The following is a 54,866-nucleotide window of genomic DNA, read 5'->3' as shown; positions in this document are numbered from 1 at the left end:
GTGATCGCAATCGAGTATGATCCGAACCGCTCGGCGAATATCGCTTTGCTGAACTATAAAGATGGTGAAAAAAGATACATTCTGTCACCTGATGGTGTCACCGTTGGCGATACGATTGTGGCCGGCGATTCAGTAGATATTCAACCGGGCAATTGTCTGCCTCTCGTCAATATTCCCCTTGGTACTATTATTCACAATATAGAGATGAAAATAGGCAAGGGTGCTCAGATGGTCCGGAGTGCAGGAACTGCTGCGCAGTTGATGGCCAAGGAAGGGGCATATGTCCTGGTTCGTCTGCCATCCGGTGAGGTAAGAAAGTTCAACAATAATTGTCGCGCCTGCATCGGTCAGGTCGGTAATCGTGAGCACGAAAGCAACAAACTCGGGAAGGCCGGTCGTACCAGATGGATGGGAATACGTCCTTCCGTTCGCGGCGTGGCTATGAACCCGGTAGATCACCCGATGGGTGGTGGTGAAGGAAAGAGTTCGGGTGGAAGGCATCCATGCAGTCCTTGGGGCATTCCGTCTAAAGGGTTCAAGACCAGGAAAAAGAAGGCTTCTGACAGAATGATTGTCAAGAAGAGATCTTAAGTTACGAGGAGTTTAAGTATGTCACGCTCAATCAAAAAGGGTCCTTTCATTGATGATCATCTGCAAAAGAAAGTGACCGATGCATTTGAAAGCGGGTCCAGGAAGGTCATTAAGACATGGTCGAGGAGATCCGATATCAGTCCTGAAATGGTTGGACTCACCTTCGCTGTGCACAATGGAAAGAAGTTCATTCCAGTGTTTGTTACAGAGAACATGGTCGGTCACAAACTCGGAGAATTTTCTCCGACCAGGACCTACTATGGACATGCGTCGGACAAAAAAGGTAAACGATAGTTAGAAAAATAGAGTTTCCGGCAGGAATCATCAGGAGCATTAACTATGGAAGCAAAAGCCGTAGGAAAATATATTAGGATCTCTCCGCAGAAGGCACGCTTAGTTGCCGATGTGGTACGGGGTATGGGAGTTGATCAGGCGATCACCACCCTTCGTTTCATGCCCAAAAAAGGTGCCGGTATAATCCAGAAAGTCATTGAGTCGGCTGTTGCTAATGCGACTCAGGACGATCAGGCAGATGTAGACAATCTGTATGTAAAATCAATAGTGATTGATGGTGGGCCGTCCCTTAAGAGGATTCGTCCCCGGGCTCAAGGTAGAGCGACGGGCATCATCAAGAGATCGAGTCACATCACTGTTGTACTGGATGAGAATTAGTCTGTTAATCACAGTATAGGATACTGTGATAACTATATACCCGATATACGGGATAAGTACTGAAAAGGATGTGTACGAGGTGAACTCGGCGCATTGTTAGAGTACTAAACTTTTAATTGAACAATGGATTTGTTGGAGGACTGTTTTGGGGCAGAAGGTTAATCCACTCGGACTTAGACTGAATATTACCCGGACATGGGATTCGATCTGGTATGCTGATAAGGAATATTCCACTTATCTGATTGAAGACCAAAAAATTAAAAAGTTTCTCAAAAAGCGTCTCCAGCATGCTGGACTGTCTAGCGTCAAGATTGAAAGGACAGGAGAGCAGGTTCGGATCAAGCTTTTCACTGCCAGGCCTGGGATAGTTATAGGTAAAAAAGGTGCTGAAATTGAGATACTTAAAAAAGAGCTTGAAAAACTCATAACCCGCAAAGTAACACTCGATATTCAGGAAGTTCGACGACCTGAAGCGGATGCTCAACTTGTGGCAGAAAATATTGCCCAGCAGCTTATTCGACGAATTGCTTTTCGTCGGGCAATGAAAAAAGCGGTCAGCTCTGCACTTCGTTTTGGCGTCAAAGGCATTAAAATCTCCTGTTCCGGCAGATTGGGCGGAGCGGAAATGTCACGATGCGAATGGGTTCGAGAGGGAAGGGTACCCCTTCACACCCTGCGTGCCGATGTTGACTATGCCTTAGCAGAAGCCAATACCACCTATGGAATCATTGGGGTAAAGGTGTGGATATTCAATGGCGAGGTCCTCAGCGACACTGATACAGGGACTGTGCAGTAAGCATGCTGTTCAAGGGATTCCATAAATTATTTGGAGTAAAAGATGTTAAGTCCTAAAAAGGTTAAACATAGAAAAGTTTTCAAAGGAAGGTCAAGAGGGGTTGCTCTTCGTGGTTCCTCAATCTCCTTTGGTGATTATGCCCTCAAGGCAACCATATGCGGTTTCATGTCGGCACAGCAGATAGAAGCTGCTCGTATCACTATCAATAGAACGATGAAACGTGGGGGAAAGGTGTGGATACGTGTTTTCCCTGATAAACCATTAACTTCAAAGCCTGCTGAAACCCGTATGGGAAAAGGTAAGGGCGCACCTGATTCATGGGTTGCAAAAGTAAAGCCGGGGACGATTCTTTATGAAATCACCGGTGTGAGCGAGGAAGTGGCTATCAAGGCTTTGACGCTCGCCGGCAATAAATTGCCCTTTTCGACCAAGGTTGTGACTAAGAGAGGTACCCTATGAAATTGGAAGAAATCCGTAAGATGACCGCAGAGGAACTTGAAAAAAATTTAAAAGATCTGCGCGAGGAATTGGGAAATCTCTCTTTTCAGCATCGTATTAGACCTCTGGAAGATACATCTCGACTAAAGAAAATTAGAAAAGACATTGCTAGAATCGAAACCATCAAAATGCAAGCGGTTAATTGACGTATTGATAGGAAATTTAGTGCGTATGGTCGAGTTCTAAAAAACATCACTAATTGACTAAATTATGAGTGAAATAAATAAATCTAGAAAGACAAGAACTGGCTCTGTTGTAAGTAACAGAATGGAAAAGAGTGTTGTCGTTCGAGTAGAGCGCAAGGTTCGCCATAAACTTTATGGTAAATTCATGAAAACAAGCGTCAAGTATTTGGCCGATGATCCTGAGAACCGCTGCAACATCGGAGATACCGTTCTTATAGAAGAATGTCGACCGCTGAGCAAACGAAAAAGATGGCGGGTAATGACGATACTGGAACAGGCGGTTTGATACTGGCCTTATGTGCCAAGTCGATAATAACGACTTGTTTCGGATGAGAAATCAGGTGAAATTATGATACAGACAGAAACAGTACTGAATGTTGCTGATAATTCCGGTGCTAAAAAAGTACTCTGCATCAGAGTCCTTGGCGGTTCCGGCAAGCGCTACGCCACGATTGGCGATGTAATCGTCGTAGCTGTAAAAGAAGCTATCCCAAACGCCAAAGTAAAAAAAGGCGATGTCATGAAAGCTGTTATTGTTCGTACAGCGAAAGAAATGAAGCGCATGGACGATACTTGGGTCAAGTTTGACGATAACGCAGCAGTTATGCTGGCGACTTCGGGCGAACCAGTTGGTACTCGTATTTTTGGACCAGTCGCTCGGGAATTACGTAACCAAGGGTTCATGAAAATTATATCTTTAGCCCCAGAAGCACTGTAAGAATCAGTTCGGTGCGCGGTGCAAAGATACATTGATTGGATAAAGGTAGAGCAATGAGACAGGGTATGACATACCTGAAGAAAAACGATCAGGTTGAAGTAATTGCCGGTAAAGATAAGGGCAGGGTAGGAAAAGTTCTTCGGGTCCTTCGTGAAGACGACAAGGCCGTGGTTGAGCGTATTAATTTAATTAAACGACATACCAAGCCGCAAGAGATGAATCAGCAGGGCCAGATTGTGGAAAAGGAAGCACCTATCCACGTTTCCAATCTTCAGCTTATTTGTCCTGAGTGCACCAAGACTGGTCGCATAGGAAAGAAGGTCCTCGATGATGGGAGCAAGGTACGCTATTGCAAGAGTTGTGGCGAATCCATCGAGAGTAAATCATAGATTATCAAATACTGGTACGCTAGGAGTTATACATGGGTACGCTAAAAGATATGTATTTTAATGAGTGTGTTCCTGCACTCAAAGAGGAATTTGGTTATAAAAATGCCATGCAGATTCCTCAGATTAAAAAAATAGTTATTAACATGGGTCTTGGTGAAGCTGTACAAAATCCCAAGATTGTTGAAGGTGCTGCGGAAGAACTGGGTTTGATTGCCGGTCAGAAAGCGATCATTACCAAGGCCAAAAAATCCATCGCCACGTTTAAATTGCGCGAAGGAATGCCGATTGGTTGCTGTGTCACACTCCGGGGTGACAAAATGTATGATTTTCTCAGCAAACTGGTAAATATTGCTCTGCCTCGAGTACGTGACTTCAGAGGTTTATCTCCCAAAGGGTTCGACCGGCGAGGCAATTATTCCATGGGTGTTCAGGAGCAAATTATTTTCCCGGAAATTGATTACGATAAAATAGATAAGATTAAGGGGCTGAATATTACCATTGTGACCTCTGCAAAAACTGATAAAGAGGGATACTCTCTTCTGAAGATGCTGGGCATGCCTTTTAAAAAATAACCATTTTCGTTTTAACAAAATCATTTTAATAGAGATAATCTGGAGGTCGGTTTGGCTAAGAAATCCATAATCGCAAAATCGCAACGCAAAGCTAAGTTTAGTGTGCGAAAGTATAATAGATGTCCACTTTGTGGTCGTCCTAGAGCGTTCATTAGAAAATTTGGTGTGTGTCGAATTTGCTTCCGTAAACTGGCTCTCGGCGGTGAAATAACTGGTGTCACCAAGTCCAGTTGGTAGATTTTTTCTCTATCACTGTATGACCCGTTTACAATTTTGAAAAAAGGAGTGTTCGCTATGTCAATGAGCGATCCCCTGGCAGATATGCTGACCAGGATACGAAATGCAGTAATGGCGAAGTTTGAATCTGTTGAGATGCCAACCTCCACTGTCAAAGTTGATGTTGCGAAGGTTCTCAAGGCCGAAGGCTTCATCGGAAATTATAAGATCATTCCTGGAGAAATTCAGAATACCCTGAAAATTGATCTGAAATACGGTCCGGACAGGGAATCTGTTATCACAGGAATAAAAAGAGTGAGTAAACCTGGGCTGCGGAAATATGCCAAGGTGGATGCTGTTCCGAAGGTGTTGAACGGTCTCGGGATCGCCATTATATCCACTTCCAAAGGTGTTGTGACTGATAAAACAGCCAGAGCACTGAATGCGGGTGGGGAGATAATTTGTGAGGTCTGGTAGACCCGCGGTTAACGGAGGAAATTATGTCTCGTATTGGTAAACAACCAATTCCGGTACCCGCAGGGGTTAAGATTGATCTACAGGGTCAACAACTGACGGTTACTGGAGCAAAAGGTACACTGAAACGTGAAATTAACCAGGATATTGAGATAGATATCCAGGATGATGTCATTCAAGTCAACAATCGTGTTGAAAGCACTAAGGTAAATGCCTTTCGAGGCCTGACCCGTAGTCTGATCAACAATATGGTGATCGGTGTTGTCGACGGATTCAAAAAAGTTTTAATCATTGAAGGTGTTGGCTATAAAGCCAATGTCAGTGGCGCAACGCTTACACTGAATGTCGGATATTCGAATCCGGTCAATTTTCAGTTGCCCAAAGAAGTCACGGCTTCAGTCGAGGGAAATACCAAGATCATTGTGGAATGCATTGATAAAGAACTGCTTGGACTTGTTGCTTCAAGAATACGCCAGATAAGGAAACCTGAGCCCTATAAGGGCAAGGGCATTCGTTATGAAGGCGAACATATCGTAAGAAAAGTTGGCAAAGCTGGCGCCAAGTAAAATGTACGGTCGAACAGGTCAATATTAAACTGAATGGTAAATTGCAATGGCTAAGACAAACCCCAAGACCACAGCTAGGGCCAAACGTATCCGCCGGATCAGGAAAAAAATTTCCGGTACCAGCGAACGCCCAAGGCTGAGAGTTTTTAAGAGTAATAAACATATGTATGCTCAAATTATTGATGACGTGGCAGGACATACGCTGGTTTCCATGTCCACCATCGATAAGGAATTTGAGGCGGGCGACGAAAAAGGAAAGGTCGGAGCAGCAAAAAGAATCGGCGTAATGCTCGCAACTCGCGCCAAGGCTGCCGGAATTAACAAGGTGATCTTCGATCGCGGAGGATCAGTTTATCACGGCCGGGTAAAATCTCTTTCCGAGGGTGCTCGGGAAGGTGGTCTTGAATTTTAATGATTTTTATTATAACGGGGGTGTCCCTTGTCTGATTTCAAACGTTCCAAAAGTGCTCCTACTGAGGAACTGATCGAAAAAATAGTATTCATCAACCGCGTTGCAAAAGTTGTTAAAGGTGGCCGGAGATTCAGCTTCAGTGCTATCATTGTGGTTGGCGATGGAAAAGGCAAAGTTGGTTACGGCCTTGGTAAAGCGAATCAGGTTCCAGATGCGATCCGGAAAGGTATCGAGAAAGCACGCAAGAATATGTTTGCTGTCTCGCTTACGGAAAATTCAATTCCCCATCAGGTTGTTGGAAAATTCGGTGCCGGGAAAGTGTTGTTGAAACCTGCATCAGCGGGTACCGGTCTGATCGCCGGCGGCCCTGTGCGCGCGGTACTCGAAGCTGCTGGTGTTTCTAATATACTCACTAAATGTCTGGGATCGCATAATCCACATAACATGGTTAAGGCTACCCTGGATGGATTGGGCGCACTGCGAACAGCACAGAGTATTGCTTCGCTGCGTGGTAAAACCATAGAAGAAATAACTGCATAATTACAACAGAAATGGTGTCGGACAGGTTCCCGAAGGTTTCTGTTGTCTAATATTTGAATAAAGAAGGTAGTTAAATGGCCGAGACAATTACTTTTACTCTTGTGAAGAGTGGTATTGGCAGTACCAAAAAAATTAATGCGACATTAATCGGGCTTGGGCTCACCAAAATGAATAAAACTGTAACAAGAAAAGATACCCCCGAAATGCGGGGAATGCTGAGAAAGGTATCGCATCTTGTACGTATGGAGGAGGTATAGCATGTTATCCTTAGCGAATCTTTCTCCCAAAGCCGGCTCAACGAAACAAAAAAAACGTTTAGGCAGGGGACCCGGCAGTGGGCATGGTAAAACCGCAGGGCGAGGCCACAAAGGTTTCAAGTCGCGTTCAGGTTCTGGTGTAAAACCAGGTTTTGAGGGTGGACAGATGCCGTTGCAGCGCCGTTTGCCGAAACGTGGTTTTACCAACACTTTTAAGAAACAGTTTGCACTTGTGTCTCTCAGTCAGCTCAATGGCCTGGGAAGTGATGAAGTAATTACCGTTGACACTCTCGTTGCGGCAGGGGTAGTTAAGAAAGGCATGTTTGTCAAAGTACTCGCCAATGGTGAAGTGACAAACCCGCTGAAAGTCCAGGTCGATAAAGTTAGCGGAGCTGCGCAAAAACTCATTGAAGCTGCAGGCGGTACAGTGATTTCAGGGGAGCCAAAAGAAGCCTGAGAAGCTGTCAGCTCTTTTTCTCCCCGATTAACTTTTTTAGAGATGCATTGCAAATAGGTACGGATAATGAGTGGATTGCAGAGTGCTGCAAATATACCTGAGTTACGTAGGCGTGTATTATTTACGCTTATCATGCTTGCTGTTTACCGGATGGGGGTCCAAATCCCCACTCCTGGAATAAACGGAGAAGCGTTAGCGGCATTTTTTAACCAGAATGCGAGTACTCTTTTCGGCATGTTTAATATGTTCTCTGGGGGGGCATTATCTAATTTCTCCATTTTCGCCCTGGGGATCATGCCCTATATCAGCGCCTCCATTATCATTCAGCTTTTAACTGTGGTTATCCCGCAGCTTGAGGCGCTGAAAAAGGAAGGTCAGTCGGGCACGAGGAAGATAACGCAGTACACCCGGTACGGGACGGTATTTCTGAGTGTAATTCAGGGGACGTTTATTGCTGTAGGGCTTGAAGGAATGACCGGACCTGGGGGCCAGGCAATTGTTCTTTTGCCGGGTATTCAGTTTAAGCTGATGACAATGCTGACTCTTACTTCGGGAACGGCCTTCATAATGTGGCTTGGCGAGCAGATGACCGAAAGAGGGATCGGCAACGGCATTTCGCTGATAATTTTCGCCGGAATAGTTGCCCGTGGACCTGCGGCTATTGTGAACTCTATTCAACTGGTAAAAGCAGGCGAAATCTCTCTGTTTTTTGTGCCATTTCTCATCCTGTTCATGCTGGCTGTAGTCGCTACCATCGTCTTCTTTGAGACTTCACAGAGGAGGATACCGATACAATATGCCAAAAGGGTTGTTGGCAGGAAAGTATATGGTGGACAAAGTTCGCATCTGCCCTTGAAAATAAATATTTCAGGTGTTATTCCGCCTATCTTTGCTTCTTCAATTATGATGTTTCCTGCTACTATAGGCAGTTTTATTCATATTGACTGGGTGCAGCGAGTATCGGCTGCGATGCATCCCGGAACTATATATTACTATATTTGTTACATTGGAATGATAGTGTTTTTCTGCTTTTTCTATACTGCAGTAACCTTCAAGCCTGATGATGTAGCAGAAAATCTTAAGAAAAATGGTGGTTTCATACCGGGCATACGTCCTGGTAAAAAGACCGCTGAATTTATTGACAAAGTATTGACTCGCCTTACCGTGGTAGGAGCGATTTATCTCAGCACAGTCTGTGTTTTGCCAACCGTGCTGATATCTCAATTTAATATCCCCTTCTTTTTCGGCGGCACTGCATTGTTAATTGTAGTGGGTGTAGGGATCGATACGATCTCTCAAATCGAATCGCACCTGCATATGCGCAACTACGAAGGATTTATGAAACAGGGTCGGATTAAGGGACGCAGGTAGCAGGTGTCGGCAGCTGATAGTATAAAAAGTGGCAGAAATATCGTTTTAAAGAATAATGACGAGATTCTGCTCATGCAGGAGGCTAACCAAATAGTCGCTGAAACCCTGCAGATGCTGCAAAAGATAGTTTCGGCCGGGATAACAACCTGGGAGCTTGATAAACTTGCCGAGGAGTTGTGTGTAGCAAGAAATGCTCAACCCGCTTTCAAAGGATATCATGGTTTCCCTGGCTCTTTGTGTGTTTCTGTAAATGAAGAAGTTGTGCACGGAATCCCGTCGAAAAAGAAAAGACTCAAAAAGGGCGATATTGTATCAATAGATTTTGGCGTTCGTTACAAAGGCTTTTATGGTGATTCGGCGATCACGCTTCCAGTTGGAAGTGTTACTGAGCAGGTGGATCGTTTATTAACAATTACCAGGGAAAGTTTGGAAAAAGGAATTGAACAGGTAGTAGTTGGCAACAGGGTGGGCGATATATCGAAGGCGGTACAAACCCACGTTGAAACCAATGGATTTTCTGTAGTGCGTCAATTTGTCGGTCATGGAATCGGAACCGAGTTGCATGAAGCCCCTGAAATACCCAATTTTTACCAGGGAGGCCATACGGCAAGGTTACTGCCGGGTATGGTGCTGGCAATTGAACCAATGGTTAACATGGGGACGCATAAGGTGAAAGTACTGCGGGACGGGTGGACAGTCATAACCGGTGATAAGAAACCTTCTGCCCACTTTGAACACTCGATAGCCGTTACTGAAAATGGACCGCTCGTTCTGAGTTCCATGAAATAGTTGAGGCTCGGGGAAATATTTCTTCTCTTTTACGGGAAGTTGTATTATACTGTTCCGTTTTTAACTGAACATCGAATTTTCAGGATACTACATGTCTAAAGAAGAAGCAATTGAGGTAGAAGGCACTATTATTGAACCGTTACCAAACGCGATGTTTCGAGTCGAACTGGATAACGGTCACAAGGTTCTTGCTCATATCTCGGGAAAAATGCGTATGCATTTTATCAAAATTTTGCCCGGCGATCGGGTAACTATTGAACTCTCTCCTTACGATTTGAGTCGGGGCAGGGTTACGTTTCGGGCAAAAAATGCCAAAAAGAATAAATAGAGAGTTTGTTTATCATGAAAGTACGCGCGTCTGTAAAAAAAATGTGCAGTGATTGTAAGATCTTCAAGCGACACGGTATTGTTCGCGTTTCCTGTAAGATAAAAAAACATAAACAGAGGCAGGGATAAACAAGTGTTGCCGCTTTTAATTACCTACTTCTTTTAAGGAGATGTACCTTGGCACGTATAGCAGGAATTGACCTTCCCAAAAATAAGCATATGGATCGAGCGTTAACTTACATACATGGTATTGGGTTAACTTCCGCTCGTAAGATTCTTGAAAAAGTCGATCTGCCGTTCACCATGAATAGCGATGATCTGGACGGTGACGATGTGAACCGGATTCGGAAGGTACTCGAAGATGAGTACGTCGTTGAAGGTGATCGCCGGCGAGAAGTGTCCATGGACATTAAAAGGTTGACTGATCTTGGATGTTATAGAGGCCGTCGTCATCGCATGGGTTTACCAGTGCGCGGCCAAAAAACCAAGACCAACGCTCGGACCCGAAAAGGACCTCGCCGCAATGCGGGTCGCCGCAAATAATAGAACTTAATACAGGTGTAAGTTATGGCTGTAGCAAAAAAAAGAAAGGTAAAAAAGAACATACCTGAGGGTATTGTTTTTATTTATTCTACTTTCAACAATACGATCGTTACCATATCTGATAAACAGGGTAACGTAGTTTCCTGGTGCAGTGCCGGCGTCCTTGGGTTTAAAGGTTCGCGTAAAAGCACTCCTTTTGCGGCTCAGAATGCACTGACGGATGCTGCTAAAAAGGCAGCTGATGTGGGAATGCGGAAGGTTGAAGTCAAGGTGAAAGGTCCAGGTCCTGGGAGGGAAGCAGCTTTACGTGCTCTCATCACTACCGGATTTGAAGTAAGTCGTATTTACGATGTTACTCCGATCCCCCATAATGGATGTAAACCTCCAAAACGCCGTCGAGTTTAACGGCTCACACTACTGTTATAGAATCTAACCCTGCTGAGTAGAGCAGGAAAAGAACCTTCATGAATTTTCTTTTAAATGAAAAGGGATTCTGAGGTACTAAAGATAATGGAGGCCTAAGTTGGCTAGAAATATAGGTGCTGCATGCCGTCGATGCAGAAGAGAAAATTTAAAATTGTACCTCAAGGGCGATCGCTGTTACTCCGACAAATGTTCCTTTGAAAGAAGAGCATTTGGACCGGGTCAGCATGGACAGGCAAGATTTAAGAAATTGTCGGATTACGCCATCCAGCTTCGGGAAAAACAGAAAGTAAAGAGCATGTACGGTATGCTCGAAGGTCAGTTTCGTCTGTCCTTCCATAAAGCTGATGCGCAGAAAGGTGTCACGGGTGAAAACCTGCTTATTATGATCGAACGCCGCTTGGATAATACCATATTTCGTGCAGGCTTTGCGTCATCAAGGAAGCAGGCTCGACAGTTTGTTCGACATAATCATATTCAGATCAACGGAAAAAAGGTTAACATCCCCTCTTTTCTCGTGTCGCCTGGTGATGTGATTACTGTAAAAGAAAAGAGCCGTGCCAATGGGACGATTAACGAAAATTTAGAAGCTGTTGTGCGACGTGGAATACCCAGCTGGCTTGAGTTGGAGAAAGACAATTACAAAGCTACGGTTAAAGCATTACCTAATAGAGAAGAACTCACCTTACCAATTCAGGAAAGGCTGATTGTCGAGCTTTATTCCAAATAATTGATTTGAATGACTGGATTGCGCATTTCCTTTGTGCAGAGCTTGTACGCAATAAACATATATTGATACCGAAAAAGAGAGTCAACGTGTTTAACATTGACTCTCTTTGGCACCCCTTAGAGGGGCATAAGTATTTTGCAGATTTTTTATAAGAAAAGAATCAGAAAGATACTCATAAGGCATACACTACTAAGTTAGTAGAAACGCAGAGAAGGAAACTATGACTCAAGTTGCCGACGAAAAAATACCGTTTCACAGAAACTGGCACGAGCTGATAAAACCTGAGAAACTCGAGGTTGATAGAGAAAAATATACTGACATATATGGCAAATTCATATGTCAGCCCCTGGAAAGAGGATTCGCAACCACCATTGGTAATTCCCTACGGCGAATCCTCTTATCATCTATTCAGGGTGCTGCAATTACCTCGGTGAAAATCGAAGGTGCGTTGCATGAATTTACCTCCATGAAAGATATCATGGAGGATGTCAGCGAAATTATTCTGAATCTCAAACAGGTGAGAATTAAGCTGCATTCAGCCGATTCTCAAAAGATTACGGTTGAGAAAAATGGACCTGGTGTTGTAACGGCCGGTGATATTATCGAATCAGGTTCTGTCGAAGTAATGAACAAAGATCAGGTTATCTGTACTCTCACCGGACCGACCACGTTTCATGCCGAAATGACGGTTGAATGGGGCAAAGGTTATCAACCTGCCGAGAAAATGGATAAAGAAAATCTCTCAATTGGCCAAATTCCAATCGATGCTATTTTCACGCCAGTCAAAAAAATTCAATTCAGTACTTCTCAGGCTCGTGTTGGACAGCAGACAGATTATGATAAGTTGATTATTGAGATTGAGACTGATGGAAGTCTGCGGCCGGAAAATGCATTGGCTTATGCCGCCAAGATCCTCAAGGAACAATTGACTATTTTCATCAATTTTGATGAGGAAGATGCCGAACCCGAGGTAGTTGAAGATAGCAACAGGGACAGTGAGCCATTGAATCCTTTCCTCGATAAACCAGTGGAAGATCTCGAGTTGTCTGTTCGCTCAGCTAATTGTTTGAAAAACGCCGATATCAATTATATTGGGGATCTTGCACAGAAAACCGATCAAGAGATGTTGAAAACCAAAAACTTTGGGCGTAAGTCACTCAATGAAATTAAAGCTCTTCTCGCTGAAATGGATCTGACGCTTGGAATGAAGTTTGAGAATTGGATTCCGCCGCATAACCGCGCAGATAGAGAAGAAGGGTAGTGAAAAACTAGCCGCAATTATTTATAATTTACTGATAGGATTCCTGTCAGGTTTTAGGCTGTAGCTGAGGATATAGAGATGAGACATAAATTAGCAGGTAGAAGATTAGGACGGACCACATCACACAGGATGGCAATGTTCAGAAATATGGTCACCTCTCTGTTTGAGCATGAACGTATTGTCACCACTGCTGAGAAGGCAAAAGAACTCCGCCCGATAGCTGAGAAGATGATTACTCTTGCCAAGAAGAATGACCTGCATGCTCGAAGGCAGGCACTTTCTTTTATCCGGAGTAAAGATGTTGTCGAGAAACTCTTTACCGATATTAAGGACAAATTCTCTGATCGGAAAGGTGGATACACCCGCATTCTTAAAACCGGCATCCGAAAAGGTGATGCTGCAGGGATGGCGATCATTGAACTGGTAGGGTATGAAGAAGTCATTGAGGCACCGAAGGCCGAAAGCTAAAATGGCTCTTATTGCAGGTTAAAGCTGGCTGGGGCGTTTGTTCCTGCCAGCTTTTTTTTTGTTGGTTGATAATCGGATTAGGGGAGGTATTTGTTGGATATTTCCGAAAAAAAATTCCCTGAAGGGATGGTTCCGCTCGGGGAGTCAGAATTCCAGTTTGCGTGTCATCCCGGGGTTGCATGTTTTACCTTTTGTTGTCGGAATGTAGACATGATTCTCTACCCTTACGATATCATTCGCTTGAAAAGTGCCCTCGGCATTGATTCAGAGACATGTCTGCGCATGTATACAGGTCTTGAAAAAGGCGATAACCCCTACTTTCCGACAGTTAAACTCAAATTAACTGCCGATGAACAGAAGGCGTGCCCTTTTTTAACGAGTTCCGGTTGCACGGTTTATAATGATCGGCCTTCTGCCTGTAGGACATACCCCCTGGAAAGAGCGGTCGACCGTTCGAATATTGCTGGCGTCGCTGATGAATATTATTTTCTGACCCACCATCCATACTGCCTCGGGCATAATGAAAATAAAAAGTGGAAAGTTAACACCTGGGTTAGAAATCAGAAGCTCGTCGATTATAACGTAATGAATGAATTATGGGCTGAAATCGATACTGTATTTCGCCAGAACCCATGGCGTGGCGAAGGGGCGGGCGGTGAAAAGCAGCAACTCGCTTTCATGGTTTGTTACAATATAGATGGTTTTCGCCGCTTTGCTGCGGAAAATATGCTTCTTAAGCAGTTTCAGATGGACAAAGATTTTAAAAAACGAATCAGCCGGGAAGACAGTGAATTGCTTAAATTCGGTTGGCAGTGGCTCAAACTCATTCTGACCGGTAAATCGTCTCTCATACGAAAATAGAACTTCCGGGAAAAATTCCGCGAAGGCATAAGCTGCCCTGTGTGTTGCGGACAGGCAGGTAAAATTCCGGAGGACCATACGGAACAAAATCTGCATCAGTTTGCGCCGTGAGAACAGATTTTCCTTTGGCGAAGCTATCGTGCTTAAAGTCGAGGGTTTTGTTGGACTGCTCAGCAGATAACAATATTTCGTCGCCAGCATCATGCAGAATTACATTGCAATATTTGCAACCAGGAGTTGCAAAAGAGCTCAACTAGTGGTAGACAGTAACGTTGTCTTTTTTATTGGGCGGATGAAAATGTCTTTCAATAAAATCCCGACAAAACGTTATTTTTTAATCCCCGCAGTATGGGGGCAATAGGGCCTGTAAAAGTTTATTATTGCATTGTGAAAGTGCTGAAACCTTTTACCGGTCTACAACACACATCTTCGCTCACAGCTGGTGTCGTGCAACATGCAGATGCTGTTCACGATTACAGAAGGTGGAGGAAAAACCAGAAACGGAGAAAATTATGGCAAGTGCAACAGTAAAAGACATGCTGAAAGCCGGTGTCCATTTCGGACATCAAACACGGCGTTGGAATCCCAAAATGAAGCCCTATATTTATGGGCCCCGTAACGGGATATATATTATCAATCTCGATGTAACTAAACGACTTTTTGATAAAGCATGTGATTTTATTATCGAAGAAGTGAAAAAGGGCGGATCGGTTCTTTTTGTCGGAACCAAACGCCAGGCTCAGGCGATTATCAGTGACGAAGCAAAACGTGCAGGTATGTTCTACGTTGATCATCGCTGGCTCGGTGGGATGCTGACCAATTTTCAGACCATCAAAAACAGTATTGATCGTTTGAAATCTATTGAATCCATGCAGGCCGACGGTTCCATCAATCGATTTCCGAAGAAAGAAATACTTCTCATGGAAAAAGAGCGAATCAAGCTTGAACGAAACGTTGGCGGTATCAAAAATATGCGCTCTTTGCCTTCAGTTATGTTTGTTGTCGATCCGCGTAAAGAAACAATTGCGGTAAGCGAGGCAAATAAGCTTGGTATTCCAGTCGTGGCCATGGCTGACACCAACTGTGACCCCGATAACATCGATTTCGTGATTCCTGGCAATGACGATGCTATCAGATCAATTCGTCTCATCAGTCTGCATGTGGCCGAAGCGATACTGACCGGCCAGGCTCTCCGCGATGGTGAAAATGCCTCAGAGGAAGCTATTGCCGCTTCAATGGGGGAAATGGACAGGGAAGAAGCTGGCGCTGCCGATGGTGACATCGCAGGTGATGCAGTTGAAAGCGAAGCATAATCTTTACCCGAGCCTGTCAGGTTGGGTTTCAGAGACTGAGGATTAATATTCTTGTGTTTTTTACAGGAGCATTATTTCGTACAGGAACGTATCCCCGCTAAAGCACGGGGACTGAAAAGAGCGCCCCGCTGGGGCGAACTGAACCGGGTCCCGAAATGCTTTGTAATGGGACTCGGTGAAAGCAAGAGTCGTTGATGAAAAGGGGCTGTCTTGTGACTGCCCCTTTTTCGTATGTAATGTCTAGAATCATTTTTCAATACAAGCCCTCCGGGATGCACTGAAAAAAATATTACTCTCATATAAGTCAAAGGAGATTTACCATGGCGATTACAAGTAAGATGGTAAAGGACCTGCGTGATAAAACACAAGCGGGCATGATGGATTGTAAGAAAGCCCTTGAAAAGACTGATGGCGATATGGAAAAAGCAGTTGATTTGCTTCGTCAGAAAGGATTGGCCGTAGCAGCAAAAAGGGCAGGGCGGGCGACAAGTGAAGGGGTTATTGAAACGTATATTCATGCCGGGGGCAAGCTCGGGGTGATGGTGGAATTGGGCTGCGAAACAGATTTCGTCGCCAAAAACGACGATTTCCGTGAATTTGCCCGGGATTTGGCAATGCATATCGCTGCAACCAATCCAGTTGCAGTCAGCAGGGACGAGGTTCCGGCTGAAGTGATCGCCCGGGAAAAAGAAATCTATGTTCAGCAGGCCCTTGATTCTGGCAAACCTGAAGCAATTGTCGAGAAGATGGTTGCCGGCAAGGTAGAAAAATTTCTCGCCGACATTGTGTTGCTGGAGCAGAAGTTTGTCAAAAACCAGGATTTATCCATCCAGGATATATTGAACGAGCTTGTTGGCCGGATCGGTGAAAATATCTCGATCAAAAGATTTGCCCGTTTCCAGGTAGGCGTAGAATAACATCCTGATAGTATTTCTCCGGCAGGTAGTCTGCAGTTGACTACCTGCTCGTAAAACCAGTCTTCGTCTCGATAAATATCTTTCAAGGAAAATACTATGACCAACAAGTTACAGTACCAGCGAATACTGCTGAAACTCAGTGGTGAGGCGCTCATGGGAAATGATGCCTATGGTATCAACACTAAAGTACTTGAGTTTGTTGCGGATGAAGTCAAAGAAGTAGTAAAGACCGGCGTGGAGCTGGGTCTGGTGATTGGCGCGGGGAATATTTTCAGGGGAGTTGCCGGGGCAAGCAAGGGGATGGACCGGACTACCGCTGATAATATGGGCATGCTGGCCACGGTCATGAACAGCTTGGCCATGCAGGACGCCCTGGAAAGAGCTGGCGTCATCACCCGGGTCATGTCGGCTATTCCCATGCAGTCAGTTTCCGAACCGTATATCCGGCGCAGGGCCACCAGACATCTTGAAAAAGGCAGAGTCGTCATTTTTGCGGCGGGAACGGGAAATCCCTATTTTACAACTGATTCGGCAGGTGTCTTGCGGGCTCTGGAAATCGATGCCGATCTCGTTATAAAAGCAACCAAAGTTGATGGCGTGTACGACAAGGACCCTGTACTATATCCTGAAGCCATAAAATTCGATCGGCTTACCTACGATGATGTCCTGCAGAAAGGTTTGAGAGTTATGGATGCCGCAGGCATCTCCCTGGCCAAAGAAGACAAACTGCCTATCATGGTTCTGGATATGTCGGTCGCCGGCAATATAAAACGTGCCGCCATGGGTGAAAATGTCGGTACGCTGATAACATCATAAATCCTGATCGAACAACTGATCTACAGCAGAGGTGAAATCATGAATGAAGTGATCCTGGAAGCGTCCGACAAGATGGAAAAAAGTGTCGAAGCTTTTAAAAGCGAGTTGGCAAAGATCCGTACCGGAAGGGCGTCTTTATCAATTCTGGATGGTATAATGGTTGATGCCTATGGCAGTTCCATGCCTCTTAATCAAGTGGGGACGATCACCATCCCGGAAAGCAGACTGATTGTCGTTCAACCTTGGGACCCGCAAATGCTGCCGGCCATCGAGAGAGCCATTCAGAAATCCGGCATAGGACTGAATCCTATGGGCGATGGGAAAGTTATTCGTCTGAATATCCCTCAACTCACCGAAGAACGCCGTAAAGAATTGGTGAAATCGGTCAGAAAGATTGCTGAAGAATTCCGCGTGGCCATTCGCAACATTCGTCGAGATGCCATTGAGACGCTGAAGAATCAGAAAAAAGATAAGGAAATTTCCGAGGACGAACTCTTCAAATTCCAGGATGAAGCTCAAAGCGAAACGGACATGTATGTTAAAGAAATTGATGAAGTGACCGCTCGCAAAGAAAAAGAAGTCATGGAGGTATGATATCCTCCTGCTGTTATCATTAATTTTTCTCAACATTTCATCATAGGCCTGGTATGTCCACCACTCTCCCACTTGATTTGCACCGACTTCCGCGCCACGTTGCCATTATTATGGACGGCAATGGGCGATGGGCGCAGAGGAAAAGACAACCCAGGCTGTTTGGCCATAAAGCCGGCGCAGAATCGGTTCGGGAGATTGTTGAAGCGTGTCGCGAAATCGGCATCGAGTATCTTACCCTGTATGCATTCTCATCGGAGAATTGGCGCCGACCTGCTCAGGAAGTTACCGGTTTAATGAGTATCCTGAAAAAATACCTTGAGGCTGAGCTCCCCCGGATGTTGAAAAATGATATCCGCCTCCTGTCAATCGGTGACAGGCAGCGCCTGCCTGAAGCGGTTCGAGCGGCACTGGAACAGAGCATTAAAGAGACGGCCGGCAATAGTAAACTCACCCTGAATCTTGCTCTCAGCTACGGCAGTCGCGACGAGATCGTTCGGGCGGTAAGAACGATAAGTTCCCGATGTGTACAGGGTGACATGAGCCTGGAGCAGATTACCGATCAGTCTATTAGTGAAAATCTTGATACCCGTCTGCTTCCGGACCCGGACCTGATGATCCGTACCGGCGGCGAGGCAAGGTTGTCTAATTTTCTGCTGTGGCAATTATCCTACGCTGAAATATATTTTACTGAAATCATGTGGCCGGATTTCCGAAAAGAGGCGTTCCTGCAGGCACTTTCAGAATACCAGTCTCGGGAGAGGCGGTTCGGGCGCACAGGGGAGCAGCTGAATTCTGTATAGACTATGAAACGTATTGTCCCCGGGTTGTTCATTGCTGGTTTCTGGCTTCTCCTGCTGCTGAAAGGGTCGATACTCCTTTTTTGTCTGGCGATTATTCTTATCGTACTGGTAGCGGCCGCTGAGTATGTCAAAATGGTTGATGTGCGGCCGACATCTCTGCTGGAGCGTTGGCTACTGCACGTCGCTGTAGCCGCACCGGTGATTGTCACCTGCCTTTATCCGTATGCCGACGCCCTCTTGGGCGCCACTCTTGGTTCTTTTTTGCTCCTGACCGGTTATTTCCTGTATCGCTACAAAAACATCGACCAGAGTTATGACCTTTTCTGCCGTCTGGTTTTCGGTATACTCTACGTTGGCGTACTTGGCGCACACCTCGTCCTGCTTCGTTTTATGCCGGAAGGCGGGAGTTGGTTGGTCATAGCTTCTGCGATAACTGCGTGTTCCGACACCGGTGCTTATTTTGTCGGCAGGTCTCTCGGCAAGAGGAAACTTTGCCCAAGTATAAGCCCTAATAAAACGGTGGAGGGGGCAATAGGGGGTGTCTTGTGCGGCCTTGTAGGGGCACTCTTTTTTGCCGCTCTGCTGCTGCCGGCATGTAACTGGTTCTTTCTTACAGGCGCCGCTGTTTTCCTGGCCGGCGCCGGAATAGTCGGAGATCTCACCGAATCGATCATAAAAAGGGGTACGGACACCAAGGATTCCGGCAGTTGTCTGGCCGGGCATGGCGGGGTGCTGGATCGTGTTGATTCTCTGCTGTTCGTTTGTCCGATACTCTATTACCTTCTGGCTTTCCCGGTGTTATAATGCGGTGTATTTCTTTATTGGGTGCGACGGGGTCTATCGGCGTAAATGTGCTCGATGTTATCCGTCAGTTTCCTGATCTGTATAAGGTGGTTGCCATGGCCGCCGGGACGAATGTTGCACGACTTGCCGAACAGGTGAAGGAATTCAAACCTGAATTAATTTCCGTAGGCGATGCACAGCTGGCACGTGGTCTGCGGTTGCTGTTGCCTTCTGCGTATCACGATAGAATCGTCCATGGTACTGAGGGAAATATTCAGGTGGCGGCTTTTCCATCGGCTGATCTTACCGTTTCGGCTATTGTCGGGGCAGCCGGGCTGCTGCCAACCCTTGCCGCTATTGAGGCCGGCAAGGACATTGGACTTGCCAATAAAGAGACACTCGTCATGGCGGGCAGGATAGTCATGACTGCAGTTGCCCAAAAAGGAATCAGGCTGTTGCCCGTCGATTCTGAACATTCCGCTATTTTTCAGGCCCTGGAAGCGGGGCGCAGAAAAGATCTGCGGAAAATTATTCTCACCGCCTCCGGCGGACCTTTTCGCGGCATGCGCCTCGATCAGTTACAACATGTTTCCAGGGAGCAGGCGCTGAATCATCCCAACTGGAGTATGGGACGCAAAATTTCTATTGATTCCGCGACGCTTATGAACAAGGGGTTGGAGGTTATTGAGGCAAGATGGCTTTTTGAAGTGGCCGGCGATGCAATTGAGGTCGTCGTTCATCCCCAGTCCATTGTCCATTCACTGGTCGAATACAATGATGGTTCTGTTCTGGCGCAGCTTGGTATTCCCGATATGCGCATTCCAATATCCTACGCCCTTTCCTATCCCGCCAGGCTGCCTTTGGCGCTGCAGCCGCTGAATCTCGCCCGGTGCGGCAACCTGGAGTTTCTCGAACCCGACTACGACAGTTTTCCCGCATTGAAACTGGCTTTCTCAGCACTCGAGAGTGGTGGCGTGCTCCCGGCTGTCCTGAATAGTGCCAACGAGGTGGCGGTTTCCGCATTTCTCGATGGGAAGATAACTTTTCCACAAATTGCGGAGACAGTTGCCCGAACAATGGATATTGTACATCAGGGAAGTGAGAATATTCTTGAAGATATCCTTGGAGCGGATGGTGCAGCCAGACGGGAAGCCCATTGTCTTATTGAGAATATTCATTGAGCTTCATTCAACGACGTTGCTGAGTACCTGCGACGTTTAATCTATATCTGTTTTACATTATGACTACATTATTTTCGTTTATTCTGGTTCTCGGCCTGCTGATCTTTGTTCATGAGCTGGGCCATTTTCTTTTTGCCAAATTATTTGGCGTTCGGGTGTTGAAATTTTCTCTGGGCTTTGGACCGAAAATCGCCGGAAAAGTAATCGGCGAAACCGAATACGTCATTTCTGCCTTTCCGTTGGGCGGCTTTGTCAAGATGTTCGGTGAAAATCCGGACGAACAGCAGATTGCCGATGCAGACAAAAAAGGTTCCTTTGCGCATAAGGCCGTCTGGCAGCGATTCATGGTTGTTTTGGCCGGTCCGCTTTTTAATCTTCTTTTTGCGCTGCTGCTCTTTTTTCTGGTGTTTACTTTCGTCGGTATTCCGACATCTGTCGATACCACGCGAATCGGCAAAGTGAACGATGACTCACCTGCGGCCATGGCCGGAGTGCAGAAAGACGATGTGATAGTCTCCATTGATCAGAAAGAGACGCATGGCTGGATGGATGTGCTGGAAGCAGTGAAAAATAGTCAGGGTAAGCCCATCCATATGGTTGTGGATCGGGCCGGTGCCAGAGTGAATTTGGAGATGGCCCCGGCGATCGATGCGGTTAAAAATATTTTCGGCGAAGAAGTCGAACAGCGCTATATGATCGGCATCATGAAAGCCGATGAACTCACCTACGAAAAAAGCAATATTATAGGGGCAATACAGAGTGCGTGTCGTCAGACCTGGATGTATATGTCTCTGACAGTTATGGGCTTTGTGAAAATTATCCAGCGCGTTGTCCCTGCCTCGGAGATAGGCGGTCCTATTCTCATCGCCCAGATTGCCGGGGAACAGATGAAGGCCGGATGGATGAATCTCATTTATTTTATGAGTCTGCTCAGTGTCAACCTTGGCATTCTCAACCTCCTGCCAATTCCGGTTCTGGATGGCGGTCATCTGGTCTTCCTGACGATCGAAGGGCTGCGGCGAAAACCGATGAACGAGCGGGCGCAGATTGTGGCGCAGCAGATAGGTATCGGTCTTCTCGGGTCGCTGATGATCTTTGTGTTCTACAACGATATCGTCAGGCTCTTTCATTGATGGATTTCGACCATCCGCTGATACTGTCGATGGACACGGCAACTGCCTGCAGTGCAGTCGCCCTGACTTCCGGGACGAGAAAAGACGGGAAAGTGCTGGCCTCGCTCAGCCTCACCGGCAATGTGACGCATTCCCGGCGACTGCTGAAGGCAATCGACTACCTGCTGCAGGAAGCCAGGATCGGCTGGTCGGAGATTGCCGGAATTGGGGTGAGTCTCGGTCCAGGCAGCTTTACCGGCATCAGAATCGGCATGGCCACCGCCAAGGGGCTGGCGGCAGCTGCCGGAAAATCTTTATACGGCATCTCCAGTCTTGATTCGCTTGCTGCAAAATGTTCTACTTCGCAACTCATTTGTGCGGTTGTCGATGCGCGAAAAAAAGAGGTATATTCAGCATTCTATCGTTGCAATAATGATGGGCTGGCCGTACGAATCAGCGATATGTGCGTTGTGGCACCGGAAAAACTCGCTGCCGGGATAACCGAACCGGTTGTCATGATCGGTGACGGAGTTATGGAATATGGTGCGCTGTTTGAAAAACTGCTCGGGGAAAGGGTTGTTTTTGCGCCAGCCATGCTGCATGAACTTTCCGCTGCATCACTTGGTATGCTCGCCGGGGAAAAACTTCTTGCCGGAGACGCCCTCGATGTGGCTGAAGCGGTGCCCCTCTATATCCGCAGCTCTGATGCCGAGCTTAACCTGATGCAGAAAAAAATTACTGTGCCGGAATAACATCTCGATAGCAAATGATTATCAGAAACAAAACACGGCAGATAAAAGTCGGCGGTGTCGCCGTAGGCGGTGACAGTGTCATCAGTGTGCAGTCGATGACCAACACCGATACCAAAAATGTCCCCCTGACCGTTGACCAGATTCACCGGCTGCAGGCCGCCGGCTGTGATATTGTCCGGGTGGCAGTTCTAGACCCTCAGGCGGCAGCGGCAATTCGGCCTATCCAGGATGAAATTACTATTCCCTTGATTGCCGATATTCATTTTGACTATCGACTGGCCATCGCCGCCATGGAAAATGGGGCTGATGGAATCAGGATTAATCCCGGCAATCTGGGTGGTGAAGAGAAAATTGCCCTGGTTGTCGACGCGGCAAAACAGCATGGGGTACCGATCCGCGTCGGGGTAAACAGTGGATCCATAGAAAAAGATCTGCTGCAAAAACATGGCTATCCGACTCCGGATAATACTGCAGCCCTGATCGAAAGTGCCATGCGCAATGTCCGGCTGGTGGAAAAACATGGCTATAATGCGATAAAAATATCCATCAAATCAGCGGACGTATTGACGACAATCAACGGTTACCAGCAGCTGGCGAAGATAACCGACTACCCGCTGCACCTAGGGGTTACCGAAGCTGGTGGACTGATTGCCGGTACCGTCAAATCGAGTGTTGCCCTGGGCATTCTTCTGAGCCAGGGCATTGGGGATACGTTTCGCATCTCTCTCACCCGTGATCCGGTGGAAGAGGTGCGGGTCGGCTTTGAGCTCCTGCGAGCGCTGAAAATCCGTGAGCGCGGACCGGAACTGATCTCCTGTCCCACCTGTGGGCGCACCCAGATCGACCTGTTCGGGCTGGCGGAAGAAGTTGAACGATATGTCCAGACCATGGAGAGTCCACTGAAAATAGCAGTGATGGGGTGTGTCGTCAATGGTCCCGGGGAAGCGAAGCAGGCAGATATTGGTGTTGCCGGCGGTAATGGTGTCGGTATAATTTTCAAGAAAGGCGAAATCTGGCAAAAGGTTCATGAGGATAAACTGTTGGAAGTCTTTATGGCCGAGTTGAAAAAGATGGAAGAAGAGGGGCAAAAAAAATAATATGCGCTATTCACAGACACTGTTACCAACTTTAAAAGAAACACCTGCCGAAGCGGAAGTCATCAGTCACAGACTGATGCTGCGGGCAGGTTTTATTCGTAAGCTCACCGCCGGTGTTTACACCTACATGCCCATCGGTCTTGCGGCTATCCGCAAGGTTGAAAATATTGTCCGCGAGGAGATGAACCGTGCCGGTGCCCAGGAACTGCTCATGCCGATGGTCCAGCCAGCCGATCTATGGGTTGAGACCGGACGGTATGAAAAATACGGGCCGGAATTGCTGCGTTTTCGGGATCGTCATGACCGGGAATCATGCCTTGGACCGACCCATGAAGAGGTGATCACTGATATCGCCCGTAAGGAATTACACTCCTACCGGAATCTGCCGATTAATCTGTACCAGATTCAGACCAAGTTCCGCGACGAGATTCGGCCGCGCTTTGGCCTTATGCGGGGCCGCGAATTTATTATGAAAGATGCCTATTCCTTTGATGTAAGCGATGAGGCTGCCGGACTCTCCTATCAGAAGATGTTTGACGCCTACAAACGAATCTTTACCCGCTGCGGTCTTTCCTTTCGGGCAGTGCAGGCCGATTCGGGCGCAATCGGCGGCAGTTTCTCCCATGAGTTTATGGTGTTGGCCGATACCGGAGAAGATACTATTGTTGTCTGTAAGAATTGCGAATACGCCGCCAATATGGAAAAAGCGGTTGTCAAACTGGTGCCGGTCAACCATGAGGCAGCTCCCGGCCAGATGGAAAAAATCGAGACTCCCGGCAAGCGAAAGGTCGATGCCGTTTGTGACTTTTTAGGTATCGAACCTCGCCAGCTGGTAAAAACAATGGTGTTCAAGGCAGACGGCAAGCCGGTTGGCGTGCTGGTTCGCGGGGATCGTGAAGTCGAGGAGGTGAAGCTGAAAAACCTGCTTGGCGCAGCCGATATTGAGCTGGCCGACGATAAAGAGGTTTTCGATGCCACCGGAGTACCGACAGGTTATCTGGGACCGGTCGGTGTTGATTTACGTATCGTCGCCGATCAGGAAGTTGCCGCCATGCAGAATTTTTATGTCGGAGGCAACGAGAAAAATTATCATCTCAAAAACGTTAATCTGGGGCGGGATTTTCAGGTGGAGGCGGTGGCCGACCTGCGTCAGATCACCACCGATGATCCCTGTCCGGAATGCGGCGGTAAACTTGAAACAACGGAAGGGATCGAAGTCGGCCATGTATTTAAACTGGGCACCGGCTATTCCGAGTCGATGAATGCTACCTTCCAGGATAAAGATGGCCAGTCCAAACACTTTGTTATGGGCTGCTATGGCATCGGTGTCAGTCGAATTGTCGCCGCCGCAATCGAACAGAACCATGACGACAAGGGTATCATCTTTCCCGTTCCCCTGGCACCATATACCGTCATTATCGTCAATCTGGGCGGCAGTGATGAGACGATCAACTCTGCGGCTGAAAAACTTTACCAGGATCTTATGGCGGCGGGTCTGGAAGTGCTGTTGGATGACCGGGATGAGCGACCGGGCTTCAAATTTAAAGACGCCGACTTGCTGGGCATTCCGTATCGGGTGACAGTCGGAAAAAGTTTTAAGGAAAACGGTATGATGGAAATAAAGCATCGCAGAGACGGTGTTGTCGAAGAGCTGACACCGGAGGATACCATCGGGCGTTTAAAGACAGCAATTTTTGCCCAACTGACTAACTAACCGACCAGTTGTCCATGACCAATCCATCCACAGTAAACCCGAACGGGCTGAAAATTCTTGCGGGAAACTATCTGCACGGCGTCGATCTGTCACCGATAGATGAGGCGTGGGAAATCGTGTGCCGGGTCCACCAGGGACAACGGCATTTTTCCGGGGAACTGTATACTATTCATTTGCTGGAAGTCGCCTCCATGCTGGCGTCCATGCACCTTGATTTCGATACTGTTCTGGCCGGTCTGTTGCACGGGGTTTTGAAAGAAGGGGTGACCGTCAAGGAGCTTACCGATAAATTCGGCAAGGATGTGGCGGGCATTGTTGAAGGGTCGACGAAGATAACCAAAGTCACCTACAACAGTAAGCTGGCCAGTCAGGCGGACAACCTCCGGAAAATGCTGCTGGCTATTGCCACCGATATCCGGGTGTTGCTGGTGAAGCTGGTCGACAGATTACTCGATATGTTCCTGCTCGATATGGTCGACCGGGAGCAGCAGCTGGACATGGCCAGGGAGACCATGGATGTCTATGCCCCTTTGGCCAGCCGACTCGGTATCGACTGGCTCAAGCGTGAACTCGAGGACCATGCCTTTAAATTTTTATATCCGGAAGAACACTACAATCTCTCGCATACAATGGAGAGTTCTCTTGATGAGCGGCAGCGATATGTCGATGAAGTCATCGCCATCCTCCATGAAAAGCTGGCAGAAAGCAATATCACGCCCATCCGGATCATTGGTCGTCCCAAGCACCTTTATTCCATCTACAAGAAACTCATCGCCCAGAACATTTCCCTTGACCGGGTCTATGATAAGGTTGCCTTCCGGATCATCGTCGAAACGGTGAACGAATGCTATGAGGCGCTTGGCACTATCCACGCCAACTGGTCGCCGGTACCCGGACGAATCAAGGACTTTATATCTGTTCCCAAGGCCAATAATTACCAGTCGATGCATACCACGGTTGTTGGCCCCCGTGATCACTTTATCGAGATCCAGATTCGTACCGACCAGATGGACCGGGTTGCCCAGGAAGGGGTTGCCGCCCACTGGGCCTATAAAGAGGGACAGAAGGTCAATAAGAACGACGCCAAGCTTTTTCGGGAGCTGAAAAAACTTGTCACCTCTCTGCAGGACGTTGAAGATCCACGAGAATTTCTCGACAGCCTGATCGGTGAACTGTACGATCCCGAGGTGTATGCCCTGACCCCGACAGGCGAGGTCAAGGAATTTCCTCTTGGCAGCTGCCCCATTGATTTTGCCTATTCTATCCATACCGAGGTTGGTGACCACTGTGTTTCAGCGAAGGTCAACGGTCGGCAGGTACCGCTCAAATATCAATTGCAGACCGGTGATATCGTTGAGATCGTCACCTCGCCCACGCAGGTTCCCAGGCGGGGGTGGCTGGATCTGGTCAAGACCAGCCGGGCGAGGACCAGGATTCGCTCCTGGCTGCGGCGTGAAGAAAAAGAAAAGGCCCTCAAGCTTGGTCGGGAAATCTGTGAAAAAGAGATCAAGAAATATGACACTTCGCTCAAAAAAATTATTAAAAGTGGTCATATTCGCCTCATACTCAAGCAGTTGCATTGCAACTCGCTGGATGATCTGCTGGTCAAGGTCGGCAGCGGGGCAATCACCGTCCAGAATCTGATCAAAGGACTTCAGCCAGCCGAACTCCGTAAAGAGAACGAGCCCGTTGCGACCGACCTGCCGCCGGAAGAACTGGCCAGCCGCATGGTGAATCAGCATGTCAGCGAAGATGGTAAAGATATATCCGGGGTAACCATTGATGGCATCGACGGTATGCTCGTTAAAGTGAGTCAATGCTGCCGTCCGCTGCCGGGGGATCCGATCGTCGGCTTTATCACGATGGGGCGGGGAGTCTCGGTGCATAAGTCAAATTGTCACAATCTGCTCAGTTCCGATCCCAAGCGATGGATCGATGTCTCCTGGTCCGGTATCGCCGAGAAAAATTTCAAAGTCGGCATCCATGTCAGTGCAGAAAACAAACGGGGCATCTTTTCTGAAATCAGCAGTTCCATCAATCTTGATAATGCCAATATCGTTGATATTTCCGCTCACACCACCCCGATGGATCAGGCGGATATGACAATTTCACTGGAGGTGGAAAACCTCGATCATCTCAATGTCCTTATGCAGCACCTCCGGCAACTGCCGGCGGTCATTAATGTGCGCAGACTGTAGCGGCTGGAAAAGGGTTGTGGTGACGGAATGAAGATCGTTTGTGGTGTCTGCGGCAATACCAGAGAGGACTCGGGCCTGGTCTGCCCCTTTTGCGGCAGTAAAGATGATGCCGCCGGACTTAAAAAAAAAATTGTTTATGTGCATAAAACAGTCAATCTCGAGGCGGGGCGGCCGCTGGCGGATGCTGCCCTGCGGCGATTGCATGAAGTACTTGATGATTCGGCCAGAAATAATATCAGTGTACTGACCTTGATCCATGGTTATGGCTCGAGTGGTAAGGGTGGGGTGATCCGAACGGAATGCAGAAAAACCCTTGATTTCTTTAAGACGAAAGGGTTGATCAGCGATTTTATCCTCGGGGAGGAATTTAACAAACGCTCGGGAGCGGTCAGGTCTCTGCTTCGGCGTTATCCTCAACTTGGAACCGATAAACACCTGAACAAGGGCAACCGGGGTATTACCCTGGTGATATTCACTTTTGCTTTGCTGGCGCTGCCCAGGCTGCTTCTAACAACAATCTGTAACGCGACTCTGTGGTCGTAAATGTGGTAAAATATAAAACTTCTTAGGAGGAGTTTCTGATGAAAAAATATTTGGTGTCGGCAGTTCTTGGACTATGTATTGCATTACCTGCCGTGTCACAATCTGCACCCCCAGCGAGTTTTGAAGAAAAGATCAGCTATAGTATGGGATTTGAAGTCGGTAATTATTTTAAGGGAGCTGGTGGAGATATTCAGCAGAAATTTCTGGTCCAGGGTATTGAAGATGCCTACAAGGGAGAAAAACCAGCATTGACTCCTGAAGAGATGCAGACTATCCAGAAAGAATTCGCCCAGAAGATGCAGGCCAAGCAGAAAGTCAAGATGGAAGAAATGAAAGCTGCGAACCATGCTGCCGGGGTAAAATTTCTCGAAGAAAATAAAAAGAAAAAGGGAGTGACGGTCACGACCAGTGGTTTGCAGTATGAGGTCCTGAAACAGGGGAAGGGAGACAAAGCCAAGCCGACCGACAAGGTAAAGGTTGAATATACCGGGACGCTGATCGATGGGACCGAATTCGATAGTACCAAGGCGCATGGGGAACCTGCCCAGTTCCAGGTTGACCAGGTTATAAAAGGGTGGTCAGAAGCACTCCAGTTAATGAATGTGGGCACTAAATTACATCTGGTCATCCCGGCAGAACTGGCCTACGGGGAAAATGGTGCTGCTCCGAAAATTCAGCCGAACTCTGTTCTTGTTTTTGATGTCGAGCTGCTTGGCATCGAGAAGTAAAAAGCCCTTAAAAGTAGCTGCAGCATAAAAAGGCCGTTCGGGATATTCCGGGCGGCCTTTTTTTTTCATTGCCGGGCTATCGATCATTTTTTATAAGCAGAAAAATACCGGTGCAGGAAAAAACAAGGTGTATGCTGAGCGCGGCGATGACCGGGGAGAGATATCCGGCAATCGCCAGAGACTGCAGGGCTCCCCAAATACCCCAGGCGACAAAAGCAAGACCGCAACTTACCGGAATTGCCACCGAGAGATCCCGTCCCCATTTTCGATAGGAATAGAGCAGGATCGGCAACCCGAGTAAGAGCAATGGTATGCCGAGGAAAATATAGGAGATGCGGCCAAGAAAATTTGTCAGGGCGGCACTTTTTTCATAATCGGTCGTAGCTCGAGAGACTTCTTTATACAGCTTGGTAAGCGACAGCTCTGCCGCTTTATCGGCCGGGACAAGAAAGTCTTCAGGTTGCTCGGGTAATTTCAACTTGGTGGTTATAAAGTTGTTGATGCGGTAGTTATCATTACCTTCCTGCTGTTGAATCTGACCGTCGTTAAAAATCCAGCTGCTGTCTTCAGTGTGCCATATAGCGTCTGCAGCTGTGGTCAGTGTTTTTATATTATATTTTTCATCCCAACAGGAATAGGAGAAATTCTTGAATATGTATTCTTTAGGGTTGGGCCAGTCGAAGGAATAAAAACCCTCTTTTCCTTTGTAATAATAGCGGTTATTGCGCATAATCCCCAAAGGTACTTTGCCCTTGACCTCCTCGTACCAGATCCTGTTGGTCCTGGCAATGGTCGCAGGCAAGAGCCACTGGGCCGCTGCAAGAAAAAGCATGGTAAAAAGTACGGACCCGAAAATCAGCGGTCTGATGATCAGCCGAAGAGGGATTCCACCTGCCTTCAGGGCAGTCAGTTCATTGGTATGATTAAGAATACCAAGAGAAATGACCCCGGAGAGCAGAATAAATACAGGGCCAAGCTGATCGACGACAAAGGGAATTTTCAGGATAAAAAATTCAATAGCCAGGATGAGTGGTTTACCGGCTGCGTTGAAATCATCGATTTTTTCAAAAAAATCAACGAGCAGATAGATTGCTGAAAATCCGGCGTTGACAGTAAAGAAATATTTAACAAACTGACTCAGCAGATAGCGGTTAAGCAAATTCACGTAAGTGGCTCCAACTATCGAATAATGCGCTGACTGAGGAGAAATCCCAGGGCAACCATAGATATGCCAAGGAGATTACTTATCAACAAATAAGAAACGGCATGCAACGGTTCGCCTGCCTTCAAAAATTCCTCAGTTTCGAGAGCAAAGGTGGAAAAGGTCGTAAATCCACCGAGAAAACCGGTGAAAAGAAACAGTCTGAACTCACGACTTATATGATACCTGTCAAAAGTACTCCATAAAAAGCCGATCAGCAGGCAGCCAAGGAGGTTGGCCGCCAGGGTTCCGAGCGGAAAGTTTACCGGAGTCAATTTTTCAGCACAGATTGCTACTGCATATCTGGCTATAGCGCCAATGCCGCCGCCAAGACCAATGGCGAGTATTCCCTTCATAATTGATGCTCTACGCTTGACATTATTTTAAAGAGTACGATCGTTCAGATGTAGGTAACATTATCGTTTCCGTGCGTCAAGAACCGCCTTTACCGGAGGTGATGGAAAATACCCTGCCCTTGCAATTCCCTTGATCAGTGTGGTATGATCGAAAATTGTCGTGGTGTTACTATTACCCGGAAGTTTTAGCTATATTAGCGCAGCAGGAATTAATGGTAAGTCCTTTCCAGAAGAAAAATTTCTGAGAAGAAAGGTCAACCTGGCACATGGGGCACTGAAAAAATAACGTTTATCGGGGGCGCTGTTTCATGGCGTTCAACTGTTCTGTTCCTGCGGTTTTTCGTGAAGCTGAACAGATCTTTTTCAACAGGAGGTGGCTGGTTTTTGGATGCAATTCCCGATTTTACTCATCCTTCGATCAATATAAGTGAACAAGGTGAGGCGGGGCAGTTGCAGTATAAATGAACTCCTGGTAACTGCAGCTGCAGTTACCCGTCCGGGGAACCGACGACCGGGGTTTGTCTCTCAAACATGCCACTGTTATACCGTATATGGCTCGAAAACAAAAAAAAAATGATCCCCTCCTTTTGTGCAAACAGACGTACAAGAACACGGCTAAGGATCGTTTGCTCGCCTTTTGGAGCGTTTTTAGCAAGGACGATGAAGTCCTTGTCATCATTAACGCCGATCCGGATGCTCTCGCTTCTGCCTTAGCTGTTAAAAGGCTGCTGCGTTATAAAGTCAAAAGTGTGACTATAGCGCACCCCAATGAGATCCGCCGCCTCAACAATCAGGCGATGGTCAAGCGATTGAGGATCCCCATAGAACGGCTCAAGGATGTCAAGATCGATCATTACAGCAAAAGGGTAATGGTCGATTCCCAGCCCAATCATTTACCATGTTTTGAAAAAATTAAAATTCATGCGATTATCGACCATCATCCCGTGGCCGCAAAGTTCGACAGTGAATTTATTGATATTCGTCCGGAATACGGCGCCACTTCGACGATGGCCGTTGAGTATCTGCGGGCAGCCGGTATGACGCCTTCGGTGGCGCTGGCCACTGCACTGTTTTACGGCATAAAAGTCGACACGCAGGATTTTGAGCAGAAATCGGTCCTGGCTGATGGCATCTCCTTTCGCTATCTTTTTAACATCGCCAACCGGGATCTGGTCCGCAAGTTCGAGCTCACCGATCTGCGTCAATCCGAGCTAAAATATTTTTCTATTGCTCTGGCCGAGCTGAAATATTCCAAAGGACGCTACTACACGCACCTGGGGCGGGTCCGAAGTCCGGACGTTCTCGTCATTGTGGCTGATTTTCTTAATCACGTTGGAGAAATAGATTGGGTTTTTGTCTCCGGGGTGCATGGTGAAAAGCTCGTCGTCATCTTCCGGTGCGATGGATATCGGAAAAGTGCCGGAAAGTTGGCGGACAAAATTTTCGGGTCTCTTGGGTCGGCAGGCGGGCACAAGGGAGCGGCAAGAGCGGAGGTGCCTCTGAAAAATCTTCAGTTGGGCGATAAAGAGTTTACTTCCGATACGTTAAAGCGTTTTATTATGCGGCATATTTGAGAGAATCAGGGCGTTTTTCGCGTGTACCGGGGTGGCATTTTTGACACGGTTCAGCAATGCAGACTTGCGCGGAGGGCCACTTTTTTTTACCATAAGGCGAAGTTATTAGGTGAGGATGCGTTTGAGGCTCTTTGGAGTTGTTAGCATCCTTGTGTAGGTTTTTTCTGCTTAAGGTGCTCTCATGCTGAGACCTTCCACGCTGGCAATGATCCTGGCCGGTAGTAGAGTCGATGAGTTGAACGTCCTGACGTATTACCGTCCCAAATCGGCCGTTCCGTTTGGCGGAGTCGGCCGGGTTATTGATTTTTCACTCAGCAATCTGGTTAATTCCGGGATTGAACAGGTTGCTCTCCTCAGTCAGTATCACAGCTATTCCTTGATTAATCATATCGGTACCGGATCCGCCTGGGATATGATCGGACGTTTTCGTCATGTGTCCATACTCCCGCCTTTTCTCGGCTCGGAAGCCACCGACTGGTACAGGGGGCCGGCTGACGCCATCTACAAGAACCTGGAATTTGTCAAATATCACTGCCCTGAAGAGGTATTGATCCTGTCTGGAGACCACATCTACAAAATGGATTACCAGGACCTGATTGATTATCACACGGCAAAAGATGCCGATCTGACCGTGGCATTTACCAGAGTTCGCAAAGATGAAGCAAACAGGTTTGGCATCGCGCGACTGGATAATGAGGATGATACACGGGGCGGCAGGGTCGTCCAGTATTGGGAGAAACCGGCAGAACCTGAATCGGACTGGGCCTCCATGACCGTACTGTGTTTTAAACCGGAGGTGCTCTATAGTGCCCTGGAAAAAAACCAGGAGAGCGACTCGTATCATTTCGGCAAAGACATCATCCCGACATTGCTGGAGCAAAACCGAAAAGTTTACGGCTATAAATTCTGCGGCTACTGGGGGTATACCCGGACAATTGATGAATACTGGCAGTCGAATATGGATCTGCTCGGGGACAAACCTCTCATCGACCTGGAGAAGTGGGAATTTCGCACCAACCTCGAGCATCGGCATATTCGCGATAATGAGCCCGCCTTGCTGGGCGAGAAGGCAATTGTGCACAACAGCATGGTCTACAATGGCTGCAAGATTGACGGGACGGTCATTAACTCGATTCTTTTCCCGGGTGTTCATGTCAAAAAAGGGGCAGTGGTCGAAAATTCGGTGATTTTTTTCAGTAATGTGATCAATGATAACGCCCGGCTGAACAAGGTCGTCGCCGATGTGAACAGTAACTTCGGCAGGAATGTGATCGTGGGGCCTGATGCATGCGTGGCCGGAACGCCGGTGACGATGATCGGTTGGAACAACAAGATTCCAGACCATACCGTAATTGGCGAAGGAGCCACGGTCTATCCCCGCATTCCCAGCACCAACTGGCCTGTCAGCTTAAAACCGGGGGAGGTATTGCGATGAAAAGAGCAAAAGAAGCATTGGTGCTTATTCTCGCTGGTGGCGTCGGCAGCCGTCTCAATATCCTGGTGCAGAAACGGGCCAAGCCTGCGGTACCTTTCGGCGGAATTTATCGGATCATCGACTTCAGCCTCAGCAACGTTATGAACTCCGGCCTGAAAAGGGTAGGAGTGCTGACTCAGTATAAGCCCCTGTCCCTGATGAATCACCTCGGCATGGGTGAGGCCTGGGATTTTACCGGGAGAAGCAGAGGGGTGACGATTCTGCCTCCGCGTACCGGGGAGAAGGAGTATGATTGGTACCAGGGCACAGCTGACGCGGTGCGGCGGAACCTTGATTTTCTGGAATCTCATCCGGCCGAAGAGGTGGTGATCCTTTCCGGCGACCATATCTATCATATGGATTTTGATGCGATGATCGAATATCACCGCTCCAAAAAAGCGGATGTGACGATTGGCATGATGGTCGTGCCGAAAAGCGAGATGCATCAGTTCGGATCCGGAATCGTTGATAAAAATGACAGGATCATTGAATGGGAAGAAAAGCCCAAAGAACCTCGGACCAATCTGGCCTCCATGGGGATTTATGTTTTTGACTATCAATACCTTCGCAACACCCTGATGCGTGATAAGGATGAAATTGATTTCGGCATGCATATTCTGCCTCGGGCTATCGCCGAGGATAACGTTTTTGCCTATCCCTTTTATGGCTACTGGCGGGATGTCGGCACAATCCAGGCCTATTGGGAAGCCAATATGGATGTCTTAAAGAAAGAGAGCGGTCTCTCTCCGCAGATGTGGCAGATCCGGACCAATATCGAAACCGAGGGGCGGACGGCCGATCGTGCGCCGGCGCGTTTCGGCGCATCCTGTCATCTTGAAAGCTGCATGGTCTCCGCCGGCAGTATTATCCAGGGCTCGGTTATAAACTCGGTGCTGGCCCCGGGGGTGATTGTTGAGAAAGGAGCTGTTGTAAAAAACTCTATTCTTTTCGAAGACTGTATCATCAGAAAAAATGCGGTTGTCGATCTCGCCATTCTCGATAAAAGAGTTGAGGTGGGAGTCGGCGCAATAGTTGGTTTCGGAGAAAATTATACCGTCGCCAACCGGCTCAAGCCAAGCCACCTGTACACCGGTATCACTCTGATCGGTAAAGGCGCAGTAGTACCTGCCAAGCAGAAGATCGGCAGAAACTGCGTTGTCAACAGCAACATTACCGAAGACGCCTTCAATGGACAAACGATAGAGGATGGCGAATCGCTCTTTGCCGACGGTGAAGTTTCATAACCGGGCGACAGGTATCATCGGCTGTTCTGATTATAATTGTCAATCGCAAGGTTGAAAAAAGATTGCGCTTTGACAAATCTTGAGTATTATTCCGCCTGATTTTAACCATCAAAAAGTAGTACGCCCTCGTAGCTCAGGGGATAGAGCACAGGATTCCTAATCCTGGTGTCGCGCGTTCGATTCGCGCCGAGGGCACCAACAATATCAAGGGGTTATCCAGAGTTATTAACTGGTTATCCCCTTTTTTTGTGCGATTTGTTCCATTAGAGATTGCTTTTTTCTGCTTTCTTATTGTATTGTTTGATATAAAAGTGGAACAAAAATGGAACAAGAAATATTGGGAGCTCTACGCTATGGCACGCATTCAAACTCGCAAAGGAAAAAGTAGAACGACGTTTACGGCTACTGTACGAATTAAAGGTTTTACTCCAGTGGCCAGGACTTTCGACACGAAGGGCGAAGCGAAAAACTGGGCTGCTACAATAGAAAGGGAAATGCGGATGGGGAGATATCAGGATGTCCGTCCAGTAGAAAGGTTATTATTTTCTGAGGTGATAGAGAGATATCTGGAACAAGTATCAACAAAGAAGCGACCGAATTCGGAAATTAGGGATAGAATATCGGCAAAGGCAATTCTTGACGGTTTTGGTCAAGATCTCTCTCTGGTCGATATCAATGCGCAACGATTAGTGGTCTATCGCGATGCTCGTTTGAAAAGCGTCTCACCTTCTACTATTCAAAAAGAATTTGCCCTGCTCTCCCATCTATTCAATATTGCCCGACGTGAATGGGGTTTATCAGTTAATAATCCGGTATCGGAAGTAACTAGGCCAAAGGTTAGCAATAACCGGACTCGTTTTCTTACAATGGAAGAGGCTCAGAAATTACTTGATGTTGCCCAAACAAGTCAGAACAAAAAACTTTATCCCTATTTATTGCTCATGATGCACAGTGGGATGCGGCCAAGTGAAGCAGCTGGTTTAAAATGGGACGATGTAGATTTAGATGCAAGACTTGTTAAGCTCAAAATAACCAAAACTGACATGCGGTATGTCCCGCTCACCGAAGTGGCTGAAAAAGTTCTCCGTTCTATCCGCCCTATAGATGCTGGAAATGAAACCTTCGTGTTTCTACCTCAGAGTAGCCCTCTTTTAGAGAAAGCTCTTACTCGTCCAAGTCTATATTTCCGACGGTCATATAATACAGCCAGGGCCAAAGCCGGTCTTGAAGACGTACACCTCCATGACCTACGTCATACCGCTGCCAGTCATCTTCTTATGGCAGGAGTAGACCTCAGAACTTTAGCGGAAATATTAGGGCATAAGACCTTGCAGATGGTTCTTCGCTACACTCATCTTCTCAACGATCACAAGTTGAAAGCCGTTGATCGGATCAATTCTTTAGGATTGGAATAAGCGCTTTATCATCCGTAATCAATTCCGATCTGGGCCCGCATTAAATGAGAATAGAGCTGCTCTGTTCCTTCAGCATGGGTGGAAAAAGCTGGGCAGTAAGCTCAAGCTCGTCGGTTAGCCTCACGTTCAACTCCATTTTCTCAACTCAGTGATCAGTAATAGCTTTCCCCAGTCGATCCCGGATTATGAGACAGTGTTGTGGTGTATTGCAGAGTGCCTAACGATATTTTCTCCGTCAAAACATACGAATTCAAGTAAAAAATCGCGTCAGTCAAAGGTTCGTATATACAGACATAATGTCTGACAGGTACCAACACCGCCGCATCTTCTGTTAAAATAGATACAAACTCCACGTCACCAAACCTATTTTACGGAGGACAACCATGGGAACTAACCAAAGCACCAAGTTTATAGGCCTGGACGTACACAGAAAATCGATCTCATTAGCCTTGTGCAGAACTGAGATTAACGGAATTAAGAACAGCCAAGATTTCTTCCTAGTAAAGAAATCCGATGATGTTCCTGTGGTAACGCTTGCAGGGGATATCCAGTATTCGCACCGCAATATCACTTTTTCCCGGATGCATATAGAAGATCATCTTTGCCAGGGATTGTATGGCCGCCAATCGATGATTTCTGGTTCTGACCCCATTTCCCCGCTTTTTTTCCAGCCAACCAAAAAAGTCTACAATCAACTCCGGGGTGAGCTGCTCAAGTTGCAAAGAGTTGATGGGCATGCCAAGCGTATCCCTGGCAAAAGGTAGAAGAGAGAAAACGCATCACGATAGGCCTTGATCGTATTGGATCGTACCCTTTGATCCGTGGTAGATACTGCTCAAAAAAATGGTGCACACTGATTGTAAGTTTCATAGTCGTAATGGATACTTAATCATGAAATCAACGAGATTTCGGTGTTGGTCCGCATCGATCAGTTTGAGGTAGTAGATGGTATAGGTGTATTTTTTGTGTCCCATGTATACTGCAAGAAATACTGCAAGAACCGGCAGGGCATTTTGTGGTGAATCACCTCGTTCTTTTATCCGTCTGAGGGTATTGACTGCAAAAGAATGGCGCAACGAGTGTGGCGTAGTACCACTGATGTTAGTGTTCCCGATAATCTGTTTGGCTTGAGTGAGTCCTATAGCGCTGAGCTAATTGCACCCGCTTTTGCTGTGCTAATTTCATCCAGCCAGGGCGTTTATACGCATAAACACTCATCTCGGCGGGGTAGTATTCATGTATGTTTGGCGGGGTAACGGGATATGAAAACCATCATTTTGAATTGTGGATGAATGGGTGAAATTATCTCAGCGTTATAGGAGTCCGATTTCTTTTATTGCCAGGTGGAAATAGTTGCGAACCTGCTGTTTGTGCAAGCCCTTGTCTTGATCTCTGACCAGGAGATACGGGTTTTGATTATCCGCCGGCAGCAAGGTGTTGCGAAGTAAGAGATAATCCGATAGATGGTTTGCCACCTCCATTGGGCTGGGAATTAACTGATCTTTTCGGAACTTTGTCTTTCTCCTATGGATTGTTCTCTCGTCAGCCCTGAAATCCGTTACTTTTAAGAGCAGGGGCTCCGATATCCGTAAACCGCAGCGGGCCAATAGTTGCAGAGCCATACAACAACTCATATCCTTGAGAAAAAACGTTTGTTTTTCTTTACGGACTTGTTTCCAGGATACTTCGAGTAGATGTTCAATCTCCTGATCAGCGAAAATAAAGGGGATAATGTTGTTTCCCTTGAAACCGGGGATTCCCTCAAGCGGATTATAGTGACAGAACTCAATTCGCACGAGATATTGAAAAAAGCCGCGTAAGCCATAGATCACCCTGTTTATCGTATTCGGGTCTATTGCCAGATCTGTCCACATTTTCAGAAAGAACAGAGGTGTCAAGGCCTCAAGCGTGGTCACATTTTTCGTCACCATATACCGACCTAATAGTCTTAACCTGACCACTGCTTTCGCGGAATAGCCAAGGCTTTCCCAGTATTCGATGTATTGCTCCATCTGTGGTGCCAGGAAACTTTCAAACGAGTTCGCCAAGGATAACCCTCTTCATGAGTTTGAGATGAATATGGAGGTATCTGTTTGTTGCTTCAATGTCATCATGACCAAGCATTTCTTTGATTTCAAAGACGGAGATCCCAGCTTCCAGCAAATGCTGTGCATGGGTATGACGCAGCCAATAGGTGGTGGCCTCTTCAGGTAAACCGGCCTTTTGCATACAACTTTTTATGGCATAGCAAACAGTCGGGGAACTAACAGGTCTGTACGGACGACAACATTGAAGAGAAAGCTCGCTGCAATCATTTTTCGGACGGCCTCCGACCAGATAGGCCGCAATAGCTTTCAGTGTCTTTTGTGGAATCGGCATCGTGACCGGCAGGCCGGCCTTGCGGTATCTGATATTCATCTCCGCCTTGCTTGTGTCACCACCGATTAAAAATTGACCCACCGGAGGCCATTTCTCGGACCCACCCACTTTGTGGCACAATGGGTATTTAATGAAAACATTTTTCTTTCAAAGTCGCTCCCAATAAGGAACGAGGGAGTTTTAAAGGAAAATGTTGCAGCGCTACAACCACAAACGGTGGGTCAATTAATCGTCGGTGGGTGGGTCAAAAATGATCGGCGGTGACACTTGCTGAAACCAATATCATCCAGCGTCAATCTACTAATTTCCTGAGGGCGCAACCCCATGGTATAGGCTATATGAACCATGGCATAGGCCCGTAACTCAGCATGTGTTGCCGGTGTCATACTGTCAAAAAGTTGCTGGATTTCATCAGGACGCAAGAAACAGGGTGGTTTTACCTGATGGTATATTCGCGGTACTTTGAACAGTTCTGCATAATCTCGCTTGAGAACGTGGCGCTCACGGTAGAGATATCTCAGAAAGAGCTTGAAACAATTCCGGTTATATTTCTGGCTTTGCCGGGAATAAGATGCATTGTATTCCCGCTCAAAGGCGTCTATTTGTTCTATGGTTAGTGCAGAAAGGCTGAGATTATGGTGTTTGAGGTAGTGATCGAACGCTTCAAGAATTCGCCGTATATGTTGTACTGTTTTTTCTGTGTCGTAACGGGTAGTGGCGCAGTAATGCAGATAGTCCTCAAATATTTCCGGTAGCTTCGGTCTTGATTTTCTTGGAATGGGCTGGGTAATTTGCTTTTCGCGATACAAGAAGTTTGCCAGACCCCGAACCGCTCGTCGTCGTTCGATGCTGTTACCCTGCAGCATAAATTCTTTCAATATTTCAAGGGTAAATATCCCGTCCCACTCTTTTGCCTGTTGCTCTGCAAAGAGCCGGAAATCCTGGAGAAGCCTACATTGGATGTCGATGTTTGTATCCGGGAAACCCTGTTCGATTCGCTGCAGAAGATATTGTTCAATTGCCTGCAAGAGTCCTTTTGAATCGTTATGATTCATGGTCACGGCCTAATCGTCTGCGTATTATTTGCTTGATTGTGACAAGATCAAATATCTCCATATTGTCTCGATTCTGGAGCAACTTTGTAGGTTGAGTAACGGGCTTTTCGGCAAGGAGAGGACCTGAAAGAAGGTGTCGTCAAATGCGATCAGGTCTTTTTCTATCAACTGATCACGGACAACGATATAGTCATCCAGGGAAAGACAGAGTAAAGAACAGATCTTGTCATAGTGGTAATAGGAAAGCCCCTGGCGATCAGCCGCAAGTACCAGGAAAAAAATACAGGAGCAATTCATTTTGACTGAGGCTGGTAAAAAAACCACCTCTTAGAAAACGGTGGCCGATCCAGGCGAAGCTTCCATCTATCTTCCTTGTACGATCACAAACAAAGGATTTTCTATTGACCATGTGCTCCTCCAGAATGTCTGAATGATTCGATATTTAATATTGAATTCCGTCTCCCATAGCCCCGTCGGGGAAAATGTTCCACAACCACACCTTTTCCACCGCAAAAATGGCAAAAAGGGACGATAAACTGGTGATCTTGAGGTAACCTATCACGCTCGGGTGCAGGTGTAGAAGATGCATCAGCCACGTTTTTTTTATAAACGTGCATCCTTCGCATTCTTTGAGCTTGCCGGTGAGCCTCCCGGCTTCTTGTTGTTTGTCGATATCTTTGCTGTGCCAAACGGTGGGCTTCTCGCTGGGAATGGTGCCGACAGGAATCACGACAGTAGGCCTGCCCTCGCCAGCAACTCTGGCAGATATAAAATGTTCTGCCACACCGCCTGCATGAAACAGCCTTCAGTAAAAGGATTTCCATTCTTCCGTCTTGAATAAAAACGGAAGCCGTGATTATATGAAGTTGCTTGTTGGGCTTCCGTATTTACGGGATGTCTCTTGAAAGGCTCGAAGTGGCTGCTTCGGGCCTTTCGTTTGTTATCAGTACTTTCCCGTTATCTAACAAAAAAAGGAAGAAAAAGAAGAAAAGACAAAGAAAATTGAGGAAGAAAAGATAAATCTTTACAACTACAAAAACAGGGAAGAAAAACAAACAGAGAAGAAAAGGCGCAACATAACTGATCTCGCAACATAATTCCTGAACATACCTTGTAATCCCTCACGAAATGGAGCATTCTGAAGGTTGAGATTGTTCTATAATTTCTTTTCTTCAAACTGTTTGACGTGAAGATATGCTTTGGAGAATATAGATGGAGAAGACCGATCAACCACTTATTATTTTTGACGGTGTATGCAATCTTTGTGAGTATTCTGTAAAATTTATCGTTAAAAATGACCGCCAAGCGAGGTTTAAATTTGTATCTGCCCAATCGGATATAGGGAAGGAACTTCAGCGCCTGCATGGTGTCGACACTTTCAAAGATGGCTCCGTTATCCTACTAAAAAATGATCAAGTGTATGTCAAGAGCGATGCTGCTGTAGAAATAGCGAAAGATCTCGATGGCCTATGGAGATTCCTGTATGTTTTTAAATTTATCCCAAAGCCTGTCAGAGATTTAGTTTATTCAATAATTTCAAAAAACAGGTATCGGTGGTTTGGCAGAAAAAATCAGTGTCTGCTTCCTGATAAAAATATAAAGGATAGATTTTTATAATTTATACTGTCATGAATTTAATAAACAAGCCGAGTTTTTTGTTCTTTTCCCCGCAACAAACCGAGATAAAAATCACCGAGATAAAAATCAAGATGTACTTGTCATCAAATGCTCGGAGCATGTTTCCAGTTTTCTTGGAGACAGTCTTTGTTTTGTCTATCAGACATGAGATTCTTCTTGAATATAACGCGAGTGTCCGACACGTCACTTTGATATGTTTCCTGATAGCCCTGAAATTGAAGCATAGTAGTTTCGAGAAAAATCCGTGTTGAAAAAGTTGCTCCATTTTAGGTGAAACGGATGCTCGATACTTTTCAATCTTTCAGTTTAAAAGGCCAAAAAGAAGAACACTTGCATGTATGAACAGAAAATCAATACACTGTGCGACCAGTTCTTTCTAGCCAGACTGAAGGTGCAGCTTTCTTCTCGTTTAAAGTGAGTCCAGATTGAACTTGATTACGGGCGCTATTCATACTCAAACAACCAGACAATTTTTCCGTCTTTACTTTTTTTATGTTTGCGGGCCGAGGGCTCTATGCGATCTTCTGCTTACCAAATTTTTCATTTTCAGATTGGCTTTCTAGTGCAGCCAGCCGTAATTCAACATCCTTTAGCTTGTTCTTCAACATTACATTTTCTTTTTCTGTATTGATCATTTTGTGAAAAATATCAATCATATCAGAGAAAAGATTATTGTAACCAGTACCCCCTCCTAGTATTTCGATTGTCTTAACTATTTTTTCAGGAATATCCGGTATGGCCTTCTCGGATTTTGGAGAAATATCAATTTTTTTGATTTTATCTGCTGGGGCAATGGGGACATCCTGAGGAAATTCAGGCTGCTCACTCTTGCTCCGATCTAACACAGGGGCTTCCGTTTCTTCCAATATAGTTCTTCCAAATGACAACATTTCCTCAAAGGTCATTTTGAAATGATGGGCAATTTTTCCCCAAACCTTATCTGACCCGGTCTTCCGCTGCTTAACAATAGCATTCAAATAGCCACGGTCAATTTTCTGCTCAGAGGCAAGACGAGTTTGTGCTCCTCTGCCTTCTTCTTTAAGCAGATGAGTCAATGCCGCATGAAATTGTTTGAGGAATGTTTGATTCATTGCTCAATAATAGAGCAAAAGTACAACAACATCAAGAATAAAATGATCAATAGGTATTTCTATTCGCTTTTTCATTGACTTTATTTTCTTTATAGACCAAAAATAGACCATGAATAGTCCTAAAAAGAAAACGACGAAGAAGAAAATAGCCGCAGAGGCCGGCATTGGCCCTGACTTCTTCAGTCATATTTTATGGGGTAGGCGTCCCTGTCCTGTCGCAGTGGCAATACGATTGGAAAAAGTAACCGGTATTGATAGAGATATTTGGATTTCGAGACATCCTAAAGAGATCAGGAACATTGTAGAAGAGTATATCTATACTGAATGAGAATATTATGGATATTAATACCAGGTTGATAGCAATAGAAGAAAATCAAAAACTGATAATTGACCTTTTAGTTAGTAGAAAAACCAACTTTTCATCTGTGATGACATTGAAAGAAGCTGCTCAATACACTGGCTATTCTGTTGATCACTTCAGGCGGCTTTCCGTAGAACAACGATTAATTCCATATTCAAGACCATCTGAACAACAAAAAGGGAAACTGCTTTTCCGAAAAATTGACCTCGACATTTTCGTAGAAAAATCAATCAAAGTAGAAAATGCGAAGCAGCCACTTGGCCGCCGCAGAAAGTCTACTGTAATTTTAACACGGTAGAAATGTGAGTGCAGGTACACAAAACATCTGGCCACTGGCTCAATCTTGGGTGAGCTCCAACAGGGTGTTGATATGGTGCATAGCCGCACCATATTATCGGTTTATGTCATGTGATTCAAGCGACCTGGCAGGAGAGGCCAATCTTGCTGTGTATCAGGCAATATCAGTCTTAATCGATCAAAACAAGGATTTGTCCTTAACGAGCAAGTATTTCCGTATTGTCTTTCGTACCAGATGTATCCAGATGGCCGCTGGTGTTGCCTTAGCTAATGAACAGCAGGCAACCGTGGCAATTCAAAAAGAACAATCTCCAGAACTGAATGAATCCTCTGAGCTGGATGACGCAGTCATTGTCGAGGCCTTGTCTGCACTAACTGATCGACAAAGGTTGGTTTCCCTGTGGATTCTTTCACAGCCAAAACCCGTCAGCTTTTACACTATTGCCAATCATTTTGGGATTCATATCCAATCGGTCAGAAGGATTTTATCAAATGCCATCAGGAGAATTGAGGGATATGGAAATCAAAGAATATGCGAAGACCTCTAAAATTCCGCTGAAAACACTACGCTGGATGGAAAGGATAAAAAAAATAAGCAACCCTCTCTCGGATGACGATTTAATCGGTTTGAAATTGCTGGAAAATCTTTGGGGGCTGCATGATTTTCTGAGACCTCAGTTGAGTCAAAAAAACATAAAACATAGAAAAGCACTCATTGACACCTGTGACCTGGAAACCAAATGGGAACGCTATGCGTTTTCCAGGTTCATTAACTTGGAGCCAGACAAACGTCTCTTTATGAAAAATCTGATAGCAGAAATTGAAACGACCTACCGGTTTAAGCTGTCAATTTTTGAGATCAGAAAGCTGTATCGGGTGCGAAAGAGAGCTCAAAGAGCCAAAGAAAGACTAGTGAAAAAAGAGCTAAATGAGGGCATGAAAATGGCAAATAATGACCTTAGAAAAAGTGAACTGGACTTTGCAAAATGACCATGAAAAAGCTGCGACAAAACATAATCAAAGAAAAAGAAACAGTAGTTTCTTTAATGCGACAGAAATGATGACTCAAGACAAAAAACAAACTCAAAAAATCATCATGATTATAGGAGTATTTTTCATGTTCACCAGTTCGGTTTGTAGTCCGGTTTGGGGGCTTGAAATCCGGCAGGATTTTTACAAATACCCACCGGTCATAAACACACCTGTACAAATTCCAATCCATCAAACTTTCATCATCGCCAAGCAAATTTCTTTTTACGCTGAACCGAAAAGTCGTCCGTTCCCTGTGGTCTATTTTGACTTGGGCAGCGCAAGGTTATCCTCGGATGCCGGCAACAAACTCCTGATGGATTTACGAAAGTGTTGTGCCTCCTGTCCTCTATATCTCACCGGCTTCACCTGTTCGATTGGAAGTGAAAACCAGAACCTGAAACTTTCCAGGTATCGAGCCGAGGCTGTTGCCATCAAGCTTCGGAGAAATGGTTACCAGGTGGCTCAAGCAGAAGGAAAAGGGATGATTTACGGAAGTTCCCCTGAAAGCAACCGAAGGGTAGAAATAAAACTAACGAAAAACTAACAAGCACAAGCTCGTGCAACAACACAACAAAAGGAAAAGTGATCATGAAAAAAGTGACTTTTTTTTCCATCTTAACCGTTTTACTGCTCCAGACAGTCAATCTCTTCGCTATGACAACTCCGGCGGCTGGTTCGTTTGCCTATGACCTATACGATATTGCGGTAACGCAGATTTTGCTTGGCCCTATTGGATTTGTCGCTGGTGTTGCTTCGATGGCTTTTGCAGCCATCCTTGCTATCCGGCAGATGATTCTTCCTGCGGCAGGCGTTGTACTTGGGGGGGCATTTCTGCTTTCCGCTGATACCGTTGTGCAATCTATCGGCGCAGTAATCCTTTAACGATAAGATTATAGCAATGATCGCCAGAAAGTTTCCGCAATATCTGTCTAAACCGTTTCAAGTACTGTGGTTTGAGGTGGATGAGCTGGTTTTGTTCCTCTTCTTCCTTACCCTGTCATTGCTCTACGGTAAGTTAATGTGGCTTATCTTCCTAGTATTTCAGTATTCCTACACCAAAACCAAACGCTCTCAGGCACGGGGATTCTTGAAGCATGTCCTTTATGTCTTTGGCCTGGTCAAGATGAACAACTATCCCGACTATTTCCAGCAGGAGTTTCACGAGTGAAAGCAAATATTTTCGTGCAAAAATCCAGTAATTTATTCGTTGAAAACCGACTGCTTAAATTTGCTATCGGGGCAATGGCCGTAGCCGTCTGCTTCAACTCCCTTATGGTGTATCGGGCGGTTAAATATCAACGTGTTGTGCTGATTCCACCCGCTATGACCGGCACGATTGAGTTCGTCCAGGGCAAGCCTACCGAGACTTACATCAAGGACATGAGCAGAAAAATTGTCAACCTGGCAACTACCTATTCCCCACCCACGGCAAGAGGGCAGTTTGATGATCTGCTCTCACTTTACACCTCCGAAGCCTATCCCGAAGCCTCAAAAAGCTGGTACTCCTTGGCGGGGCGTATTGAAGAATCGCAGGTAAGTTCGACATTTTACTTGGAGAAAATCACAGTAAGCGAAGGCACTATCGAAATGTTTGGGAATCTGGCCCAGTTCGCCGGAGACACAAAACTTGAAAAGGCTGCCAAAACCTTTGTTGTCGCCTATCGCATCCGTGATGGCCGTTTTGAGATTAGCGAGTTCAAGGAGAAGAATCTCAGAGCGGATATTGCCGAACGTAAAGCAGAAGCAGAAACAGAAGCGAAGCTCAAGAAAAGGGCAGAGGAAAAAATAAAGATGGACAAGCAAGTGGAGACGGAAACAAAATGAAGAAAATCTTACGGATAGGCTTGTGCTTGCTATTGGCAGGATCCTCGGTGCAAGCAGAAGAAGCACCGGCTCCTCCCGCTTCAATTCATGTTGCGGATATTGTGGAGCAAGCATACCAAGAAAGCCAACCACCTGTTCCAGCTCCGCCAGCCACCATTGTTCAAGAAACACCAAAAGAAGAACAAGAGCCTATTTGGGAAGACCAGGCCTCCATTCTTCCACCACAAGCCCAGCAGTCTCCGGTTATAACCGAGCCAAAACCCTTAAAACCTTCAACTTCGACAAATCGCCCTTTTGACAACCCCACGTCAGTCAATTTCATTGCTCCTGAAATGCCAACCAACGTGCAGTTGTCCAATCGGGACATCAACCGGATTGTCTGTTCCGGGTCGATGAGTGATTTGATTTTCTCGGAAGAAAAGGGCATTACCGGTCATTTTTCCGGCAATAGCGCCTTTATCAAATTCAAGGCTGAGGAGTTCAACGGACTGCTATCCTATGCCGAGACGCCCAGTGAGTTATTTATTGTCTGCAATGGAGCAGTTTACACCCTGATTGCGGAACCTCAAGAAATCTCATCTGTAACCCTGCATCTGGCCGCACCGGCAAAGGATGTTTTCAAAAAGAATATCGACCATTACAAAAACATGCCTTTGGAAAGACAGGTCTTGCAGATCATCAAGGAAGGTTATGAAGGCGGCTATCCATCCAGCTACAAGGTCTCAAATGCGGACACCCTGGTTCCCCTCTGTGGCGATCTCAGCGTCAACCTGATGCAGACCGTGGATGTGGAAGGGGTAGGGTTACGATTGAAGCAATTCAAGGTGGCCTCTACCAAGGATGAGACAATGGAACTGCAGGAGAAAACCTTTCTGTCACTTGGTATCAGTGAATCCATTCTGGCCGTGGCAATAGAAGATCAGGTTCTGAACTTCGGCGAGGTGACCAGGGTGTTTGTGGTTGAAAAACGGGAGCAGTTGCAATGACCTTGAAAGAAAAGTTCAACAACCTGACACCACAAAACAAAAAAATTTTAGCATGGTCGGTAGTCGGTCTCATTGTTCTGGGAATCGCTGTTACTGGTTACAATTCCCGCTCTAATAAAAAGGTAGATGTTGCGGGAACAGAAAAAAACAGGACCATTTATCTTGACCCTGACATGATTGAAAAGACCATGCTCAAAGAACAGGGTCGGCAGATTGATGCTCTTAAAAAGGGCATGACCGATCTGACAAAAAGTCAGACCGATTTTTTGGCTCTTGAAGAGAAGAAAAACAAAGATGCAGAAAGCAGAAAATTAGTTATCCCCACGCCTGAACAATTATCTCAGGGAAAACCTCTCCCTGAACATGTACTCGATGCAAATGGAAACCAAGTTCTTGATGAACATGGAATGCCTGTATTTCAAAAGAGTCAACCATCATCAGGTGGTCGTAATTTGGGGCCATCACCTCAAGGGGGTGGCCGTGGAAACCAGAAGCAGGAGAAGAAAATCGTCGGTAAGATTTTAGTGATTTCAAACCAGGCCGCTGCTCTTCCCCAGGATGACGGTAAAAAAAAAGGTCGGACGGTCTATCTCCCTCCATCTTTTATGGAGGCGAGCCTGTTGACAGGTTTCGATGCTGCTACTTCGAGCGGTGCCAAGGGGGGCAACTCCGAACCTCTTTTGCTCCGTATCCAGACCCCGGCAGTGCTGCCAAATGATATCAAGGCCAACCTGTCCGGCTGTTTCATTATTGCCGAGGCCGTAGGCAGGTTGGACAAAGAACGGGCCGATGTGCGCTTAGTCTCGCTTTCATGTCTGTCCAACGAAGGCAGTGCCGTTATTGATACCCCGATCAAAGGTTTTGTAACTGATTCTGACTCCAAGGTTGGTCTCTCCGGACGAGTAGTATCCCGGATGGGTGCTGCAACTGCCAGAGCGATCATAGCCGGTTTTTTCGGCGGGGCCGGCGAGGCGTTAAAAGCGGCGGCCACCACAACCTCATCATCGGTATTGGGAACAACCAATTCTGTTGAAGCTTCGCAGATCGGGAAATATGCCGTCGGTGGTGGACTATCAGAGGGAGCAAACACCCTGCAAGATTTCTACATGAATTTAGCAAAGCAGACGACTCCGGTAATCGAAGTGGCTGCGACCAAGAAAATTACTGTCATTGTCTCAGAAGGTAAAGATCTGGAGATTAAAGACTACAAAAGAGACGAATCGTTATGAAATCACAATATGTCATTCTACCATTATTGCTGCTGCTGCTGTTGCTGTCGGGTTGTGGCGGGGTCGGAAGAATTGTCAATCCCTATGAGGAAAATTTCAAATGCCGCACCAGAGATGATGCCGGTAAGTGTATTTCTACGCCATCCGCTTACAAGGAGGCCAGGTTCCCCGATGTTGATAATGTAAGCGAGACAAGCTGCACGAACGTAGGTGGTGACACTATTGCCTGTCCACCGGCTCCAACCGATGCGTCCAATATCTTTGTAACCAAAGTTTCAAAGACCAGCATCAACCAGCTCACTGCGCAAAATAGCCGTTACAAGGCACTCACGGAACTCCTCACGGAACCGGACAAGCCAATGCTGGAACCACCCAAGATCATGCGGGTACTGATGCTGCCGTACAAAGGAGAGAACGACGAACTGTTTATGACCCGCTATGTCTATTTGAAGCTGAAAGAATCTCAATGGGTGCTGACAGATATAAGTGAAAAGGCAAAGGCACTACAATGATTGACTTTTGTAAGCGCCTTCTCTACGGCAACACTGAATACCTGAAACACAGCGATATTGCCAAGTTGACCAGGCGGCATCCTTTTTCTGCCTTCCTGAACTATATCGCTTACGATCAGGAGCATGAAATCTATGTGAATCAGGACAGCACCTTTGGGATGATATGGGAGTGTTCCCCACTTACCTACGCAGGGGAAAAGGCCATGAACTCACTTGAGGGTATTTTCAGAACGGCGATGCCTCATGGCACTATTATTCAGTTTATTTTACATGCTGATTCCTACATAGAACCCATCATAGATCAGTATCGAAAGAGTCGAACCAGAACAGAACCAATAATTGTCACCAATACCGAAAGAGTTACTGAATTTTTACTCGAAGGGAAAAAGGGGCTGGAGGCATGTAGCTTTATTCCCGTCAGAAATTTCCGGTTGTTTGTAGCGGTTAAAGTCCCTGAGGATGCGTCTGGTATGCCAAAGCCAGACGAATTGGGTGATAAAAAGAAGATTGCACCGTTACTCGACATCAAGCGGCAGATCAACGAGACATTGAGAGCGGCCCAGCTTTACCCCAGAAATCTGCCACCAGGCAACCTAATGGAATGGTTGCGGCGGTTGCTCAATACCTACCCCAAAGATTATCCAGAGCATAACTTCAATTCCTACAGCCCCAATATACCAATTCTGAAACAGATTATCAATGCGGATACCGTTATCAAGGAAGGGAGCGATTATATTCAGGCTGGAGATAAATACTGGTGTTGCACGACCCCCAAGAGCTTTCCCAAAGAAGTTGACCCGATGCAGACCAACTCCCTGTTTGGCGGGATATGGGGCATTGTTTCGGATGCTGACCAGATCAAGACTGATTTTCTCTATTGCTTCAATATCGTCTTTCAGAAGGGGATAGATGTAACAATCCACGCAAAAACCAATCTGATGCTCAATCAGAAAGGGGTTGGTTCATTATCTACCCTGCTTCATCGTAAGCAAGCGGAACACATAGAGGCCGCTGATGATCTGGAACATGGTGTCAAATTCCTCAAGATCATTCCCGTTTTCTGGGTGTTTTCGGACAATATAGAAAATGCCAGAGATTCATGTACCAGGGTCAGACGGTTGTGGGAGAATAACGGCTATGTGATGCAACAGGACAACATGGTTCTGAAAATCCTGTTTATCTCGTCTTTTCCTCTTTGTCTTTATGCTGACGGTAAGAACATAGAAAATCTGGAGCGTGCTTTTACCGCATCAGTACCTTCAATCACCCCACTGCTGCCGGTTCAGGGTGATTTTGTCGGTTCCGGCGGCATCCCAAATTTGATTTTCACTGGCCGGAAAGGTCAGTTGATTTCGTTGGACTTTTTCGCAAAAGGGGCAACCAACTTTAATTGCTTTTGCTGCGCCACATCTGGTTCCGGAAAATCATTTCTGGTCAACTTCATAGCCTTTAATTATTACGCTTGCGGTTCCATAATCCGCATCATTGATATTGGTGGTTCCTATAAAAAAATGGCTGATATGTTGGGAACAAGGTATCTGGATTTCTGCCCTGATTCAGATATCTGCCTTAATCCCTTCACAAATATTATAGAGCCGGAGGAAGAATTAGCTGCGATAGCAACCGTATTCGCGCAAATGGCCTACGCCAATGCGAAAACAGGATGTGAGGATATAGAGGAAATAAATTTATTTTATTGGGCGGTAAATTGGGCATGGCATCAAAAAGGACAAGCCGCCGATGCCAATACGGTCTGGGAATTTTTGAAATTATTCCCTACCGGTCCCGGCATGGAACAATATGATGAGAACAAAAAATTAATTGAGAAAGCCAGGAAATTAGGCTTTCTCCTGATGAACTTCACGTCGTATGGCTTTTACGGCAAGTTCTTTTGCGGCCCCAGCACCTTTGATATTCGCAATGATGAATTCGTTGTCCTTGAGTTGGAGAACCTGAAAGTAAAGCCTGATCTCTATAAGGTTGTGACCATGCTCATTATCAATGCCGTTACCCAAGACCTCTATCTCTCAGATCGGTCACGGCATCGGTTGATTATTTTCGATGAAGCGTGGCAGTTTCTGGATAAGTCCTCAATGCTTGCGCCTGTTGTCAATGAGGGTTACCGCAGGGCCAGGAAGTACTCCGGTAGTTTCATGATTATCACCCAATCTATTCTTGATCTGGACCAATTTGGTGAAGTTGGAACTGTAATCAAAGACAACTCGGCGTTTAAAATCTTTTTGGAATCGCCTGCTTTTGACAAGGCGAAAGATCTGAAGTTGATTGATTACGATGATTTTTCCATGAAGCTCCTGAAAAGCATCAAATCCAACCCTCCGTACTACTCAGAAATCTTGTTTGACACGCCCTTTGGCATTGGTCCGGCTCGTTTGATAGTAAACGATTACGCCTATTTTATATACACCTCCAAGGCTTCTGAAATCGCCATGATCGAAGGAAGAGTTAAATCCGGCATGACCTATCATGAGGCCATCCTGGAAATGGTCGAGTTGCGGAAAAATGGGCAACTGTAAGTTTTTTATTCTCATTCTCATTGTTGGCCTTCTGCCGGCCTCTCCTGCCTTTGGAAAAAATCTTGGCACCATCGGGATGACCTATCCCATAGTGGAGCCGGACCTGGTTGAAGAGATCAAGGCCAGTATTGACTATGAAAAGCTGGCAAAGGTCATGGTGGAGCATAGGCAGAACTACAAAGCAAAAGACATCTATGCCCTGCCCACAGTTAAGAGAGATCGGACGTTTTTCGTCGATATGACCTACACTTTAGATCATGACATCGCGAATGAAAATGGGGAGATCATGTACCAGCGAGGGCTTACCTGGAACCCTTTGGATTATGTCTCTCTACCGGGTGGTTTGGTGGTCATCAATAGCGAGGAAAGAAAGCAAGTCGAGTGGTTTCTAAAGTCACCCTATAACAAGGATCGTCAAACCAAATTATTGATCTCCGCAGGACTTGCCGCACCCTTGATAAAGCAATTAGACAGGCCCGTTTTTTATCTGACCAAAACCATAGCTGATCGTCTGCAATTAGCCGCTGCTCCTTGCGTGATTACTCAGAATGGCAAAAAGATCATGGTGCAGGAGATAAAGATTGATGAATAGATTGATAAATAAATATCTGCTGGTCTTAGTGCTTTTGTTTTCTGCCTCGCCATCCTTTGCCCTCATCCAAAAATCAGGCGATTCATTCAACCCGGGTTCGGATATAAACTGGGAGGATCTGGAATTTAAGTTTTTAGGTATTTGCATCTGCCCCAGACCACCACCAATTTTTTACGAGGAAGGTGAAATTTACCAATATTGGGACCCGTCTATATTCATAGATACGGTAACAGTAGCAAATTATTCTCCGTTCACAGGGTCCGGTGGAGAAGCCGAGGGTTCGATTGATGACGTATTAGGCGGAAAGAACAAATCTTCGGATGCTCTCTCTATTGCCGATGAATCAACCTTCTTCCAGGCACATGCCTTTATTTTTTCGATGCTGGATGGAAGCCTTTGTGAAAATAACGATGTTGGAGGTTGGTGGACTGAATTTGATTCAATGTGGCAGGACGATGAACTTGCAGTCACTATCACTCCCGAAGCTGGATTATTTGCCAATAAGACCATGCAGTTGCTTTGCATGACAGATGCGGCGGCGGTTAATTTAGGGTTCCCGCTTGACGCGATGCCCTGGTGTATTGGGAGCAGCGGGTCAACTTATCCCGTAAGCGGCCATGTGGACAATGACAATCTTGTTCAGGCCAGTAATACGGTAGCGTCACGGCTGATCTTCAAGCTGAACCGTCTGTTCATGCTTTGCGACCCGGCTTCTCTTTGTGGCTGCACTTACACGCCGATCTGGACAAAGAGCCATTACAAGATGCACACGGCCAGGCCCGATTTGCGGTCCACTTACCCTATCGGCAAAGCCGCCAAGTTCTATGATTCCGGTCTCAATCCACCCTATATGGGAGCAAAAGGGTCAAATGATGAATTTCTCTGGGTGGTATTCAGAAAGGTACTCTGTTGCACTTGCTGCGAATGATATGCGAAGACAAATTTTTATCATCATGCTGGCCGGATTGGTTGTTGGCTTATCGGCTTTCGCGGTGCTAGGCGATGAATGCCCTTGTTCTGACAAGACTGTCCCTGCTTTGCCACCGGCTCTCTTGGAAAAGGCCAGGGAACTGGCTGAAATTGACGACGAAGCAACCAGAAAAGCTATGGATACGGCCAGAGAGCTGGCTAAGACCATGACTATCCCTGAAAATATACATAAAGAGGCAGGAATAAAAGCAGCCGAAAAGTCCAATTCTGATTTCAGGAAGCCAGGATTTCAGCAGAAAATAGCAGATGAGTTCAACAGGCAGGCAGATTTGTTTATACCTGAAAGCAGGAGAAATAAACAAAAGGAACAGGAAACAAAAGGCATCCTTGCTGAGAATGAAAAAGTGTTTCTCTTCCTCTCCAGTTCTATCCCGGAGGCATCATTTCAGGGGTACATGCTCTATCTCGAAGGAGTGCCTGAGATCCTGCCGGTCATGAAGGGAATGGTAGGCGGTCTGGGGAAAGAGAACAAAGAAGAAAGAGTACAATGGTGGAGCAAGGTTCTGAAAAAAGATACCACCTGCAAAAAGACACCGGAGGAGCCATGTGAGCTGATCAAACCGGCAATTTCGATCAAACCGGCACTCTTTAATCAGTACAGTATCACCGAAGTTCCAACCTTGATCTATGACCGAGGCGATGAGATTTTTCAAATTCAAGGCGATGTGGGCCTTGTTACCCTCTTGGAAAAAGTTAATCAGGAAGCGAAAAGCCCAGGTTTAACAGCTTTTATAACCAAAATCAGAGGAAGCCGATGATTCAGTTTGAATTAAAAAGACCTCTACGATCAGAGCAAGATGTCAAAGCTTTTGTTCACAGCGGGGATCTTGCCATTATCGGACCACGCGCAGTGGCGGTGTATCTAGTAATCAATGCCGAGAAAACATTTCCGACAGTGAAGGTTATTTGTAAAAAAAGCGGGATTTCTGATAAGCCGGTGCGTCGTTCTTTAGTGGTACTTGAAGAATATGGATACATAGGAAAAAAAGAGACAAAACCGGTCCAGGGCTATTCGGCTTTTCCTTCAGGCGAGAGTGTAACGGCTAACCAATGAAAATCAATTTTGAGTCATTTAGCGCATCTTCTGGATGCTAAGCCGTTGTCAAATAATAACATGGCTGGAGTATTGCTCGGAACGGCATAAGGATTCGTAACGAAATGAATGAAAATGGCCAGGCTATTTCGTAACGAATCCTAAGAAGAAAAGCTATGGCCAAAAGTAAATCTCTGCAAATGCTACCTGATAATCTCGAAGACCAGCAAATCCCGAATTTACCTGCTCATACCAATATTGAGCATGTGGCACCAAACAGTTGTCTGCAATCGGCCCTGTTTGGTCTGATAGAAAAAGGAACTCGGAAATACCTAAAACAACAGAAAGTCAATTCGTTGAATGGAATAGAAATTTGGTACACCGGCGAGCAACTCGACCAGAGCGATCTTGATGTTTTCCTTCACGCTATTCACTTAACGGCAGACGAAAAAAATATCCTGCCGGGAAATGCCGTGCGCTTTTCGATGAATGGCTTTTTGGCGGCCACCGGAAAGAGTGTTGGTGGTTCCGGTGAAAAATGGTTGATGGGTGTCATTGATCGTTTGGCTGCCAATATGGTGTATATCGAAGTCCCTGATTCATATACAAAAAAGCGGCAAATGTACGGCGGCTCGTTAATACGCGATTTTTTCTATGATTATAAAACGCAAACGTATTCACTGCGCTTAAACAGTAGTTTAGGCGCACTGTTTGAGCGAGGATGGACACCTGTGCAATGGGAACAGCGGGTATCGTTATCCAACAATTTATCAAAATGGTTACATGGATTTTACAATAGTATGCAAACCATTTTCCCTATGCAGGTGTCCAGATTGTTAGAATTAAGTGGTTCAAGTTGCGGTAGATTAAGTGATTTCAGAAGAGCATTGCGCCGTTCACTTGATAATCTTGTAGAAGTTGGAGCTCTTAAATCCTGGACAATAGATGACGATGACAAGATTCATATTGTTCGTTTTCAGACCAGAAAAATTACAGAAAAACCAGTTTAAGAGTATGGCATAGCGGTCGCAATGGTATGGCATAGCGGTCGTAAAGGCATGGCATAGCGCTCGGAAAGGTATGGCATAGCGCTCGCAAGGTATGGCATAGCGCTCGCAGTGAGTATGGCATAACGCTCGCACGACTATGGCATAGCGCTCGCAATTTTATTTTTTTCACCATCAAAATAACTCGATAAAACAACATGATATTTGATGGAGTTAAAGTTAGCAAAAGCTTTTAAAAGATTATTAAAAAGCAGTAATATCCGGTTAGAAAATTGCATGCAAATTTTTGATAAATATTAACATCTTGGGTCGTTTTTTCTTGACAAAGAGATAAAAATTTTCGGTCGCCCCCTTAAAAGAAAAATCTTTTAAGGGGGC

Annotated in this window: 70 protein-coding genes, 1 tRNA gene and 1 pseudogene (1 of these 72 running past the window's edge); 64 read left to right on the top strand and 8 right to left on the bottom strand. The window is 46.2% G+C overall.

From position 1 onward, the window contains the following. From rplB to FCL47_RS22665, 41 genes and pseudogenes are all read left to right on the top strand, one after another. Window positions 1-591, top strand: partial view of a 50S ribosomal protein L2 gene (gene rplB / locus FCL47_RS22865; protein ID WP_136816042.1) — the 3' portion only. The gene continues 231 nt to the left of window position 1, outside the view; the window shows 591 of its 822 coding nt (coding positions 232-822); its start codon lies beyond the left edge, outside the window; it ends in the stop codon at window positions 589-591. An 18-nt stretch (window positions 592-609) separates the two neighbouring features. After that, on the top strand, window positions 610-885 hold the full coding sequence (gene rpsS, locus FCL47_RS22860; RefSeq protein ID WP_136816041.1) for a 30S ribosomal protein S19: 276 nt from the start codon (window positions 610-612) through the stop codon (window positions 883-885). 45 nt (window positions 886-930) lie between these two features. Further along, window positions 931-1,263, top strand: coding sequence for a 50S ribosomal protein L22 (gene rplV, locus FCL47_RS22855; protein ID WP_136816040.1), 333 nt, complete (start codon window positions 931-933; stop codon window positions 1,261-1,263). 145 nt (window positions 1,264-1,408) lie between these two features. Next, window positions 1,409-2,059 carry a 30S ribosomal protein S3 gene (gene rpsC / locus FCL47_RS22850; protein ID WP_136816039.1) on the top strand — a complete coding sequence of 217 codons (651 nt, stop codon included), beginning with the start codon at window positions 1,409-1,411 and terminating at the stop codon, window positions 2,057-2,059. Window positions 2,060-2,101: 42 nt separating this feature from the next. After that, window positions 2,102-2,518 carry a 50S ribosomal protein L16 gene (rplP, locus tag FCL47_RS22845; protein WP_136816038.1) on the top strand — a complete coding sequence of 139 codons (417 nt, stop codon included), beginning with the start codon at window positions 2,102-2,104 and terminating at the stop codon, window positions 2,516-2,518. Continuing rightward, a complete protein-coding gene (gene rpmC, locus FCL47_RS22840; RefSeq protein WP_136816037.1) occupies window positions 2,515-2,703 on the top strand; it encodes a 50S ribosomal protein L29 in 189 nt (62 codons plus the stop codon). Before rplP ends, rpmC begins: the two co-directional genes overlap by 4 nt. Window positions 2,704-2,767: 64 nt before the next feature. Next, the gene (rpsQ, locus tag FCL47_RS22835) at window positions 2,768-3,028 is read left to right on the top strand and encodes a 30S ribosomal protein S17 (RefSeq protein ID WP_136816036.1); all 261 of its coding nucleotides are present in this window, start codon (window positions 2,768-2,770) and stop codon (window positions 3,026-3,028) included. A gap of 63 nt (window positions 3,029-3,091) precedes the next feature. Continuing rightward, the gene (gene rplN, locus FCL47_RS22830; RefSeq protein WP_136816035.1) at window positions 3,092-3,460 is read left to right on the top strand and encodes a 50S ribosomal protein L14; all 369 of its coding nucleotides are present in this window, start codon (window positions 3,092-3,094) and stop codon (window positions 3,458-3,460) included. A gap of 53 nt (window positions 3,461-3,513) precedes the next feature. Beyond that, window positions 3,514-3,849, top strand: coding sequence for a 50S ribosomal protein L24 (gene rplX / locus FCL47_RS22825; RefSeq protein WP_136816034.1), 336 nt, complete (start codon window positions 3,514-3,516; stop codon window positions 3,847-3,849). Window positions 3,850-3,881: 32 nt separating this feature from the next. After that, window positions 3,882-4,421, top strand: a complete 540-nt coding sequence (gene rplE / locus FCL47_RS22820) for a 50S ribosomal protein L5 (RefSeq protein WP_136816033.1) — start codon at window positions 3,882-3,884, stop codon at window positions 4,419-4,421. Between the two features lie 51 nt (window positions 4,422-4,472). Further along, complete coding sequence (locus FCL47_RS22815; protein ID WP_136816032.1) at window positions 4,473-4,658, top strand: type Z 30S ribosomal protein S14; 186 nt, start codon at window positions 4,473-4,475, stop codon at window positions 4,656-4,658. Window positions 4,659-4,715: 57 nt separating this feature from the next. After that, complete coding sequence (gene rpsH / locus FCL47_RS22810) at window positions 4,716-5,114, top strand: 30S ribosomal protein S8 (RefSeq protein ID WP_136816031.1); 399 nt, start codon at window positions 4,716-4,718, stop codon at window positions 5,112-5,114. A gap of 23 nt (window positions 5,115-5,137) precedes the next feature. Further along, entirely contained in the window at window positions 5,138-5,677 is a 540-nt protein-coding gene (rplF, locus tag FCL47_RS22805) for a 50S ribosomal protein L6 (protein ID WP_136816030.1), read from the top strand. 46 nt (window positions 5,678-5,723) lie between these two features. Continuing rightward, entirely contained in the window at window positions 5,724-6,089 is a 366-nt protein-coding gene (gene rplR / locus FCL47_RS22800) for a 50S ribosomal protein L18 (protein ID WP_136816029.1), read from the top strand. A gap of 27 nt (window positions 6,090-6,116) precedes the next feature. Next, complete coding sequence (gene rpsE / locus FCL47_RS22795; protein ID WP_136816028.1) at window positions 6,117-6,629, top strand: 30S ribosomal protein S5; 513 nt, start codon at window positions 6,117-6,119, stop codon at window positions 6,627-6,629. A gap of 74 nt (window positions 6,630-6,703) precedes the next feature. Continuing rightward, the gene (gene rpmD / locus FCL47_RS22790; protein ID WP_136816027.1) at window positions 6,704-6,886 is read left to right on the top strand and encodes a 50S ribosomal protein L30; all 183 of its coding nucleotides are present in this window, start codon (window positions 6,704-6,706) and stop codon (window positions 6,884-6,886) included. A 1-nt stretch (window position 6,887) separates the two neighbouring features. Then, window positions 6,888-7,343 (top strand): 50S ribosomal protein L15, encoded by a 456-nt coding sequence (gene rplO, locus FCL47_RS22785; RefSeq protein WP_136816026.1) that lies wholly within the window; start codon window positions 6,888-6,890, stop codon window positions 7,341-7,343. A gap of 66 nt (window positions 7,344-7,409) precedes the next feature. After that, window positions 7,410-8,714: a preprotein translocase subunit SecY gene (gene secY, locus FCL47_RS22780; protein WP_136816025.1), complete on the top strand. Its 1,305-nt coding sequence runs from the start codon at window positions 7,410-7,412 to the stop codon at window positions 8,712-8,714. 21 nt (window positions 8,715-8,735) lie between these two features. Beyond that, on the top strand, window positions 8,736-9,503 hold the full coding sequence (gene map / locus FCL47_RS22775) for a type I methionyl aminopeptidase (RefSeq protein WP_255580822.1): 768 nt from the start codon (window positions 8,736-8,738) through the stop codon (window positions 9,501-9,503). A 91-nt stretch (window positions 9,504-9,594) separates the two neighbouring features. After that, a complete protein-coding gene (infA, locus tag FCL47_RS22770; protein ID WP_136816023.1) occupies window positions 9,595-9,831 on the top strand; it encodes a translation initiation factor IF-1 in 237 nt (78 codons plus the stop codon). 14 nt (window positions 9,832-9,845) lie between these two features. Continuing rightward, window positions 9,846-9,959, top strand: coding sequence for a 50S ribosomal protein L36 (gene rpmJ, locus FCL47_RS22765; protein WP_136816022.1), 114 nt, complete (start codon window positions 9,846-9,848; stop codon window positions 9,957-9,959). Window positions 9,960-10,007: 48 nt separating this feature from the next. Further along, window positions 10,008-10,373, top strand: a complete 366-nt coding sequence (gene rpsM / locus FCL47_RS22760; RefSeq protein ID WP_136816021.1) for a 30S ribosomal protein S13 — start codon at window positions 10,008-10,010, stop codon at window positions 10,371-10,373. 24 nt (window positions 10,374-10,397) lie between these two features. After that, window positions 10,398-10,778, top strand: a complete 381-nt coding sequence (gene rpsK / locus FCL47_RS22755) for a 30S ribosomal protein S11 (RefSeq protein WP_136816020.1) — start codon at window positions 10,398-10,400, stop codon at window positions 10,776-10,778. 118 nt (window positions 10,779-10,896) lie between these two features. Beyond that, window positions 10,897-11,526 (top strand): 30S ribosomal protein S4, encoded by a 630-nt coding sequence (gene rpsD, locus FCL47_RS22750; protein WP_136816019.1) that lies wholly within the window; start codon window positions 10,897-10,899, stop codon window positions 11,524-11,526. A gap of 220 nt (window positions 11,527-11,746) precedes the next feature. Continuing rightward, complete coding sequence (locus FCL47_RS22745; RefSeq protein WP_136816018.1) at window positions 11,747-12,787, top strand: DNA-directed RNA polymerase subunit alpha; 1,041 nt, start codon at window positions 11,747-11,749, stop codon at window positions 12,785-12,787. 78 nt (window positions 12,788-12,865) lie between these two features. After that, a pseudogene (gene rplQ, locus FCL47_RS22740) lies at window positions 12,866-13,213 on the top strand (50S ribosomal protein L17); the annotation flags it as partial. A gap of 168 nt (window positions 13,214-13,381) precedes the next feature. After that, window positions 13,382-14,116: a YkgJ family cysteine cluster protein gene (locus FCL47_RS22735; RefSeq protein WP_136816047.1), complete on the top strand. Its 735-nt coding sequence runs from the start codon at window positions 13,382-13,384 to the stop codon at window positions 14,114-14,116. Window positions 14,117-14,628: 512 nt separating this feature from the next. After that, window positions 14,629-15,429 (top strand): 30S ribosomal protein S2, encoded by an 801-nt coding sequence (gene rpsB, locus FCL47_RS22730; protein ID WP_136816016.1) that lies wholly within the window; start codon window positions 14,629-14,631, stop codon window positions 15,427-15,429. A 320-nt stretch (window positions 15,430-15,749) separates the two neighbouring features. Further along, window positions 15,750-16,346 (top strand): translation elongation factor Ts, encoded by a 597-nt coding sequence (gene tsf, locus FCL47_RS22725; protein WP_136816015.1) that lies wholly within the window; start codon window positions 15,750-15,752, stop codon window positions 16,344-16,346. 96 nt (window positions 16,347-16,442) lie between these two features. Continuing rightward, window positions 16,443-17,162 (top strand): UMP kinase, encoded by a 720-nt coding sequence (pyrH, locus tag FCL47_RS22720; protein ID WP_136816014.1) that lies wholly within the window; start codon window positions 16,443-16,445, stop codon window positions 17,160-17,162. 39 nt (window positions 17,163-17,201) lie between these two features. Further along, on the top strand, window positions 17,202-17,756 hold the full coding sequence (gene frr, locus FCL47_RS22715) for a ribosome recycling factor (protein ID WP_136816013.1): 555 nt from the start codon (window positions 17,202-17,204) through the stop codon (window positions 17,754-17,756). A gap of 53 nt (window positions 17,757-17,809) precedes the next feature. Then, the gene (locus FCL47_RS22710) at window positions 17,810-18,556 is read left to right on the top strand and encodes an isoprenyl transferase (protein WP_136816012.1); all 747 of its coding nucleotides are present in this window, start codon (window positions 17,810-17,812) and stop codon (window positions 18,554-18,556) included. Between the two features lie 3 nt (window positions 18,557-18,559). Continuing rightward, on the top strand, window positions 18,560-19,360 hold the full coding sequence (locus FCL47_RS22705) for a phosphatidate cytidylyltransferase (protein ID WP_136816011.1): 801 nt from the start codon (window positions 18,560-18,562) through the stop codon (window positions 19,358-19,360). Next, a complete protein-coding gene (locus FCL47_RS22700; RefSeq protein WP_136816010.1) occupies window positions 19,360-20,520 on the top strand; it encodes a 1-deoxy-D-xylulose-5-phosphate reductoisomerase in 1,161 nt (386 codons plus the stop codon). Before FCL47_RS22705 ends, FCL47_RS22700 begins: the two co-directional genes overlap by 1 nt. 59 nt (window positions 20,521-20,579) lie before the next feature. Beyond that, window positions 20,580-21,653, top strand: a complete 1,074-nt coding sequence (gene rseP / locus FCL47_RS22695; protein WP_136816009.1) for an RIP metalloprotease RseP — start codon at window positions 20,580-20,582, stop codon at window positions 21,651-21,653. Next, entirely contained in the window at window positions 21,653-22,384 is a 732-nt protein-coding gene (gene tsaB / locus FCL47_RS22690) for a tRNA (adenosine(37)-N6)-threonylcarbamoyltransferase complex dimerization subunit type 1 TsaB (protein WP_136816008.1), read from the top strand. The genes rseP and tsaB overlap by 1 nt, the downstream gene beginning before the upstream one ends. 14 nt (window positions 22,385-22,398) lie before the next feature. Continuing rightward, window positions 22,399-23,481 carry a flavodoxin-dependent (E)-4-hydroxy-3-methylbut-2-enyl-diphosphate synthase gene (ispG, locus tag FCL47_RS22685; RefSeq protein WP_136816007.1) on the top strand — a complete coding sequence of 361 codons (1,083 nt, stop codon included), beginning with the start codon at window positions 22,399-22,401 and terminating at the stop codon, window positions 23,479-23,481. A 1-nt stretch (window position 23,482) separates the two neighbouring features. After that, the gene (locus tag FCL47_RS22680; protein WP_136816006.1) at window positions 23,483-25,195 is read left to right on the top strand and encodes a proline--tRNA ligase; all 1,713 of its coding nucleotides are present in this window, start codon (window positions 23,483-23,485) and stop codon (window positions 25,193-25,195) included. A 14-nt stretch (window positions 25,196-25,209) separates the two neighbouring features. Then, window positions 25,210-27,393, top strand: a complete 2,184-nt coding sequence (locus tag FCL47_RS22675; RefSeq protein ID WP_136816005.1) for a bifunctional (p)ppGpp synthetase/guanosine-3',5'-bis(diphosphate) 3'-pyrophosphohydrolase — start codon at window positions 25,210-25,212, stop codon at window positions 27,391-27,393. Window positions 27,394-27,420: 27 nt separating this feature from the next. Further along, window positions 27,421-27,936: a Smr/MutS family protein gene (locus tag FCL47_RS22670; protein WP_136816004.1), complete on the top strand. Its 516-nt coding sequence runs from the start codon at window positions 27,421-27,423 to the stop codon at window positions 27,934-27,936. 38 nt (window positions 27,937-27,974) lie between these two features. After that, on the top strand, window positions 27,975-28,664 hold the full coding sequence (locus tag FCL47_RS22665) for an FKBP-type peptidyl-prolyl cis-trans isomerase (protein WP_136816003.1): 690 nt from the start codon (window positions 27,975-27,977) through the stop codon (window positions 28,662-28,664). A gap of 76 nt (window positions 28,665-28,740) precedes the next feature. On the opposite strand, the gene FCL47_RS22660 is transcribed toward FCL47_RS22665, so the two are convergent. Continuing rightward, complete coding sequence (locus FCL47_RS22660; protein WP_136816002.1) at window positions 28,741-29,829, bottom strand: LptF/LptG family permease; 1,089 nt, start codon at window positions 29,827-29,829, stop codon at window positions 28,741-28,743. A gap of 14 nt (window positions 29,830-29,843) precedes the next feature. Beyond that, a complete protein-coding gene (gene crcB / locus FCL47_RS22655; protein WP_136816001.1) occupies window positions 29,844-30,221 on the bottom strand; it encodes a fluoride efflux transporter CrcB in 378 nt (125 codons plus the stop codon). 551 nt (window positions 30,222-30,772) lie between these two features. On the opposite strand from crcB, the gene FCL47_RS22650 reads away from it, so the two are divergent. From FCL47_RS22650 to FCL47_RS22630, 5 genes are all read left to right on the top strand, one after another. Beyond that, window positions 30,773-31,795 carry a bifunctional oligoribonuclease/PAP phosphatase NrnA gene (locus tag FCL47_RS22650; protein ID WP_136816000.1) on the top strand — a complete coding sequence of 341 codons (1,023 nt, stop codon included), beginning with the start codon at window positions 30,773-30,775 and terminating at the stop codon, window positions 31,793-31,795. A gap of 181 nt (window positions 31,796-31,976) precedes the next feature. Beyond that, on the top strand, window positions 31,977-33,230 hold the full coding sequence (locus tag FCL47_RS22645; RefSeq protein ID WP_136815999.1) for a glucose-1-phosphate adenylyltransferase family protein: 1,254 nt from the start codon (window positions 31,977-31,979) through the stop codon (window positions 33,228-33,230). Beyond that, window positions 33,227-34,513, top strand: coding sequence for a glucose-1-phosphate adenylyltransferase family protein (locus FCL47_RS22640; protein WP_136815998.1), 1,287 nt, complete (start codon window positions 33,227-33,229; stop codon window positions 34,511-34,513). The genes FCL47_RS22645 and FCL47_RS22640 overlap by 4 nt, the downstream gene beginning before the upstream one ends. Before the next feature lie 122 nt (window positions 34,514-34,635). Further along, a tRNA-Arg gene (locus FCL47_RS22635) sits at window positions 34,636-34,711 on the top strand. Between the two features lie 155 nt (window positions 34,712-34,866). Continuing rightward, complete coding sequence (locus tag FCL47_RS22630) at window positions 34,867-35,928, top strand: site-specific integrase (RefSeq protein ID WP_136815997.1); 1,062 nt, start codon at window positions 34,867-34,869, stop codon at window positions 35,926-35,928. 497 nt (window positions 35,929-36,425) lie between these two features. Here FCL47_RS22630 and FCL47_RS22625 read toward each other — a convergent pair whose 3' ends face one another. From FCL47_RS22625 to FCL47_RS22600, 5 genes are all read right to left on the bottom strand, one after another. Beyond that, window positions 36,426-36,665, bottom strand: coding sequence for a hypothetical protein (locus tag FCL47_RS22625; RefSeq protein WP_136815996.1), 240 nt, complete (start codon window positions 36,663-36,665; stop codon window positions 36,426-36,428). Between the two features lie 576 nt (window positions 36,666-37,241). Then, complete coding sequence (locus FCL47_RS22620) at window positions 37,242-37,976, bottom strand: tyrosine-type recombinase/integrase (RefSeq protein ID WP_136815995.1); 735 nt, start codon at window positions 37,974-37,976, stop codon at window positions 37,242-37,244. Further along, window positions 37,960-38,388 (bottom strand): tyrosine-type recombinase/integrase, encoded by a 429-nt coding sequence (locus FCL47_RS22615; protein WP_255580809.1) that lies wholly within the window; start codon window positions 38,386-38,388, stop codon window positions 37,960-37,962. The genes FCL47_RS22620 and FCL47_RS22615 overlap by 17 nt, the downstream gene beginning before the upstream one ends. A 140-nt stretch (window positions 38,389-38,528) precedes the next feature. Further along, on the bottom strand, window positions 38,529-39,362 hold the full coding sequence (locus tag FCL47_RS22610) for a tyrosine-type recombinase/integrase (protein ID WP_136815993.1): 834 nt from the start codon (window positions 39,360-39,362) through the stop codon (window positions 38,529-38,531). A 442-nt stretch (window positions 39,363-39,804) separates the two neighbouring features. Further along, window positions 39,805-40,146, bottom strand: coding sequence for a hypothetical protein (locus tag FCL47_RS22600; protein WP_136815992.1), 342 nt, complete (start codon window positions 40,144-40,146; stop codon window positions 39,805-39,807). Window positions 40,147-40,574: 428 nt separating this feature from the next. Between FCL47_RS22600 and FCL47_RS22595 the strand changes: the two genes are divergently transcribed. Continuing rightward, on the top strand, window positions 40,575-40,979 hold the full coding sequence (locus tag FCL47_RS22595; protein ID WP_136815991.1) for a thiol-disulfide oxidoreductase DCC family protein: 405 nt from the start codon (window positions 40,575-40,577) through the stop codon (window positions 40,977-40,979). Window positions 40,980-41,512: 533 nt separating this feature from the next. Here the strand turns inward: FCL47_RS22595 and FCL47_RS22590 are convergent. Then, window positions 41,513-42,091, bottom strand: a complete 579-nt coding sequence (locus FCL47_RS22590) for a hypothetical protein (protein ID WP_136815990.1) — start codon at window positions 42,089-42,091, stop codon at window positions 41,513-41,515. Window positions 42,092-42,200: 109 nt separating this feature from the next. On the opposite strand from FCL47_RS22590, the gene FCL47_RS22585 reads away from it, so the two are divergent. The 17 genes from FCL47_RS22585 (at window position 42,201) to trfA (ending at window position 54,491) form a co-directional block, all read left to right on the top strand. Further along, complete coding sequence (locus FCL47_RS22585; RefSeq protein ID WP_136815989.1) at window positions 42,201-42,419, top strand: hypothetical protein; 219 nt, start codon at window positions 42,201-42,203, stop codon at window positions 42,417-42,419. 7 nt (window positions 42,420-42,426) lie between these two features. Continuing rightward, on the top strand, window positions 42,427-42,750 hold the full coding sequence (locus FCL47_RS22580; RefSeq protein WP_136815988.1) for a helix-turn-helix domain-containing protein: 324 nt from the start codon (window positions 42,427-42,429) through the stop codon (window positions 42,748-42,750). Between the two features lie 4 nt (window positions 42,751-42,754). After that, window positions 42,755-43,297: a sigma-70 family RNA polymerase sigma factor gene (locus tag FCL47_RS22575; protein WP_136815987.1), complete on the top strand. Its 543-nt coding sequence runs from the start codon at window positions 42,755-42,757 to the stop codon at window positions 43,295-43,297. Continuing rightward, window positions 43,266-43,739 carry a hypothetical protein gene (locus tag FCL47_RS22570; protein WP_136815986.1) on the top strand — a complete coding sequence of 158 codons (474 nt, stop codon included), beginning with the start codon at window positions 43,266-43,268 and terminating at the stop codon, window positions 43,737-43,739. The genes FCL47_RS22575 and FCL47_RS22570 overlap by 32 nt, the downstream gene beginning before the upstream one ends. Then, window positions 43,702-44,325 carry an OmpA family protein gene (locus tag FCL47_RS22565; protein ID WP_136815985.1) on the top strand — a complete coding sequence of 208 codons (624 nt, stop codon included), beginning with the start codon at window positions 43,702-43,704 and terminating at the stop codon, window positions 44,323-44,325. The genes FCL47_RS22570 and FCL47_RS22565 overlap by 38 nt, the downstream gene beginning before the upstream one ends. A 44-nt stretch (window positions 44,326-44,369) precedes the next feature. Continuing rightward, window positions 44,370-44,663: a hypothetical protein gene (locus FCL47_RS22560; protein WP_136815984.1), complete on the top strand. Its 294-nt coding sequence runs from the start codon at window positions 44,370-44,372 to the stop codon at window positions 44,661-44,663. A 16-nt stretch (window positions 44,664-44,679) separates the two neighbouring features. Further along, window positions 44,680-44,949: a type IV conjugative transfer system protein TraL gene (locus tag FCL47_RS22555; protein WP_136815983.1), complete on the top strand. Its 270-nt coding sequence runs from the start codon at window positions 44,680-44,682 to the stop codon at window positions 44,947-44,949. After that, window positions 44,946-45,605, top strand: coding sequence for a type IV conjugative transfer system protein TraE (locus FCL47_RS22550; protein WP_167496610.1), 660 nt, complete (start codon window positions 44,946-44,948; stop codon window positions 45,603-45,605). The genes FCL47_RS22555 and FCL47_RS22550 overlap by 4 nt, the downstream gene beginning before the upstream one ends. After that, window positions 45,602-46,591 carry a type-F conjugative transfer system secretin TraK gene (locus FCL47_RS22545; protein WP_136815981.1) on the top strand — a complete coding sequence of 330 codons (990 nt, stop codon included), beginning with the start codon at window positions 45,602-45,604 and terminating at the stop codon, window positions 46,589-46,591. The genes FCL47_RS22550 and FCL47_RS22545 overlap by 4 nt, the downstream gene beginning before the upstream one ends. Beyond that, the gene (locus FCL47_RS22540; RefSeq protein WP_136815980.1) at window positions 46,588-47,820 is read left to right on the top strand and encodes a TraB/VirB10 family protein; all 1,233 of its coding nucleotides are present in this window, start codon (window positions 46,588-46,590) and stop codon (window positions 47,818-47,820) included. The genes FCL47_RS22545 and FCL47_RS22540 overlap by 4 nt, the downstream gene beginning before the upstream one ends. Further along, complete coding sequence (gene traV, locus FCL47_RS22535; RefSeq protein WP_136815979.1) at window positions 47,817-48,332, top strand: type IV conjugative transfer system lipoprotein TraV; 516 nt, start codon at window positions 47,817-47,819, stop codon at window positions 48,330-48,332. The genes FCL47_RS22540 and traV overlap by 4 nt, the downstream gene beginning before the upstream one ends. Beyond that, window positions 48,329-50,866, top strand: a complete 2,538-nt coding sequence (locus FCL47_RS22530; RefSeq protein ID WP_136815978.1) for a TraC family protein — start codon at window positions 48,329-48,331, stop codon at window positions 50,864-50,866. Before traV ends, FCL47_RS22530 begins: the two co-directional genes overlap by 4 nt. Beyond that, window positions 50,853-51,458, top strand: coding sequence for a hypothetical protein (locus FCL47_RS22525; RefSeq protein WP_167496609.1), 606 nt, complete (start codon window positions 50,853-50,855; stop codon window positions 51,456-51,458). Before FCL47_RS22530 ends, FCL47_RS22525 begins: the two co-directional genes overlap by 14 nt. Further along, a complete protein-coding gene (locus FCL47_RS22520; protein WP_136815976.1) occupies window positions 51,451-52,386 on the top strand; it encodes a TraU family protein in 936 nt (311 codons plus the stop codon). Before FCL47_RS22525 ends, FCL47_RS22520 begins: the two co-directional genes overlap by 8 nt. Window position 52,387: 1 nt before the next feature. Beyond that, the gene (locus FCL47_RS22515) at window positions 52,388-53,206 is read left to right on the top strand and encodes a TrbC family F-type conjugative pilus assembly protein (RefSeq protein ID WP_167496608.1); all 819 of its coding nucleotides are present in this window, start codon (window positions 52,388-52,390) and stop codon (window positions 53,204-53,206) included. After that, window positions 53,203-53,502, top strand: a complete 300-nt coding sequence (locus tag FCL47_RS22510) for a helix-turn-helix domain-containing protein (RefSeq protein WP_136815974.1) — start codon at window positions 53,203-53,205, stop codon at window positions 53,500-53,502. Before FCL47_RS22515 ends, FCL47_RS22510 begins: the two co-directional genes overlap by 4 nt. Before the next feature lie 155 nt (window positions 53,503-53,657). Beyond that, entirely contained in the window at window positions 53,658-54,491 is an 834-nt protein-coding gene (gene trfA, locus FCL47_RS22505) for a plasmid replication initiator TrfA (protein WP_136815973.1), read from the top strand. The last annotated feature ends 375 nt before the right edge of the window (window positions 54,492-54,866 follow it).

Origin of the sequence: Desulfopila sp. IMCC35006, assembly GCF_005116645.1 — a bacterium.
Lineage (GTDB): Bacteria > Desulfobacterota > Desulfobulbia > Desulfobulbales > Desulfocapsaceae > Desulforhopalus_A.
This window is presented reverse-complemented; position numbering and strand designations above follow the sequence as displayed.

Excerpts from the sequence above, each read along its gene's own strand:
- rpsH (WP_136816031.1), top strand. The coding sequence starts at position 4,716 with ATGTCAATGAGCGATCCCCTGGCAGATATGCTGACCAGGATACGAAAT.
- FCL47_RS22545 (WP_136815981.1), top strand. The coding sequence starts at position 45,602 with ATGAAGAAAATCTTACGGATAGGCTTGTGCTTGCTATTGGCAGGATCC.
- FCL47_RS22555 (WP_136815983.1), top strand. The coding sequence starts at position 44,680 with ATGATCGCCAGAAAGTTTCCGCAATATCTGTCTAAACCGTTTCAAGTA.
- FCL47_RS22560 (WP_136815984.1), top strand. The coding sequence starts at position 44,370 with ATGAAAAAAGTGACTTTTTTTTCCATCTTAACCGTTTTACTGCTCCAG.
- frr (WP_136816013.1), top strand. The coding sequence starts at position 17,202 with ATGAATGAAGTGATCCTGGAAGCGTCCGACAAGATGGAAAAAAGTGTC.
- pyrH (WP_136816014.1), top strand. The coding sequence starts at position 16,443 with ATGACCAACAAGTTACAGTACCAGCGAATACTGCTGAAACTCAGTGGT.
- FCL47_RS22590 (WP_136815990.1), bottom strand. The coding sequence starts at position 42,091 with ATGAATCAAACATTCCTCAAACAATTTCATGCGGCATTGACTCATCTG.
- rpmC (WP_136816037.1), top strand. The coding sequence starts at position 2,515 with ATGAAATTGGAAGAAATCCGTAAGATGACCGCAGAGGAACTTGAAAAA.
- rplF (WP_136816030.1), top strand. The coding sequence starts at position 5,138 with ATGTCTCGTATTGGTAAACAACCAATTCCGGTACCCGCAGGGGTTAAG.
- rplX (WP_136816034.1), top strand. The coding sequence starts at position 3,514 with ATGAGACAGGGTATGACATACCTGAAGAAAAACGATCAGGTTGAAGTA.
- infA (WP_136816023.1), top strand. The coding sequence starts at position 9,595 with ATGTCTAAAGAAGAAGCAATTGAGGTAGAAGGCACTATTATTGAACCG.
- FCL47_RS22565 (WP_136815985.1), top strand. The coding sequence starts at position 43,702 with ATGACCTTAGAAAAAGTGAACTGGACTTTGCAAAATGACCATGAAAAA.
- rseP (WP_136816009.1), top strand. The coding sequence starts at position 20,580 with ATGACTACATTATTTTCGTTTATTCTGGTTCTCGGCCTGCTGATCTTT.
- FCL47_RS22515 (WP_167496608.1), top strand. The coding sequence starts at position 52,388 with ATGCGAAGACAAATTTTTATCATCATGCTGGCCGGATTGGTTGTTGGC.
- rplP (WP_136816038.1), top strand. The coding sequence starts at position 2,102 with ATGTTAAGTCCTAAAAAGGTTAAACATAGAAAAGTTTTCAAAGGAAGG.
- FCL47_RS22670 (WP_136816004.1), top strand. The coding sequence starts at position 27,421 with ATGAAGATCGTTTGTGGTGTCTGCGGCAATACCAGAGAGGACTCGGGC.
- traV (WP_136815979.1), top strand. The coding sequence starts at position 47,817 with ATGAAATCACAATATGTCATTCTACCATTATTGCTGCTGCTGCTGTTG.
- FCL47_RS22625 (WP_136815996.1), bottom strand. The coding sequence starts at position 36,665 with ATGCCCATCAACTCTTTGCAACTTGAGCAGCTCACCCCGGAGTTGATT.
- ispG (WP_136816007.1), top strand. The coding sequence starts at position 22,399 with ATGATTATCAGAAACAAAACACGGCAGATAAAAGTCGGCGGTGTCGCC.
- rplR (WP_136816029.1), top strand. The coding sequence starts at position 5,724 with ATGGCTAAGACAAACCCCAAGACCACAGCTAGGGCCAAACGTATCCGC.
- FCL47_RS22610 (WP_136815993.1), bottom strand. The coding sequence starts at position 39,362 with ATGAATCATAACGATTCAAAAGGACTCTTGCAGGCAATTGAACAATAT.
- rplE (WP_136816033.1), top strand. The coding sequence starts at position 3,882 with ATGGGTACGCTAAAAGATATGTATTTTAATGAGTGTGTTCCTGCACTC.
- FCL47_RS22745 (WP_136816018.1), top strand. The coding sequence starts at position 11,747 with ATGACTCAAGTTGCCGACGAAAAAATACCGTTTCACAGAAACTGGCAC.
- FCL47_RS22735 (WP_136816047.1), top strand. The coding sequence starts at position 13,382 with ATGGTTCCGCTCGGGGAGTCAGAATTCCAGTTTGCGTGTCATCCCGGG.
- FCL47_RS22530 (WP_136815978.1), top strand. The coding sequence starts at position 48,329 with ATGATTGACTTTTGTAAGCGCCTTCTCTACGGCAACACTGAATACCTG.
- tsaB (WP_136816008.1), top strand. The coding sequence starts at position 21,653 with ATGGATTTCGACCATCCGCTGATACTGTCGATGGACACGGCAACTGCC.
- FCL47_RS22630 (WP_136815997.1), top strand. The coding sequence starts at position 34,867 with ATGGCACGCATTCAAACTCGCAAAGGAAAAAGTAGAACGACGTTTACG.
- rpsK (WP_136816020.1), top strand. The coding sequence starts at position 10,398 with ATGGCTGTAGCAAAAAAAAGAAAGGTAAAAAAGAACATACCTGAGGGT.
- FCL47_RS22640 (WP_136815998.1), top strand. The coding sequence starts at position 33,227 with ATGAAAAGAGCAAAAGAAGCATTGGTGCTTATTCTCGCTGGTGGCGTC.
- rplN (WP_136816035.1), top strand. The coding sequence starts at position 3,092 with ATGATACAGACAGAAACAGTACTGAATGTTGCTGATAATTCCGGTGCT.
- rplO (WP_136816026.1), top strand. The coding sequence starts at position 6,888 with ATGTTATCCTTAGCGAATCTTTCTCCCAAAGCCGGCTCAACGAAACAA.
- FCL47_RS22705 (WP_136816011.1), top strand. The coding sequence starts at position 18,560 with ATGAAACGTATTGTCCCCGGGTTGTTCATTGCTGGTTTCTGGCTTCTC.
- rpsB (WP_136816016.1), top strand. The coding sequence starts at position 14,629 with ATGGCAAGTGCAACAGTAAAAGACATGCTGAAAGCCGGTGTCCATTTC.
- trfA (WP_136815973.1), top strand. The coding sequence starts at position 53,658 with ATGGCCAAAAGTAAATCTCTGCAAATGCTACCTGATAATCTCGAAGAC.
- FCL47_RS22570 (WP_136815986.1), top strand. The coding sequence starts at position 43,266 with ATGGAAATCAAAGAATATGCGAAGACCTCTAAAATTCCGCTGAAAACA.
- FCL47_RS22520 (WP_136815976.1), top strand. The coding sequence starts at position 51,451 with ATGAATAGATTGATAAATAAATATCTGCTGGTCTTAGTGCTTTTGTTT.
- secY (WP_136816025.1), top strand. The coding sequence starts at position 7,410 with ATGAGTGGATTGCAGAGTGCTGCAAATATACCTGAGTTACGTAGGCGT.
- FCL47_RS22710 (WP_136816012.1), top strand. The coding sequence starts at position 17,810 with ATGTCCACCACTCTCCCACTTGATTTGCACCGACTTCCGCGCCACGTT.
- FCL47_RS22510 (WP_136815974.1), top strand. The coding sequence starts at position 53,203 with ATGATTCAGTTTGAATTAAAAAGACCTCTACGATCAGAGCAAGATGTC.
- rpmJ (WP_136816022.1), top strand. The coding sequence starts at position 9,846 with ATGAAAGTACGCGCGTCTGTAAAAAAAATGTGCAGTGATTGTAAGATC.
- FCL47_RS22650 (WP_136816000.1), top strand. The coding sequence starts at position 30,773 with ATGGCTCGAAAACAAAAAAAAAATGATCCCCTCCTTTTGTGCAAACAG.
- FCL47_RS22540 (WP_136815980.1), top strand. The coding sequence starts at position 46,588 with ATGACCTTGAAAGAAAAGTTCAACAACCTGACACCACAAAACAAAAAA.
- FCL47_RS22580 (WP_136815988.1), top strand. The coding sequence starts at position 42,427 with ATGGATATTAATACCAGGTTGATAGCAATAGAAGAAAATCAAAAACTG.
- FCL47_RS22665 (WP_136816003.1), top strand. The coding sequence starts at position 27,975 with ATGAAAAAATATTTGGTGTCGGCAGTTCTTGGACTATGTATTGCATTA.
- FCL47_RS22680 (WP_136816006.1), top strand. The coding sequence starts at position 23,483 with ATGCGCTATTCACAGACACTGTTACCAACTTTAAAAGAAACACCTGCC.
- FCL47_RS22595 (WP_136815991.1), top strand. The coding sequence starts at position 40,575 with ATGGAGAAGACCGATCAACCACTTATTATTTTTGACGGTGTATGCAAT.
- FCL47_RS22525 (WP_167496609.1), top strand. The coding sequence starts at position 50,853 with ATGGGCAACTGTAAGTTTTTTATTCTCATTCTCATTGTTGGCCTTCTG.
- FCL47_RS22585 (WP_136815989.1), top strand. The coding sequence starts at position 42,201 with ATGAATAGTCCTAAAAAGAAAACGACGAAGAAGAAAATAGCCGCAGAG.
- tsf (WP_136816015.1), top strand. The coding sequence starts at position 15,750 with ATGGCGATTACAAGTAAGATGGTAAAGGACCTGCGTGATAAAACACAA.
- crcB (WP_136816001.1), bottom strand. The coding sequence starts at position 30,221 with ATGAAGGGAATACTCGCCATTGGTCTTGGCGGCGGCATTGGCGCTATA.
- FCL47_RS22675 (WP_136816005.1), top strand. The coding sequence starts at position 25,210 with ATGACCAATCCATCCACAGTAAACCCGAACGGGCTGAAAATTCTTGCG.
- rpsS (WP_136816041.1), top strand. The coding sequence starts at position 610 with ATGTCACGCTCAATCAAAAAGGGTCCTTTCATTGATGATCATCTGCAA.
- rpmD (WP_136816027.1), top strand. The coding sequence starts at position 6,704 with ATGGCCGAGACAATTACTTTTACTCTTGTGAAGAGTGGTATTGGCAGT.
- rpsQ (WP_136816036.1), top strand. The coding sequence starts at position 2,768 with ATGAGTGAAATAAATAAATCTAGAAAGACAAGAACTGGCTCTGTTGTA.
- rplV (WP_136816040.1), top strand. The coding sequence starts at position 931 with ATGGAAGCAAAAGCCGTAGGAAAATATATTAGGATCTCTCCGCAGAAG.
- FCL47_RS22700 (WP_136816010.1), top strand. The coding sequence starts at position 19,360 with ATGCGGTGTATTTCTTTATTGGGTGCGACGGGGTCTATCGGCGTAAAT.
- FCL47_RS22645 (WP_136815999.1), top strand. The coding sequence starts at position 31,977 with ATGCTGAGACCTTCCACGCTGGCAATGATCCTGGCCGGTAGTAGAGTC.